Raw genomic sequence first — 56,893 nt, 5'->3', positions numbered from 1 at the left:
TGTGCAAATCCCGGCATTGTATTGAGAAAAACCTAACAATTTTAAATATTTTATTCCCCATAAATCAGCAAATAGTACAGTAGTTCCATAAATAGTAAAGCAGTATATACCGTTGAGCCAAATTTGTTTATTTTGTAAAACTTCCATTAAACTGGTTAAAGATTTAGTTTGTTGCCCCTTAAAAAGTATATTTTTAGAAAATTCTGGGTGGGTCTTAATTATGAAAATACTTAGTAAGAAAATAATGATTGAAACTAAAAAGACCCCGCTCATAATCATTGAAATATTAAAATATTTTGATAATACCACAAGAGGGGCTGCCGATAACATTGCGCCAAAATATAAAAAGAATTGAGTAAGTCCAGTAAATAAAGGAAATAGTCGCGGAGGCAACCAAAGGGATATACTCTTAAAAGCACATAAAAATGCAAATCCTCCTCCTAATCCAGCAAGGCTACGATATATAATAATACCATTAAGAGAAGTTGCTACGGTGGCAATAAATATTGAAACGCTAAAAATTAGTGTGCTTACAATCATGATTCTTTTTATGCCAAATTTATCTACTAATAACCCTGCAGGTAGTTGAGCAATTACATATGTTAGATAAAAGGCAGAGCTAGATAAAGAAATATCTTGAGCAGACATATTGTATGGGGAGATAGAAAAAGAGTGATATAATGCTCCGCTAGAGGATCTTATGAAATATTCTAGAGCATAGAAAAAAGCACAAATAAACCAAATACTTAACCCTAAGGTTTTTACTTTTTCCTTTAACATCAAAATGCTCCATATTTATTGTTTAGGTGATTCTATAGGTATTATCCTAGTATTATTTCCAGCAAATAAAATTGTTACTTGATCGCCTACATGAAGATTTTTATCATCTTCTTGTAATACTGCAATTGTACTACCATCTTTAAGCTGTATGGTAAATTGGTAAGCTCCAGCAGACGTTAAAGCTTTTTCAGTTACACCTCCAGCGATGCCTCCAACTATGGCTCCACCTATAGAGCCTGCTATGCGTCCAAGTGTGCTGCCACCGCCAGCAAGCGCGCCTCCAAGACCGCCAGCAAACCCGCCTACTTGTGTACCAATATTGTCTTGGCCTTTAATATTAACTTTTTGGATATCAATAATCTTACCTTGTTCTACTTGAGAAACTTGTCCTACTGAATTAGCTGAGTAGGTTGGTCCAGAGCTAGTGCAGCTAACTAGAATCACAGATATAATAGTTAATAAAATTATACTGTAAATTTTTTTCATCGAACAGGCTCCCTAAATTAACTAGAATCACAGGTATAATAGTTAATAAAATTATACTACAAATTTTTTTCATTGAATAGGGCTACTAAATTGAAAGTCTAATTGCTATAGTTGCTACTCTTTTGCCTAGAGTTTTACATATCCTAATTTCGTCATCAGATAGTGTTTTATTAGCTGAAAATGTGTTTAAATGTGATGCACCATAAGGGGTTCCTCCTGTACGAGTATGTTCCAAAGCCTGCTCGCTGTATGGTATACCGACTATCAAACAACCATGATGCATAAAGGGGATCATCATTGATAGTAGAGTACTTTCATGTCCGGCGTGCATCCCTGAAGCAGCTGTAAAAAAGCCTACAGGTTTATCTATTAAGTTACCTTTAAACCATAAATCACTATGTTTTTCTAGGAAGTGTTTAAGTGGTGAGGCCATATTACCAAAGTAAGCTGGGCTGCCAACAATTAAACCATCACAGTTAGCAAGATCCTCTTTTGTTGCAAATAGATCGCCACTTTCTGGGATGGAAGGTTCGGTTTTTTCTACATTGACAGAAATGTTTGGTACTGTACGAATCGTTGCTTCAGCTCCAGTAGCTTCAACACCAAGAGCTATCGTATGAGCCATTTTTTTTGTACTTCCACCTTGGCTGTAGTATAGTATTAGTATGTTTTTCATTGCTGTGTTTCTATGTTTATTAATATCGAGTTATACAAAAAGTATCTACTAGTTTTTAAAAACTATTGGATATGGGTCTTTAAAGAATATGTCCGTAAAGATTGTCCAACTGTAGCAGCCTCTATGACACTTATTAGTTTATTTGCTATCGTACCAACTTTCTTTATAATAATAAACATTTTGAATATTTTTAATGTATTTAATTCGCTTTCTAGCAATATTCAAACATTTTTGTTCGAAAATATGCTTCCAGCTACAGCTGCAACTGTACAGGAGTATATTTTAAGTATTTCTAATAATATGACTTCCTTACCGGTACTTTCTGTATTCTTTCTTGTTTTAATTATATTTTTAATGATTAAAAACCTGGAAATGACTTTAAATAAAATCTTTTTTGTTAAAAAATCTCGTCCAATGATACAAAGCTTATTAGTATATTGGGCATTAATGACAATGGGCCCCTTACTATTAGGGTTTGTTTTTATTTCTAGCACGTATATATTATCTATGGCATGGTTTTTTAATGGTATTGGGGCTAAACAATATTTTTTGAACTCTTTATCGATAACGTTCCTGACAGCAGGTTTTTTTGTGGTTTATAAAATACTTCCGAATACAAAAATTAACTCATGGATAGCTTTAGTAGTTGCTTTATTTGTAACTATAGTTTTTTTTATAGCAAAAAGGATATTTTCTTTATACATGTTTTATGTGCCTACATATTCAGTTATTTATGGCTCTTTATCACTAATTCCAATATTTATTCTATGGGTATACGTAATTTGGCATATTACTTTGTTAGGTGCAGTTATGATCAGGGCTATACAGTATATGAAAATCACTTTAGACTTTAAAAAAGAGGTCAAAAGAGATGATTTAAGTATTGGAATAAACATTCTAAAAGAGCTATATCTGGCTCAAAAAGAGCAGTTGGATGGTATATTAATAGATGACATCTATAAAAAGATGTCTGTAGCGGATTACGATAAAATAAAAAAAGTACTTTATGCTTTAGAAAGCGGTAGTATTATACGGATAGATGCAAATGATAAGTGTTTTATTAACTGTGATATATTTGGTATTAGTTTACATCAAGTATATTTAGCCTTTAGACCAACATTGAATTTTAAAACGAGTTCATTTAGGAAAATTAATGCCATAAAATCGCAGTTGTATAAAGAACTTGATGTGAAATTATATGAATGTTTTAACTAGGTGATTTAGATGCTTTTAAACTTTCTTGATTATTTTGCTTTAGTAGTTAATGTGTTGTACACAGTGTACCTTGCTAGATTAAAGGTATGGTCATGGTCTTTGGGTATAGTGGGTGCCATTGCTCTTTTGATTTTATTTGCTCTCAAAGGAATTTATTCTCTTGTTTTATTACAAACTGTTTATGTAGGTTTTTTTAGCTTTGGCTGGTATAAGTGGTCTAAGCAAGGAGTAGAGGGTGGAAAGCAAGCTATTAGATGGATGGGTGTGGCTGATTATCTACACTATAGTTTTTATACAATAGCGTTATGTTTATTATGTTTAGGGTTTAATTGCCTTACAAATTCAAGTGATATTGTATCCACTGGTATTCTAACGGGTATAACATTTACAGCTATTATTATGACTATACAGAAATTTATGGAAAATTGGATAGTTTGGATAATCTCAGATTTGTATTTTGTTGTAGTAATGTATCAGCAAGAATTATATGGTCAAGTTATTCAGAATTTTATATTTTTTCTTACAGCAGTATATGGGTTTTACTATTGGTATACTAAAACAAAGGTCGCTAAAAACTAGACTATGATAGTAAAAGTCGCTTTAGCAATTCCACCGTCTTATTTACTGGATTATAAAGTAGATGGACAAAACTTAGATTTATTTGACAGAGTCTTAGTACAAGTTGGTAAGCGTCAACTTATAGGCTTTGTTGTAGCTAAAGATGTTACAGTGGATTATGAAATCACTAAAATAAAACCAATAATTAAATTGCTTGATAAACCTATAAGTTTACAAATGCAGAAAATTATTCAATGGATAGCTAATTATTATTGCTGTGATCTATATAGTGCAATACATCTAGCTTTGCCAAACGACTACTTTAGAAAAGAAATTATAGTTCCACGTCAAGAGGTTTTTGTTTATGTTAATCAGGTTAAGTTACAAAATTATAAACCTACATTTAAACAGCACCAGCTATTAGTAAATTTTAAAGAAAGAGAACTTATTAATTTTGAAGAGTTAAAAATTTTAGGTTCTATTTACGTTATTAATAAACTTCTTGAGAAAGGAATTTTATTAAAGAAGACACAGTTGAAAAGTTTACCTACGAAAACTGGTAAAGGCGATAGTTCTAAAAAATTAACTATAGAACAACAAAAAGCTGTAGAAACTATTTTAAGTGTAGATACCTTTAAAGTTTTCCTACTATATGGTGTAACAGGTAGTGGTAAGACTGAAGTTTATTTACAAACTATTGATAAATATCTAGAAAACTTACAACAAGTTTTGGTTTTAATTCCAGAGATAAATCTTACACCACAAACTGTAAGTAGGTTTGAACAACGTTTTAATGATAAAAAAGTTGTTGTATTACACTCTAAATTAAGTGAAAAAGCACGTTTGACAAATTGGCATAATATAAAAGAGGGTAATGCTGATATTGTAATCTCAACTAGAAGTGGTGTTTTAGCAGATTTTAAAGACTTAGGTATAATTGTGGTAGATGAGGAGCATGATACCTCATTTAAACAACAAAACAGCACTATACGCTATAATGCTCGTGATGTGGCTATATTCAGAGCAAAAGAGCTAAATATACCTGTTATATTAGGTAGCGCTACTCCATCTATTGAAAGCTATTATAATGCTCTAACACGTAAGTACAAGCTTTTACGGCTTAAAAACAGAGCTCTTAATAACCACATAAATGAAATTAAACTTTTAGATTTAAAATCAGCAATTGTAGATAATGGTGTAAGCAATACGCTTTTTTCGCTTTTGGAAAAAAATATCAATTCCCATCAGCAATCATTAGTTTTTGTCAATAAGCTTGGCTTTGCAAAAGCTTTAGTGTGCAAGAGCTGTGGGGTTGCTGTTGAATGTAAAAAATGTGATAAACCCTATACATTACATACTCATCCTTATCAGTATTTAGAGTGTCATTTTTGTGGCACACGTAAGCCGCTAGTTGTTGTATGCCCTTGCTGTGGAGGAGAGTTGTTTACTTATGGTGTAGGAACTGAAAAGATCCAATCTCGGCTAGAGGCTAAATTCCCTTATAATAAAATCATTCGCTTTGATAGAGCTAATGTTAAAACCATAGATGATCTTGATAGCATAAATAAAATGATTAGCTTAAATATGGTTGATATTGTAGTCGGTACGCAAATGATAGCTAAGGGTCATCATTTTGAAAACATTACTTTAGTAGGGCTAGTTAATATAGATGCTGGATTATATGGTACAGACTTTCACGCGATAGAAAAAACTGCCCAAATGATTGTGCAGGTATCAGGAAGAGCTGGCAGAGCGGATAAAAAAGGATTGGTTGTATTGCAAACTTACCAACCAGAAAATAAGCTTTTGCAATTATTGGTGAGTAAGGATTATTTGGAATTTTTAGATTATTTGCTAGAACAAAGAAAATATGCAAATTATCCACCATATAGTTATCAAGCTCAGGTGATTGCAGAATCCAGAAAAGAGACTAATATCTTAGAGTATTTAAATACTTTACATAGTCATATAACTTTTGCCAATGATATTACGATATCAAAACCGTTACCAGCATTACATTTAAAGAAGAATAATATTTACAGATACAGCTTATTAGTGACATCACCATCTCGCAAGCATATAAATACTTTAATTAGGTGGATAAAAAGTACCACAGAAAAGCAAACACTTAAATCAATAAAATTATACTTTGATATAGATCCAGTGGAATTAGCTTGAACCTTTTATAATATCTACTTTTTTATATATGTTTTTCTACTTAAGCGTTTAGTGAGAGCTATATTTTTGGCATAAAACGGAAAATCTATTGTTGTATTGTTGTAGCACAGGATATTTATCCTCACAATTTTGTAGCTCAATTAGCTTCTCAATTCGCTTACTTATATTATTCCATTTTTGCATCAATTGATTATACGAGTCTTTATTAAGGTATAATGCTTCTTGAGCTTTTAAGATTTTATTTTTGAGCATATTTAAGTCATTATTATAATCTTTATACTCCATGTTATTTTTAACATATATATTCTGATATTGACGTGACTCTATGGTTTGCTTTTTAATTTCATCTTGAATAGTGCATTTAGCTTTTTCAAACCCAGAATATTTCTCTTTATAATCTGAATAATCTTGCTCATACATAGAGATTCCAGAATTCTTTTTTATATATGCATCTAGTTCTTTATCTAAAGAGTCAAGTTTATTTTTTACATGATTAAAAGATTTTTCAAGGTTTTGGATAGTCCCCATCTTTTTTGAATATACATCATAATTTTTATCAAAATTCAATCGGTTGTCGCTTATCTTTAATTCTACATCTTTTAATAAAACTTCATCGTTCTGTTTCTCCTTTATAATAGTAGGCCATTCGGACACTAAATTATCAAGAGAGGAAATAATTGAATCTAGTTTGCGAAAATGATATTCAATCGCAGCATCTTTAATTTCCATCACGTTCTTTTTGAAATCTTCTGCCTGTATTCGATGCTTTTCATTTGCGATCAAACTTAGAGCTTCGTTACGAGAATATTTTAAATATTTACCATTTGTGTTTAAGAAATTTCTCCATATCGGAATAATATTTTGTACGAACTGTATTTTATTTTTATCAGTATATGACGATCTTAAGTCCTCTATTCTTTTAAAGGTATTTTTGTATTGTTGAACATCACTAGGTCTATATTGCTCAACGTTGAATATATGCTTTGCATATACACATTGTAACCATTTTATGACTATCTGACTAAAGAACGAGTAATATTCTTTATTATTATTTTCATTTATCTCAAGAACAAGATAAATAAATATATTATTAATTGCTAATAAAATATTAGGCATGGGAGATACTTGATTGAAATTTACTTTTATTAGGTCATTACTTAACCCAGATATTATATCATGTATTGTATAAATAAAGGTAAAAGCAGCAAATATAGGATCTAAAAGGTTATTTTTTAGACTAGGAGTATTAATAGTGTCTTTTGATATTGCAATTGAAGATGGGTGAAATTGAGAAAGGTTTGACACGTATATAGCATTTTCTAGTTTTTGAGATGAGTGTATAAAATCATTTTCCAAACGTTTTAATTTTCTAATAGCGTTTTCTAGTGCCATACATGATGATTGTTTACTAGATTTCGGACCGTTCTTTCTAATATTAAGTGCTTGGTTAAAACCAATCTCAAGTTGATTAATTAATTCTATACATGAGAGGTTCATTTTTAGAAGAGATTTAGCATGATGAAACCCAAAATCTTTATTTGAAACTTCTTCATATCTTGAATTTATTTGCTCTAATATGACAGGGTTTACCATTTCCAAAGTTTTTCTGTAAGGTTCAAATTCTACCATATCTATTTACCAATATTTTAAATTTAACAAGTATTGGTATTAAATAATAACACAACACATCTAAGATTGTATCGATAAAATTTAATAAATAATTTCAAAATGGTTTCAAATGTAGTCTATAATAATTGTATTAGCAAATAATTTATTAGGTAAAACGATGAAAAAGTGTTTAATTACTCTGACTGGAGCCTTAGCAATTTTATCGCCAAATATTTATGCAAATAGTATCAATAAAGATACTATTCTTTTCGTTTGTGGAGGGAACACTGGTCGTAGTGTTATGGCTGAGTGGTATACAAAACATACATATAAGGATCTTGATACTTTTTCAAGAGGATCCGGAATTGACCCTAATGATGAAGTAACAACAGAACCTTATGCTGAAGAGCTTATACTTAAAAATAATGACGCAACGAAAAAAGAAATTAGTTTACATCGCGCCACACCAATTGCACTTACTGATATTTATAAGGCAAATATTGTTCTTACGATGGGTACTAAATATAGCGATAGACTAAAGAATACTATTGATAGGGAGTGTTCTGATTTTAACTTAAATTATTCAAATAGAAGCTTTAATAAGGATCAGTGGATTGCAATGTGTAATGATAAAGATCAATTAAAGGCAAAAATATATACGCTAATTGGATGTGCCACAGGAGCAGATGGAGATATACCTGACGCATATGGGCAAAATAAAGAATTTTATATTGATGTTAGAAACCAAATTACTCAAAATATAGATGAAATTATTCCTACTTATATTAAAACTGGTCAATGTCCATACCCAATAATAATTCAAAAATAAAAACAAATTTATCAGATAAAAGACGGTCGGTTTAACCGCAGATATCCATATAGCTTGTCGAAATGGGTTTGCTAAAACGCTGTAAATACTAAGCTTCTACTCTGCTCAGCCCTTGAGTTTTTGTAAATAGCCATTAAACCAACAATCTTGGTAATATAGTGATATGAGTTAACATTTTTAAATAACTCACCTTACGCAAAAGATTGTAAATTTTAAAAAGATATTTAGAATACTGGACATAGGAAAAAATTCTGTTTTTTAAGAGATGGACAAGGATTTACTAGACATATACACAGATTATCTTATAAGCCAAACTAAGTATGCTACGGCTACAAAATTATCAGATATATTAGATCAAGAAGTATCACATGACAAAATAACAAGGTTTTTAAGTAAGTCAGATTTAACAAGCTTAGAATTTTGGAAATATATAAAGCCTTTAGTTAGAAAACATAATAGCGAATACGATGTTCTTTGTTTGGATGATACAATTAGTGAAAAGCCAAGTACAGATGAGAATGATATAGTCTGTTGGCATCACTCTCATGCTAAAGGTGTTCATGTAAAGGGTATTAATATAGTCTCATGTATGCTTAGTACATCAAATTTATCTATTCCAATAGACTATGAGATAGTGAAAAAGGATGAGCGATATTATGATGAAAAAGATAAACGGTATAAAAGAAGATCTAAAGTTACTAAAAACCAAATGTTTCAAAACATGATAAATCGAGCAGTTATTAATCATGTTAAGTTTAAATATATTTTGGCAGATAGCTGGTTTTGCTCTAAAGATAATATGAATTACATACATCACACATTATCGAAGAAATTCATACTTGGTATGAAGTCAAATAGAGTTGTTGCCTTGAGTGATTATGCTAGAAAGAGTAAGGATTTTATTAAGCTCTCTGAACTTGATATTGCTGATGGAGAATCTTTAAAGATATGGCTTAAAGATATGAATTTTCCTGTACTTTTAACAAAAAAGATTTTCATAAACGAGAACGGTACAAAAGGAATTTTATATCTTGTAACAAATGATTTAGAAATAGATTCTAATCAGTTATATCATGACTATCAAAAAAGATGGCAAATAGAGGTTTATCATAAATCAATTAAGCAAAATACTTCTTTATCAGCCTCGCCAACTAAAGTTGAGAAAACTCAAAGAAATCATATTTTTTGCTCATTAGTGGCTTTTTGTAAACTAGAAATGCTCAAGATAAAAACTTCACTAAACCACTTCGCTCTGAAATATAAGCTCTTGGTTAGATCTAATGCTATTGCTCTTAAGCAACTATATGAAATTAGAAATTCATGACTAACTTGCGTAAGGTGAGTAAATAAGTCTATCTCTATGGGATAATATTCTTTAACAATATAAAATGAGTAACAATGGTCTCATGATTCTAACACATCAAAAAAATCATAGATGCTTATTAAAAAATATACATGAATTGGTATTTTTAACCCTTATTTTATCATTTACCATACTTTCAAAATTAAAGTTTGATATAATCTGGCGAAAATGCAATAAACAAGTAATAAATAAGAGCTCCCGGGGAGCTTAAATTAAGAAGAAGTCATGTATGCTCAATAACTATTATATGGTGTTTATCACGTAACAAGAGTGTTGGCTAATTAAAATAGTATTTGAGCTATTTCCAGTATTAGGTGAACTATATACTCTATTGTAGAATCAGCTTAGAAAAACAAAAACGTGTTTATATAAATCACTCATTTGTAATAATAAAGTAAAAAAAGAGGAATCTCTTATGTCAATAAATAATAGCGATATGGTTGTTCATATTATTCATGGCGACCATATATCCACTAAGAGCTTAGCTAATTTATCTCCTGACGATTACATCCAATCACAAATCGATACAATAAAAAGTTATGTCAATACTCTGGTACAGTATAAAACAGGTCAAAGGCATCTGGTTGTCTGTCCTGAATATTTTTTAACTTATAAAGACAGGGAGCATCCTGGCTCCACAAAGGAAGAGTACAAGAAATACCTTACAAGACTTTCAAATATCCCTCCATATGTGGTTTTAGTGCCTGGTACATGTATTCGTAAAAAATCTATCAACAGTACTTACGATGATCTTCTAGACCTTCACACCAGTTTGGCTCAAAAAAAGGATAAAAATAACGACACTATTTCACAGCAAATAAAAGACGTCGAGAGGAAGCTTTATAGTCACAAGCCACGTTTAGTAAATAAATATCCACAATTAAATTCATTAGCCAACTACCGTTATCAAGTGTACAAAAAAGCTTTTGAGGATAAAAAGGACAACTTCCAGGACACTTATGTTGTTAGTGAGGTGAGTAGTTTAGATACTACAAATTTCATCAAAAATGAGTATAGCAAATTTGGCGTCAATAATATTAAGCAAATGAATTTCGTATTTAATACTTTGAATGTTATTTATAATAACAAGAATGTATATAAGTATAATAAACGAAGTTTCTGGAACGAAAAAAAATCGCAAGCTGATTCAATCTATATGCCTTTTAATTTTAACTATAATCATATCTTATGGGTTGATAAGATAAATTTTTCTTTTGAAATATGTTACGATCACAAATTAAAAATTCGATACAATGATATAAAAAACAATCAGGCAAAACCTTCAGATTATCATATCATCCTATCTGACACTATTAGTACTTATTTAGATACCTACTTAGCACCGTATCTTGTCCATAGTAGCACAGATAAGCGTAATTCAGGACTTTTTGTTTGGAATAATAGCTCTTATGTTAAACATTATCCTTGTTCATATGCATCAATTTCAAACAACATAACTAGCACACAATATAAAGTAAATATCCATTATTCTTATTCTTATACGGACAAACAAAATCTAAATAATAATAATAATGTTAACTTGTTGTTTTCAGCCTTAAATAATAATGATGCCAATGCCGTAACCAATTACATTAAGCAGATCTTATCTGTAAACCTTAGTCATTGGGAAAAAGAGAAAATCTTAGCAGCAAAAGATAGTGCTGGCACACCTGGGTTGTACATGGCTTTGCAAGAAGGTCATACTGAAACTGTTAAAGCGTATATTGAAGGTATTAGAAATATACCTATGATCAATAAAGACATACTTTTGGCGGCAAAAAGTAATGATGGCACGCCTGGGCTATATATGGCTTTGCAAGATGGTTATGCTGAAGTGGTTAAAGTGTACATTGAAGGTATTAAAAATATATCTCTGATCGATAAAGACATACTTTTAGCGGCAAAACGCAGTGACGGCATCCCAGGCTTATTCATGGCCTTGCAAGAAGGTCATACTGAAACTGTTAAAGCGTATATTGAGGGTATTAAAAATATACGGGGAATCAACAAAGACATACTTTTAGCTGCAAAAAATAATGACGGTATACCAGGGTTATTTATGGCCTTGCAAGAAGGTCATATTGAAACTGCTAAAGCGTATACTAAAGGTATTGAGAATATACCTGGGATCAATAAAGATATGCTTTTAGCCGCAAAACACAGTGATATGTTATACTTGAGTGATGTGATGTTAAAATTTGATTGAATCTGATTTTATATAAGAAACTATGGCATAATATTTACAAACCTAAGATATAGATCAAAAGATTGCATGCTCTATAATGTTAAGTATAAAAAAACCCAGAGAAGAGTTGGAGAATAAGCTATAGAATAACGTTTGAGCCCTTTCATTTAATTATGTGTTTCTAACTTGTCAAAATATCATCATAACTTGTTAAAATAACTGTATATGAGATAGCATTTTTAATTTGTATTATCTCATGTAATAATAGTAAAGTTAAAAAGGAATGATTATATGTCAATTAACAATAGCGATATGGTTGTTCATATTATTTATGGTGATCATGAATCTACTAAGAACTTACCTAATTTATCTCCTGACGGTTATATTCAATCACAAATCGAAACAATAAAAAGTTATGCTAATACTCTGGTGCAGCATAAAGTAGGACAAAGGCATTTAGTAGTTTGCCCTGAATATTTTTTAACTTATAAAGACAGTGATCATTCTGGCTCTACAAAGGAGGAGTACAAGAAATATCTTATAGGACTTTCAAATATTCCATCATATGTTATTCTAGTTCCTGGTACATGCGTTCGTAAAAAACCAGTCAATAGCGCTTACGATGATCTTCTAGATCTCCACACCAGTTTGGTCCAAAAAAAGGATAAAGATAAGGATGAAACTATTTCACAACAAATACAAGATGTTGAGAAAGAACTTTATCATCATAAGCCACGTTTAGTAAATAAGTATCCGCAGTTAAATTCACTAGCTAACTACCGTTATCAGGTTTACAAAAACGCCTTTGATGATAAAAAATCTAGTTTACAAAATACTTATGTGGTTAATAGGGTAAGTAATTCAGATACTACAAATTTTATAAAAAATGAATATAGTAAATTTGATGTTAATAATATTAAGAAAATGAGTTTCGTATTTAATACCTTGAATGTCATTTATAATAAAAAAAATATATATAAGTATAATAAACGAAGCTTCTGGAATGAGAAAAAATCGCAAGTTGATTCAATTTATATGCCTTTAAATTTGAATTATGGTAATACCTTGACGATTGATAATAAAATGAATTTTTCTTTTGAAATCTGTTTCGACCATAATAAAAAAATTCGTTATAATGATATAAAAAATAATCAAGCAAAACCCTCAGATTATCATATAGTTATATCTGACACTGTCAGTAATCATTTAGATACTTATCTAGCTCCGTATCTTGTTCACAGTAGTACAGAAAATCGTAATTCGGGACTTTTTGTTTGGGATGGTGGTTCTTACGTTAAACATCCTCCCTGTTCATATGCGTCAATTTTAAATAGTGTAACTAATGTAAAATATAGAGTTAACATTCATTATTCTTATTCTTATACAGATAAACAAAAGCTAAATAATAACTTTAATCTGTTATTTTCGGCTTTAAATAATAATGATGTAAAAAATATAACTGATTATATTAGGCAGACCTTATCTTTAAATCTTAGTCACTGGGAAACAGAGAAAGTTTTAGCTGCAAAAGATCGTAATGGTACACCTGGGTTACTTTTGGCTTTGGAGAATGGTCACGCTGCAGCAGTTAAAGCGTATATTAGTGGTATTAGAAATACACCTATGATCAATAAAGATATGCTTTTAGCTGCAAAAGATAGTGATGGTACACCTGGGTTACTTTTGGCTATGGAGAATGGTCACGCTGCAGCGGTTCAAGCGTATATTGATAGTATTAGAAATATACCTATGATCGACAAGGATATGCTTTTAGCTGCAAAAAATCGTGATGGCACCCCTGGGTTACTTTTGGCTTTGGAAAATGGTGAAGCTGCAGTGGTTAAAGTTTATATCGATGGTATTAGAAATATGCCTATGATCAATAAAGATATGCTTTTAGCTGCAAAAGATCGTGATGGTACACCTGGGTTGAGCATGGCTTTGGAGGGTGGCCATGCTGAAGCAGTTAAGGTGTATATAGAAGGTATTAAAAACATGTCTATAAACGATAAAGATATGATTTTAGCGGCAAAAAATGTGGATGATACACCTGGGTTATTCATAGCTTTGCAAGAAGGTTACACTAAAGTTGTTGAAGTGTATATCGATGGTATTAGAAATATACCTATGATCGATAAGGATATGCTTTTAGCTGCAGAAGCTATTGATAGTACGTATAGTACGCCTGGGTTATTCATGGCTTTGCAAGAGGGTCATGCTGAAACCGTTAAAGCGTATATAGATGGTATTAGAAATATACCTATGATCGATAAGAATATGCTTTTAGCTGCAAAACGTAATGATGGTATACCAGGATTAAACCTGGCCTTAAAGAAAGGTCATGCTGCAGCAGTTAAAGCGTATATTGATGGTATCGATAATACACCTATGGTCAATAAAGACGTACTCTTAGCTGCAAAACGTAATGATGGTATACCAGGGCTAGTTATGGCTTTGGAAAAAGGTCACGTTGAAGCAGTTAAGGTATACATTAAGGGCATTGAAAATGCAACAGGGGTAAACAAAGAAGTACTCTTAGTCCCAAAAGATAGTAATGGTGCGCCTTGGTTATGCCTGGCCTTGCAAAAGGGTTCTTATATGGAAGCTGTAGCACAATATTTACAAATCGAAGATACGGATCAAAAGATTGCTTGCTCTATAATGTCAAGTATAAAAGGATCGAGAAAAGACTTGAAAAATAAACTATTAGACTGGTCGAGGAATTATAATTCAAATCACATTAAGTTGAAAAAGGATTATCAATTACTTATTAGTTTGCTTTCTTTTAATAGATCAAATTTTTTTAAAGTAGAGGTTTCAGATTCATTGAAAGAGCTTAACCGCGTTAGTCATTGGAAGTAATATACAATTCAATTAGTCAGCAATTACTGCTGCTGTAATATTGGTAAAATAAAGGCGCATAAAAAAAACTATAAATAACTCACCTTACGCAAGTTAGTCATGAATTTCTAATTTCATATAGTTGCTTAAGAGCAATATAGCTAAATCACTATATTTTAGTTATATTGTTTTGTATTTGATCCAATGACCTATTCACTAGATTTTCGTAAGAAAGTATTATCGATAAAAAAGTCGGAAGGTTTAACATACCAGGCTACAGCAGATAGATTTAAGATTGGTAAAAACTCAGTATACTTATGGAGTAAACAAATTAACTCCAAGGTTACCAAATCTAGACCTGAAATTAAACTAACACAAGCAAAGTTACTTGATGATGTAAGAGCTTATCCAGATGATTACCAATATGAAAGAGCCCAAAGGTTAGGAGTAAGTCAAAGCTGTATATGCTATGCTTTACAAAGGTTAGAAATAACATATAAAAAAAGACTTATAGCCACCCTAAAGCAGATCCTATTAAACAAAAGAATTTTGAATCTTGCTTAGAGAATTATATTCTAGAGGGTAGAAATATTGTATATGGTGATGAAAGCGGTTTTGCATATGATATGCCAAGAACCCATGGCTAGTCTATTAAAGGAGAAAGATGCTACGGAGTTAAGGATTTTAGTAATAAAAAAAGAACTAATGTGATAGGTGCTTTGCATAAAAAAGAATTAGGTTCCATGAACAAAAAGGGACTTTCCAAATAAATGTACTAGCTAAAGCAATAAAGCCTAAAAAAGCTGAGCAAGTTTTGTCAAACCTGGAGAAAACTCTTCTAAAATGCTTAATTTTAGAGAAGAAATTCTATATAAGATGCCTTTCTTTATAAATATGCCAGTCAACACTATGATCTTTTGTGTAGTTTTCTCTAGCAGGAATCACAACAGTATTGCCATTTTCTTTGAGAAACCTTACATTTTCATCTGAGAAGTATGCTTTATCAGCTATGACATAAGAGTCTTTAATACCATGCAAAAGCTCTTGAGATGGAACTATATCATGTATATTACCAGCAGTTAGAATAAATCTAACTGGATTTCCTAAAGCATCTGTAAGAGCATGTATCTTAGTAGTAAAGCCTCCAACACTCCTACCTAAAGCATGAGTTTTATTGCCATTAATCTCATAACCACTAGCACAAGCATGTGCTTTTACTGATAATGAATCTAACATAAACTGCTGTGTATCTACATTAGACCTCTTGCATAACCCATTTAGATCTCGAAATTATAAATTCCAGCTATCAAATTAAACCTTAAACCAAATCGTTTTCTTCTGTTTCTATAACGATCGGCAATAATTTTAAATCGCTTAACCATGCCAATCACATTAGACCTCTTTCGAAACTATAATATAAAGTTTATACTGGGTTTCAGAGAAAGCTAATATTATGGTTTTGTATTGAAATACGCACAAGAGAAGTTTTTATCAGAGGAACAATTCAGAAGATTAACAGGAGTCAAGCGAAGTACGTTTGAGAAGATGGTAAAAATCTTAGATGAAGCAGATAAGAAGAAAAAAGCAAAAGGAGGTAGAAAGAACAAGCTTAACATAGAAAACCAGCTATTAATGGCCTTGGAATACATGAGGGAATATCGCACCTACTTTCACGTTAGTCAAAGTTATGGAATAAGTGAAAGTTCTTGCTATAAAGCGATTAAATGGATAGAAGAAACATTAATCAAGCATCCGGACTTCTCTTTGCCCGGAAGAAAAGCTTTGCTTAAAAGCGATATGGACTATGAAGTTGTGCTCATAGACGCAACTGAAACACCATGCGAGCGCCCAAAAAAAGGGTAAAAAATAACCAGCGGATCAAGAATCGAAATAATAAGCAAAGGCATTTTTACTCTGGCAAGAAGAGAAGGCATACTTTAAAGGCTCAGGTTGTTGTTGATAAGAAAACTAAAGCAGTGATATGCACCGCATTTTCAAACGGCAAGCGGCACGATTTTAGGTTGTTTAAGGAATCCAAAACCTATATCCATCCTGAAAAGAGAGTCATTACTGATACTGGATATCAAGGCATACAAAAGCTTCATAGCAAATCTGAGTTGCCCAAAAAGAAGAGTAAGAAAAATCTTTTAACGAAAGAAGATAAAAAGAAAAACCAAGAACTTGCGAGTCAAAGGGTGTTGAATGAAAATGTCATTGGCATGATTAAACGATTTAAAATCGTATCTGATAAATATAAAAATAGACGAAAAAGATTTGGACTAAGATTCAATTTAATAGCTGGCATTTATAACCTGGAGTTACATAAATGAGTTTCGAAAGAGGTCTATTCTCATTTAGAACACGTTGACTTGTAGTAGCTCAAACTTGATCTGACAGTCACCAATTAATTTGAGACTGAATTTATTTCTAAACTAGTGTCAGATTTATCAAACATATTACACGTTGACTAGACAGTTCACGGCTTTTCTTTTTGTCATCTTTGGTTGGTGGGTTCTTCCTTGTTCTTTTCTTCGGCAATTCTGAATGCTGATGCAGCTTATGTATGCCTTGATAGCCCGTATCGGTGAGGCTTTTTATCTCTGGGTGGATATGAACACCAGATTCTTTAAATAATCTAAAGTCATGCCTCTTGCCATTGCAAAAATTGGTACAAATAATTTCCTTTTTCTTCTTATCCACGATAATTTGCGTCTTTAACGTATGCCGCTTCTTTTTGCCAGAATAAAAGGTTTTTTGTTTTTTTTAGGTCGTTCAATGGGCGTTTCAGTTGCATCTATCAGTACAACCTCATAGTCAACATCACTTTTTAATAATGCCTTACGTCCAGGCAATGAGAATTGCCCATCTTTAATCAGAGTATATTCAACCCAGCGTATATTACGATAACAAGCACTTTCACTTAGACCATAGCTGCGTGAAATATGAAAATATGTTCTATATTCGCGTAAATATTCCAGCGCCATAAGCAGCCTATCTTCTATAGACAATTTATTCGGCTTGCCTCCTTGTGCTTTTAGTTGGAATTGCGCTTCATTTAATATCATTGTCATGACAGTAAAAGTAGTGCGTTTAACACCTGTAAGTCTACGAAATCCTTCCGGTGACTCATCTTTAATCTGCTCAAATTTCATCAACACCATTCCAATAAAAATAAAAAGTTAACCAATTCAGCAAGTTATGCAAGAGGTCTATTTCTCCTAAATTGCTCATAAGCAAGGGCTAGCTGTGAAATTAAACTATTTACTCAACGGTCTTAACAAGTTTACTAAAAATTATGCCGTATAGCGTAAGTTTTAATAATTAGAAAATGTGTAGTTTATGGCTAACTCACTCTAAAACTAACATGTCAAAAACCATCTATACCTTATCAAATTCACCTTCTATGAAAAAGCATCCTTAATTTGTACTATTAATTTGATGAGATAACATCACAACGGAGGACGTATTGTATGGTGGAAACAAGAAGTAATGGAAATAATAAAAATAAAGCTTCCTTTCATAAGAAAACACTTAATAAATATTTTCCTTCTAAAAAGATGACAACAGGAATTAAAAGTTCCCAGTTTGCTACTAGACCCCATCAACAAACATTAAATTTACATAGGCAATATTCTACAGATAGTATTGTAGAAGAACATGACGGTATAAATATAACAAGTCGTCCTATGACGGCATGGAATCGCCAACACTTAGGCAACTCTTTTGACCAATCTCTTATAAGCAATAGTCCTCAATCTAGAGATTGTGAAGTTTCAATAGGGGTAGTAAGTACTGAAGCAGTTCCAAACTTCGCTAATAGCAGTTGGGGCAAATTTGAAAAAAAAGATTCTAGTGTATTAGATATTAAGAATAGGAGATTAGAAACTCCGCGAGTTAATATGCCATTTAATAGTAGCCTTACAAAACCCGTGTTAATTGAACAAAAAAATTTAGCTGGTATTGAAAGCCTGCTGAATACTCTTTTTCACAGTCACAATACCCCAGAAAATATTGTTTTCATTGAGACTAATCCAGATCTGCTTCCTGATAGAATCAAGGTTAAGCCTAATATGAATGAATATACTTTCAGCAAATTTGCTACCATTAAAAATAGTGATAGTAGACAAAGCATGACCTCTTATGAACGTATAGATTGTGAAGGTTGGACAAAACATAACATTATAGAAACCCAGGTTGATAATATTAAGACTAGTTTTATAGCTATAGAATCCAGGTTCATAGACACACTATTTCCAAACAAAATATATGTGTTTATAGAATTGATCGCTCATATTCCAAATAAATTAAAGGATAACCCTAACAAAGTTTTTTATCATATTAAGGATGAGGTATGCCAAAAGATTAGGAATGGCCAGTCTTGCAAAGGTGTTATCTATCCTAATTTCTGGAATCCTGCCACGCTTAATTTACCAGTTTATTGCGATGAAGAAAGGATTATAGTCAGAGTTTCTGGTGATACTAACTTTAAGAAAGAATATCAAACTTTTGGTGCAGGAACCTTTAAAGGGTATGGTATTACGAACACCTCTCCTTATTTTAATACTTTTAAAGGGTCTGGAGCTGATGATAATGTTTTCATGCAAGCGATGAAGCTCATGCATAGTAATCATTATGCGCCACGTCAGGCAAATTTACTCCAGCCTGTCACAGCAAGACAAGGAGTATTAAGTGGAGGGAAATTAGGAATAGACCACCCTAGTTTTAACGTAACAGCCACTGTTAGTGGTCTTAAGAGAATAAAGCAGGTGGGAAGTGTTTGGGAAATAGTTTAAGAGTTAAAAAATATTATTTTTCTATTTCTCTTTTTTTATCTATCTTGCTAGCAACGTAGCAGCCAGCACTAGTTGCTAAAAACGCTGATATTATCCATGCTAAATAATACATATATTTTCTCCTTTATTTAGTACATTTCTAAAGAATTAGCTTTAATTTCTTCGGCAGTTGTTCTGCGACCATTAGCCCATATTTTTTTATACACAAAGAATGTATAGCTAAATATGATGGGTAGGATTATCACTGCAGCACACAAAATACCTATTAAAGAAGTTTGACTACTACTAGCGTTCCAGATTGTTAAGCTATATTGATGCACACCAATATTAGATACCATGATAAATGGGAATAGTGTAAATCCAACAGTTAATATAGCACCTAATATAGAAGCCGTACTTGCTAGAAACGCAAATCCATCTTTATCTTGTTTGTTAAATTTAATTACAAGCAAGGCACCAACTATAGCTAATATCGGAGCAAACCACATCCAAATATGTGCATGGTTAAAATTATAATACCAAGAATCTTTAGTAGATACAGTACCAGATGTGAAAGGGTGATGCAGAGCATCAGACATATTTACTAAGTTTGCATTTGGGGTATATTGATAACCAGGGATAAAAGTAATCCAGATACCAGCTATTATAAATATTATTATATAAGTCATAGCTGATACGTTGGTTACTTTTCTAAATCTATCTCTTAATGTACCCGCGGTTCTTAATTTTGCGTAAGCTGAACCATGCATAAGAGTCATGATTAAAGCAAATACACCAAATAACAAAGCAAAAGGTGATAATAGATGAATCAACGTAATCCACATAGATTGGTATTGTCCATTCACTATTGTACCATAAGTTAATCTTGCTGTGTCATCATAAGCTATAGGAAACCCTAGATACAAATTACCAATAGCAACTCCCATTACAACAATTGGAATTACACTACCTAAAACTAGCATCCAGTCCCAGAAATTTTTCCATTTTTGGTTATTGACTTTTTTTCTGTATTCAAAAGCTGGCGGTCTTAAGAATAATCCCCATAACACCACTAAAATTGCAATGTACAAGCCAGAGAAGCTAGTAGCATATACTTGAGGCCATATTGCAAAAATTGCTCCTCCTGCTGTGATAAACCAAACTTGGCTTCCATCCCAAGTAGGACCAACAATGTTTATAATAGCTCTTTTTTCATAGTCATCTTTGCCTACAAATTTAGCTAGAATTCCTACACCAAAATCAAAACCAACTGTAGCAGCTACTAAAAATATCAAAACTCCTACAACTAGCCAAGAGATAACTTGTAAAATATCTAATAACATTTATTTACCTCTTCTTATTTATCTTGTTTGTTTTGTTCAAAATGATATTTACCAGTTCCTAGTGAACTAGGGCCAAGTTTGGCATATTTGAACATTAAAAATAGTAATACAGCAAATAAAGCAGTATCTATTAGTAAGAAGATCGCCATAGATGTTGCTATATCTATAGAAGTTAAAGCAGATGAGCTAATACTAGTAGGTAATTCATTGTATACTGTCCAAGGTTGGCGTCCATGTTCTGTTACATACCATCCTGCTAAACATGCTATAAATGGTAGAGGTATTGACCATGTCATAATCCTTAAAGTAAACCTAGTAAAGGCGTTGCTAGTTAGAATGTTTCTAATTAGTAAGATTAGACCAACTATTATCAACCCAAACATAAAGAACCCTATAAATACCATTACCCTGAAACTCCAAAAAACACTAGCAACGTCAGGAACCATGTTTGTAGCAACTGATTTAACTAGCTCTGAGTCATTAGCAGCTTTAGCGATAGTTGTAGAATCAGCTACACCATATTTTTCTGTAGCTGCTTGTGTTAACATTTTACCAAAACCGATATATCTTTGATATTCAGGGTTATTGTAATATTTATAGTTACTGTTTGGTTTATCATCGTTGTGACCAGATTCTCTCCATTTTAGAAGATCTGCATAAGCTAAACCACCTTGTTTTATCATTACTAAAGCAGAAGGGACTTTTTCATAAATACTTGGGTTAGCAGCGGCTTCTTCCGGAGAAACACCAGCAGTTATGCCAGTTTTTATATTTCTGTAGTAAGCAAAGTTTGGATCTCTAGAGCCATTAGCTGTCATTTTCCCGTATAATATTGCTTTAACGCCAGGGATTTGTACATCTGTAGAGTGAGTTGCTATCAATCCCAATACAGCTGGAATTTCGACAGCGTAATTGTTTTTTTGTTCTTTTTGGCTTGGTAAAGCTACAGCATTAAATGCAGCAGGAGCCTTTGATGTTTCCCATTCTGCTTCGATAGCAGCCATTTTTAAGGGTTGTACTTTAAAAACATCAACACCGTTTGCATCACCAAAAAGTATCGCAACGATACATGTCACTAAGCCAAAGCCAAGTCCTATACCTAGAGATCTTTTAGCAAAAGCTAGATCGCGACCTCTAATTATATAGTATGCACTAATTCCTACAACAAACATTGCTGCAGTAGTATAACCAGCAGTCATTACATGACCAAAGTTGGTTTGAGCAGTATGATTTAAAAATACATCTAATAAACTAACAGTTTCCATTCTCATAGTTGACGCTACAAACTCAGAACCAACAGGGTGTTGCATGTACCCGTTTGCTACTAAGATTAAAAGAGCTGAGAAGCTTGATCCTATAGCCATACAAAAAGTAGCTAATAAATGCTGTCTTTTTGATAGCTTATCCCAGCCAAAGAAAAACAACCCAGCAAAAGTCGACTCAAGCATAAATGCAGCAAGCCCTTCGATAGCTAGAGGTGTACCAAAAATATCACCTACGGATTGAGAGTAGTAAGACCAGTTAGTACCAAATTCAAACTCCATAGTAAGTCCTGTAATGATACCTAAGGCAAAGTTTATTCCGAGTAATTTACCCCAGAACTTTACCATGTCTTTATAAACTTCTTTGCCTGTTCTTACATACATAAGTTCCATTGTGAATATAATCCACGTTAAACCTAATGTTAAAGGTACAAATAAGAAGTGAAATGATGCCGTTAGACCAAACTGCCATCTTGCAAGATCCACAGACATAAGCGTTGGTAACATATTGTTTTCTCCTTAGTCATTGAAGTGATAATCAAATAAATTGATTTTTTATTAAAAGTTGGGGGAAGAAAAAATAGGCTTAGCTTGGTTGTAGTCACTTTTTCTAACCTAAAACCTAAGCTTGTATATGGTTACAGTCCAGCACTAGCTCAGGTTAAAAAAGTATGCTCAAATTGTAACATAATAATTCACAAAATCAAAAAATAAATCTTATTCAAAGCCTTTATTTGCAGTGGTTTGAGTATACCAAATTGGTATAGTTTAATTTAAGAAAATAAGTCTTATGATCACGGTGTGATGTGATTATGGATTAATGGGCTGGCAATTAAATTCCCTTTGTATTTTATGGATAAATAAGTTTTCGTTGAATTCTTTTTTATCTATTTTTAGATAAATTGTTTCCTCATCTGAACAAACTATAGACTCGTAAACACCTTTTTGACTAAGAAGAAATTTTTCTAATTTATTTTTAATTTCTGATACATGGCAGTTTAGTTTGTAAATCTTCGAGTTTAAATAAGTTGGTTCAGCCATGGCTAGAGAAATTATTAACCATGAAAGCGCTAATAGAATACAAAATGTTAATACGCCTGGAATTTCAAAGTGATGAAAAATAATTCCTCCTAGGGTGCCTCCTATAAAAATGCCGAAAAACTGGCAACTGGAGAAAATCCCCATAGCAGTGCCCTTACTGCCAGCAGGGGCAATTTTAGATACTAATGATGGTAAGCATGATTCTAAGAAAGTAAAAGCTGCAAAAAAGAAGATAAGTATAGTACTTACTACAAGAGTTTGACTATATCCAAACACTAGACTTGTTAAACATATTGCCAGTAGAGCTATTGCTAATATAAAATACTTCCTCATTTTACGTTTAACTTCAGCGATCATAACAAATGGGAACATCATGAAAAATGATACTATTAAAACAGGCAAGTATATTATCCATTGGTAGTTGGTTGGGATTTGTAAAATATTTGTTAAGATAGTTGGAATTATTATAAAAAGAGCTGTTAAGATGGCGTGTAAACTAAATATACCGTAGTTAAGGCGTAACAGTTCTTGGTGAATGATTACATCTTTGATTAGTCTAAACACTGTCTTAGCTTCATGGTGGAAACTAGGAGTTTTAGGAGTTGGAATTTTGGTTAGCATAAATATTCCAGCTACACCAAATATAGCAGTTAGCCAAAAAATTCCTGATAATCCGATAATGCTATTTAAGATAGAGCTAAGCATCATTGCCACTATAAAAGAAAATCCAATAGATAGCCCAATCATAGACATTGCTTTAAGACGATTTTCTTCTTTAGTCGTATCAGCAACTAGTGCTGTAAGTGTGCTGCCAATTGCTCCAGCTCCTTGAATAGCTCTACCTATTATAATTCCATAAACATTAGTTGAACAAGCCGCTATGATACTTCCTATAATTAAAAGTATTAATCCAAACACTATTATAGGTTTGCGACCAAAGCGGTCAGATAATATACTTAGAATAATTTGTAGCATAGCTTGCGTTAGCCCATATATACCCAGTGCTAAGCCTATTAGAAAAGGGGTGGCATATTGTAGATCGTCAATATACAGGCTAAATATGGGGAATATTATAAATAGCCCTATCATTCTGAAACTATATATTAATGAGATATAAGCGGTTGTTTGAAATTCTTTGTTATACATATAAGATAGTTTTTCTTATAAAAATAAAAGTAAAAATGAGTATAGCTAATAGAAGCTTATAATTAAATAGTGTTTTTTAGGTTTATACTGGAGGAGTTTTTTTAATCGGCTATATTTTTTTCAAACACATTAAATGTAAAATCAAACTCATTTTTATCATCTTTCAGATATTGTTTTTGACCCATGCGTTTATATTTTGATTCATCCCACTTGGGGAAAAATGCATCAAGATCTTTAATCTGTGTATCAACTTCAGTGATATACAATCTATTAGCTAGATTTATAAATTCTTTATATATTTGAGCGCCACCAATTATAAATATTTCATAATGAGGTTTAGCTTGTGAGAAATTGATTATTTCTTCTACGCTATGAATAATTAAGCAGTTATCTTGCTTGTAGTTTTTATCTCTAGTTAAAATTATATTCTTACGATTTGGTAGGGGTCTCCCGATAGACTCAAAAGTTTTTCTTCCCATTACAATATAGTTATTCTCGGTTATTTTTTTAAAATTCTTTAAATCTTCAGAAAGCTTCCAAGCCAAAGAGTTTTTTTTACCGATTCCAAAGTTTTTATCGTAAGCAACAATTAGAGAAATCATTTTGGATCTCAAGTTTTTTTAAAAATATGTTTGGTATTGTAGCATTTTACACAATAATTAAATAGCCAAATAGCTTTGTAATTTTTAGTTAAGTTGTGATATGATAGGCGAGCTTGAATGTATTTTTAAGCAGGTATGTATTTAATTTAATAAATCAAGCATCTGTTAAATTATAGCCTATTTCAAGGGGTGTCTTAGGATATTTGAAATAGTTTAGATGCTAGATAATAACCCAAAAGAGGAAAAACAAATGTCATTAATGAAAGATATGTTATCAGCTGGTGTGCATTTTGGACACAAAAAAGCTTTCTGGAACCCGCAAATGAACGAATATATTTTCGGTATTAATCATGGGGTTCATATTATCAACTTAGAAAAAACAGTTCCACTTTTTCAAGACGCTGTAAATTTTGTTGGTAAAACAGTAGCTAATGGCGGTAAAGTACTTTTTGTTGGTACTAAAAGACAAGCGCAATCAATAGTTGAAGCTGAAGCTAAAAGATGTGGTATGCCATATGTAAGTCATAGATGGTTAGGCGGGATGCTTACTAACTATAAAACTGTTAGACAATCTATCAAAAGGTTAGCTCAGTTAGAAAAAATGAGAGAAGATGGTACTTTAGAATCTTTAACTAAAAAAGAAATGTTACAGAACTTAAGAACTATCGAAAAGTTAGAGAAAGTCCTTGGTGGTATCAAAGAAATGGGTGGTATTCCTGATGCTATCGTGGTTATCGATAGTAATAAGGAGCACATTGCTATCCAAGAAGCTAAAAAGTTAGGTATCAAGGTTGTAGCTGTAGTAGATACAAACTCTAATCCAGAAGGTATTGACTACATTATTCCAGGTAATGATGATGCGGTTAAATCAATATCTTTTTATATGAGTAAGTTTGCCGATGCTATTATCGACGCTCAAGGTTTAGATAGAGCTATAGCAGCAAAGACTGAAGAAACTACAGAAGCAAAAGAAGACTAATAGGAGCTAAAGCAATGTCAAATATTTCTGCTAAATTAGTAAAGGAACTTAGAGAAAGAACTGGTGCAGGCATGATGGAGTGTAAAAAAGCTCTTGTTGCTACAAATGGTGATATTGAAAAAGCTGCTGAAGAAATGAGAATTTCTGGTCAGGCAAAAGCTGATAAGAAGGCGTCTCGTATTGCTGCTGAAGGTGTTATAGAAGCTTATGCTGCTGATGGTAAAGCAATACTACTTGAGATTAATTCAGAAACTGACTTTGTTGCTAGAGATGAAAGTTTTAAAACTTTTGCTAAAGAAGCTGTTAAGGCTGCTCATACTGCAAACGCGCAGAATATAGAAGAAGTTTTAACTGCTAAGCTTTCCGTACATAAAGAAACAGTAGAAGAAGCAAGAAAATCACTAATTGCAAAAATTGGTGAAAATATTCAAGTTCGTAGAGTAAAAACTATAGAGGCTCCTACATTAGGATCATATGTTCATAGTGGTAAAATAGGTGTTGTAGTTGCTCTAGAAGGTGGTGATGAAGAGCTTGCTAAAGATATAGCTATGCATGTTGCTGCTGTAAACCCTATGGTTGTTTCAGGTGATGAAGTTCCTGCTGATGTTGTGGCTAAAGAAAAAGAAATTTTCACGGCTCAAGCAAAAGAAAGTGGTAAGCCTATGGAGATCATTGAAAAAATGATCGAAGGAAGAATTCGTAAATTCTTAGATGAGGTTGCTCTTTTAGGTCAAGCTTTCGTGAAGGATCCTAGTATCAAGGTTGAAAAACTAGTTAAAGATAAGGGTGCAAGAGTACTTGGCTTTATTCGTTTAGACGTTGGCGAAGGTATCGAGAAAAAAGAAGAAGATTTCGCAACAGAGGTAATGAACCAAATCAAAGGTTAATTTTTATGTCTAGCGATTCGTCAGAATATTCTAAAATAACTCCGAAGTTTAAGCGCATTTTGCTCAAACTTAGTGGAGAGTCTTTATCTACAGATCATAGTTTTGGTATAAGCGTTGAAGCTGCACAGCATATTTTAAATCAGATTAAAATTCTTACCCAGCTAGGCGTTGGGTTAGCTATAGTTGTCGGAGGGGGTAATATCTTACGCGGTGGTAGAGCTAACTTTGGTGATAAAATTAGAAGAACCACGGCTGATTCTATGGGTATGATAGCAACTATGATAAATGCTTTAGCATTACGAGATATGCTTATGTCAGAGGGTTTAGACGTTGATGTTTTCTCTGCAAGAGGTATTGATGGGCTACTTAAGGTTGCTAGTGCACATGAGTATAATCAAGCATTAGATGCTGGTAAAGTAGTTATATTTGCTGGTGGAACTGGCAACCCTTTTGTTACTACAGATAGTTCAGCTAGCCTTAGAGCTATTGAGATAAATGCAGATGCATTACTTAAGGCCACTACAGTTGATGGTATTTATGATAAAGACCCAAATAAGCATCCAAATGCTAAACGTTTTGAGAGAGTTAGCTTTGAAGAGGTTGTGCGTGAGGAGTTGTGTGTAATGGATTTAGGAGCTTTTACTCAGTGTAGAGATTTTAATATACCTATTTACGTATTTGACTTAGGTCAGCCATATGCTTTACTTGATGCTGTAACTGATTCTAAGTATGGTACTTGGGTAACTTTAAATTAAGGAAAATTTTATGATAAATGACGTTATAAGGGATGCAGAAGCTAGAATGACTAAATCACTAGATGTTTTAGCGGATGATTTAGCAAAAATTAGAACAGGAAGAGCACATCCTGACATTTTGGCTCATATCACTATAGATTACTATGGTGTTGAAACACCAATTTCACAGGCTGCTAATATAACTGTTTTAGATGCCAGAACGTTGGGGATTGCACCTTGGGAAAAAGGATTGGCTTCTAAAATTGAAAAAGCTATTTTGACTTCTGATCTTGGGCTTAACCCAGCTAATTTAGGTGATAATCTTAGAATCCCTATGCCTGCGTTAAATGAAGAAAGAAGAAAAGAGCTTGTTAAGCTTGTTAAATCAGAGACAGAAAACGGCAGAATTTCTATTAGAAATATTCGTCGTGACGCTAACGGCGATATCAAAGAGCTGCTTAAAGAAAAGCAAATTACAGAAGATGAAGCTAAAAGAGCAGAAGATAGTATCCAGAAGCTTACTGATAAAATGGTAGCTCAAGCTGACGCTATGGCAGCTAAAAAAGAACAAGACTTAATGTCTCTTTAAATTCTTAATTCCTGAATAAAGCTTGTATTTGCAACTGTTCTTTCTTATTATTTAATCAATACATCAGGTTAACAAAATATATTTATGACTTTGGCTGAGAATAGCGCTCTAAAACATGTTGCCATAATTATGGACGGTAATGGTAGGTGGGCAAGAAAAAAGCTTAAGCCAAGGGTTTTTGGTCATAAGAGTTCAATAGCAAGTGTTGATGCTGCGATAGAGTATTGTGCTGAGAATTCTATACAAGTGCTTACCTTATTTGCTTTTGGTCGCGATAATTGGTCTAGACCGCCTCAAGAGGTTTCAGATTTGATGGATCTTTTTTATAAAACACTGAAAGATAAAGCTCCAAAGCTTGATAAAAATAACATTGTCCTTAAAGTGGTTGGTGATAGATCAAGATTATCTAAAAAATTGCTGGAAAAGATAGTTCAAAGTGAGGATCTAACCAAAGGCAATACAGGTCTAGAACTTAGGATAGCTATTGATTACTCAGGCAGTTGGGATATTGTAAATGCAGCAAAAGCTTTTGCTAAAGATGTGGTTTTAAGTGGTTTATCTCCAGATGATCTAGATAGCAATTCTTTTGAAAAATACTTAATTGGCGGAACGCTTCCTATAGATTTGCTTATTCGCACCAGTGGAGAGGTTAGACTTAGTGATTTTATGTTGTGGCAATTAGCATATGCTGAAATGTATTTTACGGATGTGATGTGGCCAGATTTTTCCAAAAAGGAAATGCAACAAGCGGTAGATTATTTTCATTCCCGTCAGCGAAGATTTGGCAAGAGTTTAGAGCATATTTAAAGTTTTTTTATAGATAGGAGGATAGTATGAAAGAGAGGATATTAACAGGTATAGTATTGGTTACGATTGTGTTTGGTTTTTTACTTTGCGCATCGGATTATTTATTTGGTGTGGGAGTTTTTTTGGTGTCTATACTGGCAGCCTATGAATGGCTGAAGCTTGCAAAAACCCCAGAAGATGATATGGTGAGAAATTTAATAGTGTTTTCTGCGACAACGTTTTTGGTTTCTAGTTTCTTTGTATATTTGCAATTTTTATTTCCATTGTTTTGGCTATATGCAATATTTAAGTTAAATCAGTATGAAAGACAAAAAATAGATACTCTAACTACTAACCAGATGCTTTTTATGGGACTTTTTGTTGTTTCTCCTTTTTGTGCAAGTTTGTACGTGTTGCATAGTAATGGTGTGGCTTGGATATTTATGTTTATACTGGTAATTGCTGCGGCTGATAGTGTGGCTTATTTTACTGGTAAAGCTATTGGTAAGAAAAAGATGTTACCACGCTTAAGTCCAAATAAAACGATAGAAGGTTTATTGGGGGGGCTTATAGGTGCAATCGTTGTTGCGGTAGTATTTTTGTTCTTTATGGATTTGAGCGTTGTGCAGTATTTATTTATGGTTGTGGTTTTAGCTGTTGTTGCTGCAGTATCTGTCATAGGCGATGTCTTTGAAAGTATGATGAAGCGTATTGCTGGTGTAAAAGATAGTGGTAACATTTTGCCAGGACATGGGGGAATACTTGATAGATTAGATGGTTATATGCCAGCGCTGCCATTATTTGTGTTGTTAGGTTATTTGGTTGGGGTTTTTGTTATATAAGGTGCTTTTGTTATGAAAATACAGATTAAAATTTTGGATAAAGAAAATATAAAAGAGATGCCGGCGTATGGAACGGAAGGTTCAGCAGCAGTGGATTTGAGCGCCTGTGTTAAAGAAAAAGTTTTCCTAAAGTCTGGTGAGTGTAAGCTTATAGGTACGGGTGTGGCGATAAATATAGCAAACCCTAACTATGCGGCCTTAATCCTTCCTAGATCTGGATTGGGTCATAAAAAGGGGCTGGTTTTGGGTAATGGGACGGGACTTATAGATTCCGATTATCAGGGTGAGCTAAAGGTTTCTTGTTTTAATAGGTCCCAAGAAACTATAGAGATTGAGCCCCTAATGAGGTTTGCTCAGCTTGTTATAGTGCCAGTTGTGCAGGCAAGATTTGAACTAGTTGAAGAGTTCTCTAATGTGACAAGTAGGGCAGATGGTGGCTTTGGTCATACGGGAGTATAGATATGTTTTTTAATATTCCTAACATCTTAACTTTTGGACGTTTAGTTTTAATACCTTTTATAGTAATTTGCTATTACTTTGAATTTCCTCACCATCATGGTATTACAGCAACTTTATTTTTGTTTGGAGCAGCTACTGATTGGTTGGATGGGTATTTAGCACGTAGGTGGCAGCAAACTAGTAAGTTAGGGGCATTTCTTGATCCAGTTGCAGATAAGTTAATTGTTGCTACAGCATTATGTTTATTTATTGAGATGTACCCTTATTGGTGGGCGACTATTCCTGCTATTATAATGATATGTAGAGAGATAGTTGTTTCAGCTTTGCGTGAGTGGATGGCAGAATTAGGCCAGCGTAGTGTCGTTAAGGTTGGATGTTGGGGCAAAGTTAAAACCACGGCACAAATGGCAGCCTTATTCATTTTCCTTATCAAGCCTGCTATAAATTTTGACTACCCAGTGGATTATGCAAGTTTTAATACCTGGTTTATATTTTTGGGGTTTTTAATGTTATACATAGCAGTTATTCTGACAATTTATTCTATGTGTAACTATTTATATCTGGCTTTTAAGTCAGTTTTTGGTACTGCAAAAGAGTAGGATTTTTCTTTTATTTTATTTGTTTTTTTGTTATTATTGTCGTCTAATGCCATTTTTGTGTAAAAGTGGGATTAAGAATTTACATAAAATTTAAAACTGATAATAAAAAACGGAGAATAATAACTAATGGCAACTATAAATCAGTTGGTGAACAACCCTCGCAAGAGATCGGTTGTTAAATCTAAGGTTCCTGCGTTGAAGGCTTGTCCTCAAAGAAGGGGTGTGTGTACAAGGGTTTATACTACAACTCCTAAGAAGCCTAACTCAGCACTTAGAAAAGTTGCTCGTGTGAGATTAACGAGTGGTTTTGAGGTAACAAGTTACATTGGTGGTGAAGGTCACAACCTACAGGAGCACAGTGTAGTGCTAATCAGAGGTGGTAGGGTTAAAGACTTGCCAGGTGTTCGTTACCATATTGTTAGGGGTGCTTTAGACACTTCAGGTGTTAATAATCGTAAGCATGGCCGTTCTAAGTATGGTACAAAGCGTCCTAAATCTTAGTTTGTGTTTTAACTTTAATTTAAAAAGGTGTATTAATGTCTAGAAGAAATAGAGCTCCTAAAAGAGATATTTTACCTGATCCTAAATATAAGAGTCAGGTTGTTACTAAATTTGTTAACCATATAATGTTAGATGGTAAAAAATCTATTGCAGAAAAAATTGTATATGGCGCATTTGATAAGATTAAAGCAAAAAATGCTTCAGTCAGTGAGGTTGAAGCTTTTGAGCAGGCTTTAGAAGGTGTTAGTCCTATGGTTGAGGTTAAATCTCGCCGTGTTGGGGGTGCTACTTATCAAGTTCCTGTCGAGGTTAGACCAGAGCGTCGCCAAACTTTAGGGATGAGATGGATTATAGAAGCTGCTCGTAAGAGAAAAGAGAGTACTATGGGTGATAGAATTGCTGCTGAAATCCTAGAGGCTTTAGAGGGCAGGGGTGCTGCTGTCAAGAAAAGAGAGGATACTCATAAGATGGCAGAAGCTAACAAAGCATTTGCTCACTTTAGATGGTAATTAAGGAGAAAGATAGTGTCTCGTAAAACTGCTTTAGAGAAATATAGAAATATTGGTATCTGTGCTCATGTTGATGCAGGTAAAACTACTACTACTGAGCGTATCCTTTTTTATACAGGTTTATCTCATAAGATAGGTGAGGTACATGATGGTGCTGCTACAATGGACTGGATGGAGCAGGAGCAAGAAAGAGGTATTACAATTACTTCAGCTGCGACTACTACATTTTGGAAAGGTATGGATCAACAATTTGATGAGCATCGTATAAATATTATTGATACTCCAGGCCACGTTGATTTTACAATTGAAGTAGAGCGTTCTTTACGTGTTCTTGATGGCGCTGTAGTTGTTTTTTGTGGTTCTTCAGGTGTTGAGCCTCAATCAGAAACTGTATGGCGTCAAGCAAATAAGTATGGTGTTCCTAGAATAGTATTTGTTAATAAAATGGATAGATCTGGAGCTGACTTTGAAAGAGTTTGTGCTCAGATTAGAACTAGATTAAAAGCAAAAGTTGTTCCTGTACAGCTAAATATAGGTGCTGAGGAAGATTTTAAGGGCGTAATAGACCTTGTTAGAATGAAAGCTATTATGTGGAATGAAGAAGACATGGGTCTTACTTATGAGCTTGTTGATATTCCCGCAGAACTTCAAGATAGAGCAGAAGAGCTTCGTATGGAAATGGTAGAGGCTGCTGCTGAAGCTTCGGAAGAGCTTATGGAAAAGTACTTGGAAGAGAGCGAGCTTACTGAAGAAGAAATCCATGAAGGTTTGCGTAAACGTGTGATTTCTAACGAAATTGTATTAGCTTTTTGTGGCTCGGCATTTAAAAATAAGGGTGTTCAAGCTGTTCTTGATGGTGTTGTGCGTTATTTGCCGGCACCTAACCAAGTTCCTGCTATTAAATGTGAAACTGAAGATGGTCAGCCGGCAGCAAGAAAATCTTCTGATGATGAGCCTTTTGCGGCATTGGCGTTTAAATTAGCTACTGATCCATTTGTTGGTAACCTTACATTTATACGTGTTTATTCTGGTGTTCTTAAGTCTGGTGATGCGGTTTATAACCCTGTTAAGAGTAGGAAAGAGCGTGTAGGACGTATAGTTCAGATGCATGCTAATAAGCGTGAAGAGATTAAAGAAGTTAGAGCTGGTGATATTGCTGCCTGTATTGGTCTTAAAGATGTAACTACTGGTGATACATTGTGTGATCTTGATAAAGTAGTGGTTCTTGAGAGAATGGAGTTCCCTGAGCCAGTTATTTCTGTTGCTGTTGAGCCTAAGACAAAAGCAGATCAAGAGAAGATGGGTATTGCTTTAGGTAAATTGGCTGCGGAAGATCCTTCATTTAGAGTTAAAACTGATGAAGAAAGCGGTCAGACAATTATTTCTGGAATGGGCGAGCTTCACTTAGATATTATTGTTGATCGTATGAGACGTGAGTTTAAAGTAGAAGCAAATGTCGGTAATCCACAAGTTGCATACAGAGAAACTATTAGATCAACTGTTGAGCAAGAATCTAAATTTGTTCGCCAGTCGGGTGGTCGTGGTCAATATGGTCATGTATATGTGAAATTTGAACCATTATCTGGCCAGGATGAGAATGGTGAAGATAAAGTTTATGAGTTCGTTGATGCTATCGTTGGTGGTGTAGTTCCTAAAGAGTATATAGGTTCTGTATCTAAGGGTATCGAAGAGCAATTGTCAAATGGTGTTTTAGCTGGCTACCCTATGATAGGTGTTAAAGCTACACTGTTTGATGGTTCATATCATGATGTTGACTCATCTGAAATGGCATTTAAGATTGCTGGTTCTATGGCTCTCAAAGAAGGTGCTAAAAAAGCTAACGCTTGTATTTTAGAGCCTATCATGAAGGTTGAGGTTGTAACTCCAGAGGATTATCTTGGTGATGTTATGGGTGATTTAAATAGAAGAAGGGGTATTATTGAAGGTATGGATGAAAATCCAAGTGGTAGAGTGGTTAGTGCTTTAGTTCCTCTTGCGGAGATGTTTGGTTATGCAACTAACGTACGCTCTATGAGTCAAGGTAGAGCCTCTTTCTCTATGGAATTTAAAAAGTACGCGGAAGTGCCAAATAATATCGCTGTTGAAATTATAAAATCTCGTAACTCATAATTAAAAGGAAATAAAAAATGGCTATAAATAATCAACGTATTAGAATTAGATTGAAAGCCTTTGATCATAAGCTTATTGATGTTTCTACGCAAGAAATAGTTGATACTGCTAAAAAAACAGGGGCACAAGTTAAGGGACCTATCCCTTTACCAGTTCGTAAGGAAAGATTTACAATTTTGATTTCTCCTCACGTAAATAAAAAAGCAAGAGATCAGTATGAGATAAGAACTCATAAGAGATTGATTGATATCGTAGAGCCTACAGATAAGACTGTGGATGCTCTTATGAAATTAGATTTAGCATCAGGTGTTGATGTTCAGATCAGTTTAAGCTAATATATACGTTACTTTTTTGAATATAATTTCAGAAATTCCAAAAAGTAGCTATTAGGTCTCTGTGGTCAATCGCAATCACGGAGTTAATATAATAATAATAGAGGATTAAATAATGTCTTTAGAATTAGTTGGTCGCAAATGTGGTATGACTCGTATTTTTACTGAAGATGGTGTTTCTATACCTGTAACAGTTATCCATGTGGAGCCAAATATGGTTACGCAAGTTAAAACTGTTGAGAAGGATGGTTATAATGCTATTCAGGTAACTACTGGCTTTAAAAAACGTTCTAATGTAAATAGGCCTATGTCTGGGCACTACGCTAAAGCTGGTGTAGAGCCAGGGAGAGGTTTGTGGGAATTTACAATCGAAGGTGATGATAAGTATCAAGTTGGTTCATCTTTTGACGCTACAGTGTTTGAGGCTGGTCAAAAAGTTGATGTAAGAGGTGTATCTAAAGGTAAAGGTTTTGCAGGCGCTGTAAAGCGCCATAATTTTAGTACGCAAGATGCTACTCACGGTAACTCTTTATCTCATAGGGTGCATGGTTCTACTGGTCAGAACCAAACTCCAGGCCGAGTTTTTAAGAACAAGAAAATGGCTGGGCATATGGGTAATGAGAATGTTACTATCCAGTCACTTGAAGTTGTAAGGGTAGATGCAGAAAATGGTTTACTCCTTTTAAAAGGTGGTATTCCAGGAGCGGTTGGTGGAGATGTTATAGTTTCTTCAGCAGTAAAGAGTTAGTAGATTAAATATTAAAATACCGGAGAGTTATTGTGGACTTAAATATTAAATCATTAACTGGTAAAGAGGCTAGTTCCGTTGATGTTGCAGATAATGTTTTTGCAATCGACTATAACGAGTCTTTAATTCACCAGGTTGTTGTTGCCTATATGGCAGGTGCTCGTCAAGGTACAAAAGCTCAGAAAACCAGATCAGAAGTTTCTGGTGGTGGAGCAAAGCCTTGGAGACAAAAAGGTACTGGTAGGGCTAGAGCTGGGACCATCCGCTCTCCTATCTTTAGAAAGGGTGGAGTTACATTTGCCGCTAAACCTAAAAGTTATAAACAAAAAGTTAATCGTAAGATGTATGCTGGAGCAGTTAAATCAATCTTATCTGAGTTGCTAAGATCAGGTAGAATGATTGTTGTTGAAGAAATGAAGTTAGAAACTCCAAAAACAAAAGAATTTAAGGCTATGGTTGATACTTTGGGTCTTAAGGATGTGCTTTTTGTGGTTGGCGTTGAGGAGTTTGATGAGAACTTATACCTTTCTTCAAGAAACCTTAAGAATGTGGCTGTGTGTGATTCTGTAGATATTAACCCAGTTTCTTTGGTGTGCTTTGAAAATGTAGTTGTTACTAAAAAGGCAATAAAAGAAATAGAGGAGAAATTAGTATGAGTTCTCAAGAAAAAATATTAAAAACTGTTATAAGACCTCATGTTTCTGACAAAACTTATGGTTTATCGGATGCTAATTCTACAGTTGTGTTTGAGGTTGCTAGGTTCGCTAACAAGTATGATGTTAAAGATGCAATTGAGCAGCTATTTGAAGTTAAGGTTGAATCAGTTAATATCCTTAATGTGAAGGGTAAAGCACGAAAATTTGGCCGTATTGAGGGTAAAACAAAAGCTTGGAAGAAAGCTTATGTGAAGCTTGCTGAAGGGCATGATATCAATTTTGTTGGTGCAGAGTAATTTTAAGAAGGTTTGTAAGTCATGATTGAAATAAAAAAAGCTAAACCTACTTCACCTGGCCGTCGTCACGTAGTGAGCGTAAAAAATACAGAATTACATACAGGTAAGCCATTCAAAGGTTTGGTAGAAGTAAAGAAAAAAAATGCTGGTAGAAATAATACTGGTAGAATAACAGTACGTCATCAAGGCGGTGGTCATAAGCAGCACTATCGTATAGTTGACTTTAAAAGAAATAAAGATGATATTGTAGCTAAGGTTGAAAGGATTGAATACGATCCTAACCGTAGTGCAAATATTGCTTTAGTTTTATATGCTGATGGTGAGAGAAGATATGTGATCGCACCTAAGGGTCTAAGTAAAGACATGTCAATAATTTCTGGTGAGAAAGTTGATGTAGCTGTTGGTAATTGCATGCCACTTAGAAATATCCCTTTAGGTACAGTAATTCATAATCTAGAAATGAAGCCTAAGAAAGGTGCTCAGATGATTAGAAGCGCAGGGACTTTTGCTCAGCTTGTTGGTAAGGATAATGCATATGCAATTATTCGTTTAAGATCAGGTGAGATGAGAAGGGTGCTTTTAGATTGTAGAGCTGTTATTGGTGTTGTATCTAACTCTGAACATAACCTAAAATCTCTAGGTAAGGCTGGTGCTAAGCGTTGGAGAGGAATTAGGCCTACTGTTAGAGGTGTGGCTATGAACCCGGTAGATCACCCACATGGTGGTGGAGAGGGTCGTACTTCAGGTGGTAGACATCCTGTTACACCTTGGGGCGTACCTACAAAAGGTTATAAGACGCGTAAAAATAAGCGCTCTAATAAATTAATTGTTCAAAAACGTAAGTAATTAGGGAGAAGGGTGTGCCTCGTTCGTTAAAAAAAGGACCTTTTGTAGATCATCATCTGCTAAAAAAGGTTTTTGAAGCGCAAGAAAGTAATTCTAAAAAGCCGATCAAAACTTGGTCAAGAAGATCAATGATCGTGCCAGATATGATAGGTTTAACCATGGCTGTACATAACGGTCAGCAACATGTGCCAATTCTTATGACAGAAGAGATGGTGGGTCATAAGTTAGGAGAGTTTGCTATAACTCGTAACTATCGTGGCCATGCGGCTGATAAAAAAGCTAAGAAGAAATAGTTGGGGTTATATACATGGAAGTACAAGCTAAATTAAAATTTGCAAGAATCTCGGCTCAAAAATGCAGATTGGTTGCTGATCAAGTTAGAGGATTGCCAGTAGAAAGAGCTCTTAATATTTTGTCTTTTAGTAATAAAAAAGCAGCGGTTTTAATAAAAGAAGTTTTAAACTCTGCAATCGCTAATGCTGAGCATAATGACGGTATGGATATTGACTCTTTATATGTCTCAACTGTATTTGTAGATGAAGGCCCTACTATGAAGCGTTTTGAAGCAAGAGCTAAAGGTAGGGGTAATCGTATTTTAAAAAGAACTTCACATATTACTGTGAAAGTTGCTGAGAAAAATTAAGAGGTGTAGTAATAATGGGTCAAAAAGTAAATCCTAATGGAATTCGTTTGGGTTATATAAGAGACTGGCGTTCAACTTGGTATGCAGACTCCTCTAGCTACGCTACAAAGCTTAATGAAGACATTAAGGTAAGAGAGTTCTTACATAAGAAGCTGGCGTCTGCAGCAGTAAGTAAAATCCAAATAGAGAGACCTGCTCAAAATGCTAAAATCACAATTCATACAGCAAGACCTGGGATTGTGATTGGTAAAAAAGGCGAGGATGTTGAAAAATTACGTGCAGAAGTGCATAAGTTAATGGGTATTCCTGTACAAATTAACATAGAAGAGATTCGTAAGCCAGAATTAGAGGCTAAGTTAGTGGCTGAAAGTGTTGCTCAACAATTAGAAAAAAGAGTGATGTTCAGAAGAGCTATGAAAAAAGCTATGCAAGCTGCTATGAAGTCAGGAGCTAAAGGAATCAAAATTATGGTAAGTGGTCGTTTAGGTGGTGCTGAAATAGCTCGTTCTGAATGGGCTAGAGATGGTAGGGTTCCGCTACAGACTTTTAGAGCAGATGTTGATTATGCTACAGCTGAAGCTTTAACAACTTATGGTGTTATTGGTGTTAAAGCTTGGATCTATAAAGGAGAAATTCTTCCGGGTCAATTGGCTGAGAAGAAAAATAATAAAAAAGGAGCTAGATAATGCTACAGCCTAAGCGTACAAAGTTTCGTAAACAGCAAAAGATGCGTAATAGAGGCTTGGCTCATAAAGGCAATAAAGTAAGCTTTGGTGAGTTTGGTCTTCAGGCAACATCTAGAGGTAGAATTACTGCTAGACAAATAGAGGCGGGACGAAGAGCAATCAATCGTCATATTAAGCGTGGTGGTAAGGTTTGGATAAGAATTTTTCCAGATAAGCCTATTACACAAAAGCCTTTGGAAGTTCGTATGGGTAAAGGTAAAGGTTCAGTTGAGTATTGGGTTGCTCAAATTCAACCAGGGCGTGTGCTATATGAGATTACTGGTGTTAAAGAAGAGTTGGCTCGTGAAGCTTTTGAAAGAGCGGCTGCTAAGTTGCCAGTGTCGACAACTTTTGTTGAAAAGCAGGTGATGTAATGAAGAGAAAAGATACTTTAAAAGATTATAGAGGTAAAAGTATTGACCAGTTGCAAGAAGCTAAAATCGAGTTGTTACAACAGTTATTCTCGCTTCGTATGCAAAATGGTACAGGGCAATTAAAGAAAAATCACTTATTTAAAAGTGCAAAAAAAGATATTGCTCGTATAAATACAATAATATCAGAAAAGAGTAGATAGGTGTCTATAAGATGAGTGATAAGGTTAGACTACTAGAGGGTAAAGTCTCTAGCGATGGTATGGATAAAACAGTAGTTGTAAAAGCTGAAAGATATGTTAAATTCCCTGTGCTTGGTAAGTTTGTGAAAAAAACTACTAAATATTATATTCATGATGAAAAAAATGAATGTAAAAAAGGTGATGTTATTAGGTTTAAGGAAACTAGGCCTTATTCAAAAACTAAGAAATGGTGTTTAGTAGATATTATTCGTAGAGAAAAATAATAAATTTGATTTTATTTTTGTTTATTGATATATTTATTGGGCTGCAAAAAGTCACTGCAGTCTTTATATAATAATAAATAAGGGTTATTTGTATGATTCAAATGCAGACAGAGCTCCAAGTTGCTGATAATAGTGGCGCTAAGAGAGTTGAGTGTATAAAGGTGTTGGGAGGCTCTCATCGTAGGTATGCATCTATAGGTGATGTTATCAAGGTTACGGTGAAAGAAGCTTCTCCAAAAGGTAAGGCTAAAAAAGGAAATGTGTATAACGCTGTGGTTGTTAGGACTGCTAAAGGTGTACGCAGAAAAGATGGTTCTCTGATTCGTTTTGATAATAATGCAGCTGTACTATTAAATGCTAATGGTCAGCCAATTGGCACGCGTATCTTTGGCCCAGTTACAAGGGAACTTCGTTCTGAAAAGTTTATGAAGATTGTATCTTTAGCACCAGAAGTACTATAATTATTTATTGAGGTGTAGGTAATGAATAGATTAAAAAAAGGTGATGACATAATAGTCATTGCCGGGAAAGACAAGGGTCGCAGAGGCGTAGTTAAGTCATTCGCTAAAGGTGGTTCTTTGGTTTTGGTAGAGGGCGTAAATGTTGTTAAAAAGCACGTTAAGCCAAATCCAAATAGAGGTATCGAAGGTGGAGTTGTTGAAAAAGAGCTTCCTATAGATGCGTCGAATGTTGCTATTTTTAACCCAGCTACACAGAAAGCTGATAGAGTGGGTTATAAATTTGTTGATGAGAAAAAGGTTCGCTACTTTAAGTCTAATGGCGAGCTTGTAGACTTATAGGAATAAGTTTTATGGCAAGATTAAAAGATCATTATCAAAAAGAGCTTGTTGCTAAGTTAAAAAATGAGCTTAAATTGGATAATATAATGGAAGTGCCTCGTATTGAGAAAATTACTCTTAATATGGGTGTTGGTGATGCAGCAAAAGATAAAAAAATTATGACTTTTGCTCTAAACGATTTGACAGCAATAGCTGGGCAAAAGCCAGTTGTTACTAAGTCTAAAAAATCTATCGCTGGTTTTAAAATACGTGATGGTTGGCCAATAGGCTGTAAAGTTACGTTACGAGGCGAGCGTATGTATGAGTTCTTAGATAGGCTTATAACAATTGCTGTCCCTAGAATTAGAGATTTTAGGGGGTTAAGTCCTAAGTCTTTTGATGGTAGAGGTAATTATAGTTTGGGTATGAGAGAACAAATCTCTTTCCCAGAAATTGATTACGATAAAATTGATATCATTAGAGGTTTAGATATTTCAATAACGACTACTGCTAAAAATGATGACCAAGGAAGAGCTTTGCTAAGAGCTTTTGGTTTTCCTTTTAAATCATAATTAAATTGAGGTTTTAAATGGCAAAAAAATCTATGATTCAGAGAGAGTTAAAGAGAGAAAAGTTAGTAGCTAAATATGCTCAAAAAAGAGCTGAGCTTAAAGCTATTATTCTCGATATAAACTCTACTGAAGAGCAAAAATGGGAAGCTCAAATTAAGCTGCAAAAATTACCAGTAAATTCTTCAGCTTCTAGGGTTCAAAGAAGATGTAAGGTTACAGGTAGACCTCACGCTGTTTATAGAAAATTTGGTTTATGCCGTAATAAACTAAGAGAGTATGCAATGGCAGGTGATGTTCCTGGTCTGAAAAAAGCTAGTTGGTAATAAGGAATTTAGATTATGAGTATGCAAGATCCTATAGCGGATATGTTTACAAGAATTAGAAATGGTCTTTCGGCACATAAAGAAACCGTTTCTATTCCTTTTTCAAAAATGAAAATGGAAATAGCAAACTTTTTGGTAAAAGAAGGTTATGTTGCACAATGTTCAAAAGCAACAACAGCAAAGGGTCATCCTTCTATAAATATTGAGCTTAAATATCATGCTGGTACTCCTGTGATTGAGATGATCAAAAGAGTTTCTAGGCCAAGCTTAAGAATATATAAGTCACATGCAGAGTTACCTAAAGTGTATGGTGGTTTTGGTGTTGCTATCGTTTCTACTTCAAAAGGTTTGGTGAGTGATAGAGAGGCTAGAGCCCTTGGTATTGGTGGTGAAATTATTGGCTACGTGGCTTAATGTTGGAGGAATATAATAATGTCAAGAATAGGTAAAAAACCTGTCATTATACCAAGTGGAGTTACCATAAGTGTGGCTGCTGGTAATGAGGTGCAGGTTAAAAGCGCTAAAGCAACTTTGACAAAAAAATTCTCTACTGATGTGAATTTTGATATCGCTGACAACGTTGCTAATATCAAACCTTCAAGTAGTAGCAAAAACGCTATTGCTCAATCTGGTACAGCTAGAGCTATATTAAGTAATATGGTTGAGGGTGTAACAAAAGGATTTGAAAGAAAGTTGAAAATTATAGGTGTTGGTTACCGTGCTAAGGCTCAAGGCAGTGAATTAAATCTAACTTTAGGTTTTTCACATCCAGTTGTTTATCAGCTGCCTGAGGGGATAGTAGCGGAAACTCCAGCTCCTACAGAGATAGTTTTAAAAGGTGCTGATAAAGAACTTTTGGGTAAAGTAGCTGCTGAAATTAGAGATTATAGGAAGCCTGAGCCTTATAAAGGCAAAGGTGTCCGCTATGAAGGCGAATTTGTAGTTAAGAAAGAAGCTAAGAAGAAGTAGTAGTAAAGGATAATATTATTATGGATAAGAAAACTGCTCGTTTGAATCGTAGTAAGCGTACTAGAATCAAGCTAAGAGAATTAGGGCATACTAGGCTTTGTGTTTTTAGAACACCTAAGCACATTTACGCTCAAGTTATTTCTAGTGATGGTTCTACTGTGTTAGCTGCTGCATCTACTGTAGAAAAAGATATAAAAGCAAAATGTAAATATACTGGAAATGTTGCATCTGCTGTAATTATTGGTGAAGAGATCGCTAATAGATGTAAAGAAAAAGGTATAGAAAAAGTTGCTTTTGATAGATCAGGATATAAATATCATGGACGTGTTAAGGCTTTAGCAGATGCTGCTAGAGAACATGGTCTACAGTTTTAATAAATAAAATATGGATGATTATTCATTATGTCTAATGAAGTGAAAAAAAATGAAGAACTGATTGAAAAGTTGGTTAGTGTTAAAAGGCACTCTAAGACAGTAAAAGGTGGTAGAATTATGAGCTTTGCTGCCTTGACAGTTGTGGGTGATGGCAAAGGCAAGATTGGAATAGGTAGGGGTAAATCAAGAGAAGTGCCTATAGCTATCCAAAAAGCTATGGAAAGCGCTAAAAGAAACATGGTATCAGTCAATTTAAATAATGATACGTTATGGTATCCAGTGATGTCGAATCATGGAGCATCTAAGGTGTTTATGCAACCTGCTTCAGCAGGTACAGGTATTATTGCTGGTGGTGCTATGCGTGCAGTTTTTGAAGCAGTAGGTGTGCATAACGTTTTAGCAAAGACTTATGGTTCAACTAATCCAGCAAACGTTGTTAGAGCTACTATCGCTGGTTTGGCAAAAATTAAATCACCAGAAGAGATCGCTGAGAAAAGAGGCCTTTCTGTTGAAGAGATTCAGGAGTAATTTAAAATGACTCAAGCTAAAACATTCAAGGTTACTTTAGTAAAAAGTCTTATTGGCCGTAAGCAAAACCATATAGCATGCGCTAGAGGTTTGGGGTTAAGAAAGATACGCCATACAGTAGAAGTTCTTGACACTGTTGAGAATAGAGGTATGGCTAATAAAATATATTATATGGTTAAAGTAGAGGGGTAGTATAAGATGAAATTAAATACAATTGCTCCTGCTGTTGGCTCAAAAAGTGCTCCTAAGAGACTAGGTCGTGGTATTGGAAGTGGACTGGGGAAAACTTCTGGTAAAGGTCATAAAGGACAAAAAGCGCGTTCAGGTGGCTATCATAAAGTAGGTTTTGAAGGCGGACAAATGCCTTTGCAAAGAAGACTACCAAAGTTTGGTTTTACTTCTCCAACTAAGAGATATATTGCTGAAATCAGATTGCATGAATTAAATAATATTGCAGTAGATGAGATTACTTTGGATGTCCTGAAAGACTTTGGTCTTGTTAGAAAAGATATAAAAACAGCTAAGGTTATAGCCAGTGGAGAGATTCAAAAAGCTATTAATCTAAAAGGAGTGGCTTGCACTAAAGGTGCAAAAGAAGCTATCGAAAAAGCTGGCGGTAAAGTAGAGTAAGAAACAAAAATATGTCAAAGTTTAATAGTGCTTCAGGTACAGGTGAATTAAAATCTCGTTTGATCTTTGTTGTGATGGCTATTATCGTGTTTAGGTTAGGAGTTTATATTCCTATTCCGAACATAGATCCAGCAAAATTGGTAGATATTATTTCTAATCAACGCTCATCAACTAGTGGTTTGATGAGTATGTTTAATATGTTTTCTGGCGGTGCTCTTACTCAGATGAGTATATTTGCTCTAGGTGTAATGCCTTATATCTCAGCATCTATAATTTTTCAAATGTTGTCAGCAGTTTATCCTAAGTTTATAGAGTTAAAAAAAGAAGGTGAATCTGGCCAGAAAAAAATAACTCAATATACTAGATATTTAACTCTTGCTTTAGCGTTGGTGCAATCTTTAGGTATAGTTGCTTTTGTGTTACACCAAGAGGGTTTAGTAACAACAAATAATACAGTTTTGTTTTATTTGACAACTATCGTTTCGGTGACTACAGGTAGTATGTTTTTGATGTGGCTAGGTGAGCAAATTACAGAAAGAGGAGTTGGTAATGGTATTTCATTATTAATTTTCTCTGGTATTGTAGCTAACCTTCCCGCTGAAATTTTAAATACTATTTCACAAGCAAATGCGCCAGGTTCTAGTATAACTTATTTATCAGTTTGGGTACTACTTATTTTACTACTACTAGTGATTGCTTTTGTAGTGTTTATGGAAAGTGCTCAAAGAAAAATAACTGTAAATTACGCTAAAAGACAGCAAGGTAGAAAAATGTATGCTGCTCAAACTAGCCATTTACCACTAAAACTTAATATGGCAGGGGTGATTCCAGCGATATTTGCATCTTCGATACTTATGGTACCAGGTGTATTATTTGGTTGGTTATCTAACTATAGTTCATTAGGTTGGTTGGCTGATGTTTCAGAAATACTTCAGCCCGGTAGTATAGTTTACACTATAGTATTTGCAGTAACTATTATATTTTTCTGTTTCTTTTATACTTCTTTAGTATTCAATCCGAAAGAAACAGCTGATAACCTGAAAAAGTCAGGAGCTTACATTTCTGGTGTTAGACCTGGTGAGCAAACTGCTAAATATATAGATGCAGTTATGACAAGGCTAACTTTGGTAGGATCGTTGTATATTACAGCAATATGTTTATTGCCTATATTTGTAGTTAAATTTTTTGCACAGGGATTGTCATTTACATTTGGTGGTACTTCGTTGCTAATTGTGGTAGTGGTTATGATGGATTTCATGGCTCAAGTGAGATCACATATGATGTCAACTCAGTATGATTCTTTATTAAAAAAAGCAAATCTCAGCAGTAAGAGAAAGTAGAGAAATTTTTGGAGAAATATAATGAAAGTTAGAGCTTCAGTTAAAAAAATGTGTAGGAATTGTAAGGTTATAAAACGTAATAGAGTTGTTCGCGTTATATGTACTGATCCTAGGCACAAGCAAAGACAAGGTTAAGGTACCAAGCTTATATAAATAAAGCTTGATTATTTGTTTTTAAAAAGTTATCCTAGCAAGTTACTAATTGCTTGTGGTAGCACTAAACTAAAGATAATTATTAGGAGTGAAATAAATGGCTCGTATAGCTGGTGTTAATATTCCTGTTCATAAACACGCTGTAATAGGATTAACTTCGATTTATGGAATAGGTAAAACAAGAGCGATGAAAATTTGTGAGAATTGCAAATTAAATCCAACTGTTAAAATCAAGGATTTAACAGAAGAGCAAGTTGAGAGCTTAAGAGCAGAAGTTGCTAAATTTACTGTAGAAGGTGATTTACGCCGTGAAGTTTCTATGGATATAAAAAGACTTATGGATTTGGGTTGCTACAGAGGTAGAAGACATCGTCGTAGCCTTCCTGTAAGAGGGCAAAGAACGAAGACTAATGCTCGTACTCGTAAAGGTCCGAGAAAGCCTATAAAGGCATAATACAATTATAACTATAACGATTAAAGGGTAGATTATATGGCTAAGTCTGTTAGATCAACAAAGAAAAAAGTAAAAAGAGTAGTTACTGATGCAGTTGCTCATATTTACTCTTCTTTTAACAACACTATAGTAACTATTACAGATAGACAAGGTAATGCTTTATCATGGGCTACATCTGGTGGTAGTGGCTTTAGAGGGTCAAGAAAAAGTACACCATTTGCTGCGCAGGTTGCAGCAGAAAGAGCAGCTGATATGGCCTTAGAATATGGTGTTAAGAATGTAGATGTTTTAGTAAAAGGACCAGGTTCAGGTAGAGATTCAGCTGTTAGAGCTTTGAATACTAAGAACTTGAAGGTAACTAGTATAACAGATGTGACTGGTTTGCCTCATAATGGATGTCGTCCTCCTAAAAAACGTCGTGTTTAATATTTTAAAGGGAATTTTATAATGGCTAGATATCTAGGACCAAAGTGTAAACTTTCTAGAAGAGAAGGTACGGATTTATTTTTAAAAAGTGGCGTAAAAGCTATTGATGAAAAATGTAAAATGAATACAGCGCCAGGTCAGCACGGAGCTAGAAAGGCTCGTCTTTCTGACTATGGTCTTCAGTTAAGAGAAAAGCAAAAAGTTCGTCGTATGTATGGTATTTTAGAAGGTCAATTTAAGAAATACTATGTTGAAGCAAGTAGAAGAAAAGGTAACACAGGTGCTACTTTACTAGAGCTTTTAGAGTCAAGGTTGGACAACTTAGTTTATAGAATGGGATTTGCTGCGACTAGAGCTGAAGCAAGACAATTAGTCGTGCATAAAGGTATATTATTAAATGGTAAAACATGTAATATACCATCTGCGCAAATTAAAGCTGGTGATATTGTTGCGGTTAAGGAAAAATCTAAGAAACAATTGAGAATACAAAACGCAGTAGAGCTTGCAAAACATAGAAAAGAACTTTCTTGGATAGATGTAAATACTGATACTTTAGAGGGAACTTTAAAAACTTCTCCAGATAGATCTGAATTATCATCAGATATAAATGAACAATTAATTGTCGAGCTTTACTCTAAGTAATTATATTTTTTAAGATTCATTACTTTAGTAGCTCATTATAGCCTTATTTCAAGGAGATTTTTAGTGAGTAATAATAATTTGAAACAGGAATTTACACCTAGTGTACGACTTATAGAAGAATTGGGTGCTTTTGGATATAAGGTGCAGCTTTCTCCTGTGGAAAAAGGTATGGCTCATATTCTTGGTAACTCAATCAGAAGGGTTCTGCTTTCATCTTTGCCTGGAGCATCTATAGTTAAAGTAAATATAAAAGGTGTTTTGCATGAATACTCTACATTAGATGATGTTAAGGAAGACATTGTTGAAGTAGTTTCAAATTTAAAAAAAGTAGCGGTAAAGCTTGATGAAAATGTTGATAATGTTGAACTAGAGCTATCAGTTAACAAAAGTGGCGTTGTTACAGCAGGCGACTTTAAAGCTACTGGTGGAGTTGAGATTATAAATAAAGATCAAGTGATCGCAACTTTAACGAATAAGAGAGAACTTAACTTGGTAGCTAGCGTTGTTTGGGGAAGAAACGTTGGTATTCTTTCAGCGATGCCTGCTGAATTAGAGAAAGTAGGTGATATAGCTGTAGATGCTGATTTTAACCCAGCTAAAAAGGTAGCCTTTGAAGTTATTGAGAATGATGATAGTGAAGTATTAGAAATATTTCTAAAAACAAATGGGACTATAGAACCATTAGAAGCTGTTACAAAATCATTGGAATACTTTTGTGAGCAAATGTCAGTATTTGTCTCTTTAAAGGTGCCAAATCACAGTAAGATCGGAGATGCTTTAATAGATTCTAATATTGATCCGATACTTCTTAAGCCGATAGATGATTTAGAACTTACAGTTAGATCATCTAATTGTTTACGGGCTGAAAATATTAAGTATTTAGGAGATCTAGTTCAGTATTCTGAGTCGCAACTAATGAAAATACCTAACCTAGGTAAAAAATCTCTTAATGAAATTAAGCAGATACTTATAGATAACAACTTATCTCTAGGAGTTGTAATTGATAATTTTAGAGAATTAGTTGAAGGTAAATAAATATATAGTAATCAAATAATATTAACTATAAAGGAGTAATTACTATGAGACATCATAAACAAGGTAGGAAGTTTAGCAGAACTAGTAGTCATAGAAAAGCAATGTTCAAAAACATGTCAGCTTCTCTTATTAATCATGAGATTATCAAAACTACATTACCTAAAGCTAAAGAACTAAGAACAATAATTGAGCCTTTAGTTACTTTAGCAAAAAGAGAACATAAATTAAGAAATGAGTTAGATACAAACTCTAATGAGTTTAAATCACAGTCTGTAGCTTTAAGAAGACAAGCTTTTGATTTCCTGAGAAATAAAGCAGCAGTAAAAAAGCTTTTTGAAGAGTTTGGAGTGCGTTTCGCTGAAAGAGCAGGTGGTTATACTAGAGTTCTGAAATGTGGCTATAGATTTGGTGATAAAGCACCAATGGCATTTATTGAGCTAGTTGATAGACCACAAGTTGAAGAAGTAGCTGACGAAGAATAAATCTAATTTTTAATTTAACAATATTTTCCTTATCTTTTTATCATAAAAAAATCTTGAAAAATAATATATAACTCTCATATTAACCATGTTGTAAATAGGTTAATCTAATAAAAGAGGGTTATATAAATGTCAGAAAAAAAATACACTTTTGAAACTGAAGTAGATAAGTTACTTCATTTAGTTATTCATTCGCTATATTCAAATCGTGAAATATTCCTAAGGGAGCTAGTTTCTAATAGTTCTGATGCTATTGAGAAACTTAGATACGAAAGTATTTCAAATGCACAACTTAATGAAGATGATACTGATTATGCTATAAAAATAGATTTTGATAAAAAAGCTAAGACAATAACTGTTAGTGATAATGGTATTGGTATGACAGAAGAAGAAGTTATCGAAAATTTAGGAACAATAGCAAAATCAGGCACTAAAAAGTTTTTAGAAAGTTTAACTGGTGATAAAAGTAAAGATAATGAGCTGATAGGACAATTTGGAGTCGGGTTTTATTCATCATTTATAGTCGCAGATAAGGTAACTGTAAGAACTAGAAAAGCAGGACAAGATAAATCCCAAGCAACAAAGTGGGTATCTGATGCACAAAATGGTTTTACTGTAGAGAGTATTACAAAAGAAAAGCGTGGTACGGAGATTACTCTTCACCTTAAAAAAGAGCATGAAGACTTATTGGAGCACCAAGTTTTGAAAGGGTTAGTCAATAAGTATTCTGACTGTATAAATACTCCTATCCAAATGAAAAAAGTTGAGTTTGATAAAGATGGTAAGCAAACTATAAAAGATGAATATGAAACTGTAAATAATACTAAAGCTATATGGTTAAGATCAAAAGATGAGATTACAGATGATGAGTATAACGAATTCTATAAGTATATTTCACATGATTTTGCTAATGCATTGATATGGTCACATAATAAGGTAGAAGGTAACCTTGAATACACTAGCTTGTTATTTATACCAGAAAATAAATCTTTTGATTTTTGGAATAGAGATAAGGATTATGGTTTATCTTTATACGTACGTAGAGTGTTTATTATGGAGAACAAAGAATTACTACCTCCATATTTGAGATTTATTAAAGGTGTAGTTGACTCTGCTGATTTGCCTTTGAATGTGTCGCGTGAAATTCTACAACATAATAAAGTGATTGATAAAATTAAAAAAGCATCGGCTACAAAGATTCTTAGTGAGTTAAGTAAGTTAGCTAAGAAAGATAAAGAGAAATACCAAAAGTTCTGGGATAATTTTGGTCAAGTGCTAAAAGAAGGTGTTTCGGATGACTATAGCAATAAAGAGAAAATCGCTGGTCTATTAAGATTTACTTCTACAGCTAGTGAAGACGCTAAACAAACAGTATCTTTAACCGACTATATTTCACGTATGAAAGAAGGTCAAGATACTATTTACTATATTACTTCAGATAGCTATAAAGCTGCGCTAAACAATCCTCAATTGGAAGTATTTAAAAAGAAAGGTATCGAAGTGCTTCTAATGACAGATAGAATAGATGAGTGGATGATGTCTAGTTTGACTGAATTTGATGGTAAGCATATGAAATCAATTATCAAAGGTGATATTGATTTAGGTAAGTTTGAGACTGAAGAAACCAAAGAAAAATTTGAAAAAGAAACCAAAGATTTCGAAAAAGTGTTAAAAGATATCAAAGAAGTGTTAAAAGATAAGGTTGAAGATGTACGTTTATCTAAGCGTTTGACAGATTCTCCAAGTTGTGTGGTTGTAAATGATTATGGTATGAGTTTACATATGCAGAAAATGATGGAAGAAGCTGGACAAGCATTTATGCCTGGTATGGGTATGAAGCCAGTTTTGGAGCTAAATTCTGAGCATCATCTTGTACAAAGGTTAAAAGATGAGCCTGATACAGAGGTTTTTGGTGATTTGTCACAGTTACTGCTTCTTCAAGCGATGTTTGTAGAGGGAGCTAAGATAGAAGATCCAATGACTTTTGTTAGATTAGTTAACAAGTATATCAAGTAAACTTTCTATGTCAGCCTTGAGTCCCTTGAGGCTTTCTATTAACTGTGTAAACAGGTTTATAACTATGTCTGTGAGGCTTAGATTAAGTTGTAGTTACTTTAGGTATCTATTATTTAAATGTTTATAATTATTTTTAATTTCATTCCATTTATTCAAAAGAGCCGTTGTTTTTACATTAAATTCATTTCTACTATAGGCCTGGTTCGCGCCTAAAAAATGTGTAGCATTGGATAATGAATCTAGGTCATAAAATTCGTTACCTATCGTCAAAGAAATCCGAGAATTACTGGCATGACAAGTTAATTTATCTATATGTCCTACAATTTTTTTAACCTCATTATTTTTGACGTAAAGCTTTAGTTGAAATTCTTTTGTATTATAAGTAAAGAAAGAACCAACATTATTTCTTGAATTTACAATAATAATATTATTTGGATCTATCATGACATTAAATTTTTTGTAATTAATAAATAAAGTTGAGCCTTCAATATTTATAACTTGATAGTTATTATCTATGGTTGTAATATTTAATTCCTCATCTAGAGGAATTAAGCTAACTTCTTTAGTCAATGGATACATTTTATATAATGAAAATAATATTGTGGAGTAATAAAAAGGTAGAAACCTATCTCCCATAGACATTAGATTTTTATTATTACTATTGAAATTTGGAATTTCAATATTAAATTTATTACAAATATTTTTTATATCTTTATTTATATGAGAATCACTTAAGTACTCATCTGGTAATCCGATCATATGACCAAATTCATGTACAGCAATTGGGAAGTCTTGATAAGAATCTTTATGCATGACCTCTATATTACTTCTGCCTTTAATTATTATTTTAGGCGGTATATTTAATGCTTCTTTGTAAGTAATATTAGGGTAAATGTTCTCTTTTTTAATACGTTGATACAAGCCTAAGTTATTATAAATAGTTATTGGATAAAACTCATAACAACCCTTATTCACATAATTTTTTAATTTTTGAATAAGTTCATTTTCGCTACTGATTTGTAAAATGGATTGTAACTTGGTTTTTGAGTAATGAGTTATAGCTGAAGTATTTGACCATTGTCCAAAAGTTAACTTGTATCCTATATTCATAGCCATGCTTTTAGTAGAAGAGCTTGAATCTAAGGCTCCAGAATATAATACTACATTTCCACTAAAGCAATTAACACAAGAGCGTCCTGAAGCCGTATTTTTAACTAAAATATTCCAACAATCTTTTTCATTGTCGGGGTCAGCTTCAACAATTTTAAATATAGGAATAAGTTTTTCACCATCTATATTTATAATAAATCTACGTGACCAGTTAGATTCTATTGTATTTTTCCAGTCATTCTTAAATTTTTCTTCTGTGTTAATAGGAGAAAGGACGGACCATCCTTTCTCAAATTTCCAACTAACATATAATATAATATACAGAATATTAGATTCTTTTTTGAGGTGATATCTTTTTTTTGTAAAATTACCCTCAGCAAACTCTTTATTTATTAATGTAGTCATTAATAATGCTCCTTTTACATTTTTAAGGTAAACTATCTGTGATCTGACCAATTATTAAATTATTAATATTGCTAATAACAGTTACCTATATTTTATTTATATTCATTGTTTATAGCTGTTATTTGTTTCAATTTGAACTAGATATACATTAACATTATTTATCTCACCTTGTTATATAAAAATCAATGTACACAATCATTTTTTGACAAACCATGTCATATATGATGCAGAGTTTCTTGATATTTTATGGAGCTTTGTTGCAACTTAGTAAGTTTAATGTTTTATCTACCTTTATTAACTTTACAAGTTCACGTGAAATATTTTAATCAAGAAAATCATAGTTTTTAATTTGCTACTGAAATTTGCCGTTTTGAAATGGTAACACTTGGTTAAAAATGTTATCATTATGTTCCATGATTTTCTAAAATTTCTTTTTCAAGATGAATTCAAATACTAAAATTATTTTTGTAACTGGTGGAGTTGTATCTTCACTCGGTAAAGGTGTTACAGCTGCATCTTTAGCTACTCTTTTAGAAAGCCGTGGTTTAAATGTAACTATGCTAAAACTTGATCCCTATATTAATGTCGACCCTGGCACGATGAGCCCGCTACAGCATGGAGAAGTCTTTGTAACCGAAGATGGTGCAGAAACTGACTTAGATTTAGGTCATTATGAGCGTTTCATACGTGCTAAAATGACTCAAGCAAATAATTTCACTACAGGTAAAGTTTACCAAAGTGTACTTAGAAAAGAGCGTAAAGGAGACTATCTAGGTGCTACTATCCAGGTCATCCCACATATTACAGATGAGATTAAAAATCGTATTTGTATGGGTATAGCTGATAATGTTGATGTGGCTATTGTAGAGATCGGTGGTACAGTTGGTGATATTGAGTCTTTACCATTTTTAGAAGCTATTAGGCAGCTAAGAATAGAGTTAGGTAGATCTAGAACTTTATTTGTACATTTAACTTTGTTGCCATATATAAGGGTAGCAGGTGAACTAAAAACTAAACCTACGCAACACTCTGTAAAAGAGCTAAGAGGTATTGGTATACAAGCAGACGTTTTAGTTTGCAGATGCGAGCAAGCTTTTGATGAGAGTGAGAAAAGAAAGATAGCTCTTTTTACCAATGTAAGCCAAGATTGTATTTTTATAGCAGAAGATGTAAAAACTATTTATGAAGTACCACTTAAGTATAATAAACAAGGATTTGATGCTAAGCTGGTAGAGCTTTTATCTTTACAAGCTAAAGAAGCAGATTTGACAGAATGGCAAAATGTTGTTGACACTATTAAAAACGTCAATGGCGAAGTAACGATAGCAATGGTTGGTAAATATGTTTCATTAACAGAAGCCTATAAATCTCTTAATGAAGCCCTTTACAATGCTGGCTATAAAAAAGGTGTAAAGGTAAACATCAAATTTGTTGATTCAGAAACAATTACAGAGAATAATGTAAGCTCATCTTTTAAAGATATATCGGCCATTCTTGTGCCTGGTGGATTTGGTAGTAGGGGAGTAGAAGGGAAAATCACGGCAATAAAATACGCCCGTGAGAATGATATTCCATTTTTGGGGATCTGCTTGGGCATGCAGCTTGCTGTAGTCGAGTATGCTCGTAATGTTTTAGGTTTAAAAGATGCTCATTCTAGTGAATTAGAACCGACTACAACTAATCCAGTAATTGCTCTTATAGAGGAGTGGCAATCTGAAGATGGAACTATACATCAACGTAGCAAAGAGTCTGATCTAGGTGGTACAATGCGTCTAGGTGGTTATAAGTGTATATTAAAAGTAGGTTCTCGTGCTAGAGAAATATATCAAGCAGACAGTATCATAGAAAGACATCGTCATAGATATGAAGTAAATAATAATTATGTCGAAAGACTTGAGCAGGTAGGATTAATTTTTTCAGGCAGATCAGAAGATGGTAGCTTAATGGAGCTTATAGAGATACCTCAGCATAGGTGGTTTATAGCTTGTCAAGCACACCCGGAGTTTACATCGACGCCAAGATATGGTCATAAATTATTTGAATCATTTATAGAAGCTGCTATAGAAATAACTAATAATTAGCTGCTAGTTTTGATATTTCGTGAATAAAAGTGCTATAATTCAAACTAATAAAATATTGGAGAAGTAAAATGAGTAAACAGAGAACTCTATCTATAATAAAGCCTGACGCTGTAGAAAAGAATGTTATAGGTGAGATTTATAGCCGTTTTGAAAAAGCTGGTTTAAAAGTAATTGCTGCGAAGATGAAGCATTTATCAAAAACAGAGGCAGAAGGTTTTTATGCCGTACATAAAGAAAGACCTTTTTTTAGCGCTTTGGTAGAATTTATGATTTCTGGGGCAGTTATGATTCAAGTTTTAGAAGGTGAAAATGCAATAGCAAAAAACCGTGAGTTAATGGGGGCTACTAATCCTAAAGAAGCAGCAAAAGGTACAATTAGAGCTGATTTTGCAGATAGTATAGATGCTAATGCTGTACACGGCTCTGATAGTGAAGATACAGCAGCCCAAGAAATAAAATATTTCTTTAGTGATATAGAAATATTTAGCTAGTTTTGTATATCTGTTTTATTTTAGGAGGACAGTAGTTTATGAGTTGGTTAACTAGGGTAATAAGTAGGAGTCTAGGGTTAAATGCTCAGAAAAAAGATTTACCAAGCGGAGTATGGAGTCAATGTCCAAGTTGTCAGGTGACACTATATTCTGAAGAGTTAAATAATAATAAGTCAGTGTGTCCTAATTGTAATTACCATTATAGAATCTCTGCTAGACATAGACTAGAGATATTTTTTGACCGCCACAGCGCTGTAGAGCATTTTGCTAATATAGAGCCTGTAGATATGCTTAAGTTTAAAGATACAAAATCTTACAAAGATAGACTGTCGCAAGCTCAAAAAAAGACCGATGAAAAAGATGCTTTGGTAGTTATGCAAGGAACGGTAGAAGGTTTTCCAGTCGTAGCAGCGGCATTTAACTTTATGTTTCTAGGGGGCTCTATGGGATCTGTAGTAGGTGAAAAATTTGTGCGAGGTGTTAAGCTTGCAATGGAGAAAAAAGTACCATTTATATGCTTTACAGCAAGTGGTGGTGCTAGAATGCAAGAGTCATTATTTTCACTAATGCAGATGTCAAAAACTAGTGCTGCTTTACAGAAGTTATCTGAAGCTAAGCTACCATATTTAGTTGTTCTAACAGATCCTACCACTGGTGGGGTATCGGCATCTTTAGCTATGCTTGGTGACGTACATATAGCTGAGCCAAAAGCTTTGATCGGTTTTGCTGGGCCTAGAGTTATAGAGCAGACAGTGAGAGAGCAATTACCAGAAGGGTTCCAAAGAAGTGAGTTTTTGGTAGAAAAAGGTATGGTTGATATGATTGTAGATCGTAGAAACTTAAGATCGGAAGTAGCACAGCTAATCGATAAACTAATGCCAGAACTTACAAAAAACAATTCTTACGCTTTGGAGCATAAGCATACTGAGCAACCACAAGCTTAACAAGAAAGCTAAAAATGAGCGTTGAAACCAAAATAGCTAAAATTATGGCTAACGATGCTCGTAAATGTACTCTTACAGATATTTTATTTATTCTTAGTAGATTCAATTTTAACAAGAAATTTAAAGTTATAACTATAGCTGGGACTAATGGTAAAGGGACTACTGTAGCTATGCTTGAGGAGTTGCTTGTTGCAAATAATAAAAAAGTACTAAGTCATACATCTCCACATGTTTTTAAATTTGTTGAAAGGATATCTTTGAATAAATGTCCTATATCAGATAGTCAGCTATTAGAGCTGTTAGAAAGGTTAGAAGAACTAACACCAGAATATAAACTATCTTATTATCAAATAGCTTTTTTGTGTGCTTGTTTGTATTCACAAAGGATAACTAGGCTAGATTATTTACTATTAGAGGTTGGTATAGGTGGTAGGTTAGATGCTGCTAATATGATTGACCCGGATATAGCAGCTATTACAAATATAGATTTTGACCATTGTGAAATTTTAGGGGATACTTTGGAAAAAATAGGCATAGAAAAAGTTGCTATAGCTCGTAAAGGTAAACCCCTATTTTTAGGTTCAAAGATGCCTAGCAGTGTTTATGAGTATGCAAATATTATAGAAGCTGTAATCTATGATAAAAACTATAACCCTAAAGCAAAAAACTGCTTTCGTGATAGTTATAATATAGCTATGGGGATAGCTGATTATTTACTAAGGAAAATGCAGATTACTTATATTCCTAAGCTAGAGGATATAAGAGCTAGAGCTCGTTTTAATATACTCAAAAATGACGAAATAAATAATAGTTATGTGGTAGTTGATGTTGCACATAATCCAGCTTCGGTAGAGTATTTATTTAAGCTTTTGAATAATAGGTTTGGTACTAAGGATATTAAATATGAAGCTATATTTGGTGTTTTGGCGACCAAGGATATAAATGCAATTGTATCTATTGCTAAAAAACACATCTATAAGTGGGAAGTTATAGACCTTAAAACTTTTGATGAAAGAGCTCTAAATGTAGATAATATAAAACAGGTATTTAGTAACCATGACATTTTGCGAGTTGAGTTTAATAAAGATCTAAGTAGTGTTTATTTGTCAAAAAAGAGTACTGTAACAGTAGTTTTTGGATCATTTGTATTGGCAGGAGAATTTACAAAAGAGTATGAAAAAAATAGCTTCTAATGAAGGACAAATGCTAAGTTTAGCTGCTGAGTATTCTAAAAGTTTACAGCCTGGTAAAACAATTTTCTTACATGGTGATTTGGGAGCAGGTAAAACAACTTTTGTAAAAGGTATACTAAAAGCATTAGGCTATAAGGGCAATGTAAAGAGTCCGACCTATACTTTAGTAGAGAGTTATGAGTTTAAAGATTTTAATATTTACCACTTTGATTTGTATAGAATTTCTGATCCTGAAGAATTGGAATGGGTTGGTATCAGAGATTACTTTAATGAAAAAAGTATATGTTTTATAGAATGGCCAGCTAAAGGCAAAGATTTTTTACCAAAACCCTCTTCGAATATTTACATAAGACATCTGGTTGAAAGAAGAGAGGTAGAAATTTCTTAAATAATTAAGGTATATTTTTATGGAAATATTAAATATTACTATATATCATTACCTTAAATTGTCTTTAATTCCAGCTAAGTTAGAAGGGAAACTGCATGAAAGTTAAGTTTTTAATTTGTTTTTTAGGCTTGTTGGTCTTTGGATCATCTTACGCGACTTTAGAGAGTTGCTACCAGGATGGTGCGCAGGAGAAATATGGTCAAGCTTTGGAAAACTGCCAGCCATATGCTAAAAAAGATGCAAAAGCTACAACAATATTAGCTCAAGCATATATTCAGACAGACCAAGATAATAAACTTGCTTTAGAATACGCTTTATGGGTAGTAGACTTTTACAATAAAAATGGTATCCCAAGTAGTGGGGATGGTTTAAAAGTTTATTATAGCCTAATGTATTCAATAGGAGAGATGTATTATTTTGGAGCGGATGGTGTAAAAATTAACCGAGCTAAAGGTTTTGAGTATATCAAAAAATCAGCAGAGTTAGGATATATGGTTGCGCAAAACCAATTAGGGAATCTTTATGCTAGATCTGGAGGAAATCCGTGGCCTAATTTTGCTCAAGCATTTAAATGGTAT

General features: G+C 33.6%; 66 protein-coding genes and 3 pseudogenes (2 of these 69 cut by a window edge). 56 read left to right on the top strand and 13 right to left on the bottom strand.

Annotated features, from left to right (window positions below):
* The 3 genes from FRA_RS07320 to wrbA form a co-directional block, all read right to left on the bottom strand.
* Positions 1-780, bottom strand: the 5' portion of a protein-coding gene (locus FRA_RS07320) for an MFS transporter (protein WP_035720359.1). The gene continues 444 nt to the left of window position 1, outside the view; the window shows 780 of its 1,224 coding nt (coding positions 1-780); it begins with the start codon at positions 778-780; its stop codon lies beyond the left edge, outside the window.
* Between the two features lie 15 nt (positions 781-795).
* Positions 796-1,266, bottom strand: coding sequence for an outer membrane lipoprotein (locus FRA_RS07315; RefSeq protein WP_035720358.1), 471 nt, complete (start codon positions 1,264-1,266; stop codon positions 796-798).
* An 85-nt stretch (positions 1,267-1,351) separates the two neighbouring features.
* On the bottom strand, positions 1,352-1,942 hold the full coding sequence (wrbA, locus tag FRA_RS07310) for an NAD(P)H:quinone oxidoreductase (protein WP_035720355.1): 591 nt from the start codon (positions 1,940-1,942) through the stop codon (positions 1,352-1,354).
* A 12-nt stretch (positions 1,943-1,954) separates the two neighbouring features.
* Here wrbA and FRA_RS07305 point away from each other — a divergent pair, with 12 nt between their 5' ends.
* Genes FRA_RS07305 through priA form a run of 3 tightly spaced genes read left to right on the top strand, consistent with a single transcriptional unit; the run spans position 1,955 to position 5,893 of the window.
* Entirely contained in the window at positions 1,955-3,157 is a 1,203-nt protein-coding gene (locus tag FRA_RS07305; protein ID WP_035720352.1) for a YhjD/YihY/BrkB family envelope integrity protein, read from the top strand.
* A gap of 9 nt (positions 3,158-3,166) precedes the next feature.
* Complete coding sequence (gene pnuC, locus FRA_RS07300; protein WP_035720350.1) at positions 3,167-3,736, top strand: nicotinamide riboside transporter PnuC; 570 nt, start codon at positions 3,167-3,169, stop codon at positions 3,734-3,736.
* A gap of 3 nt (positions 3,737-3,739) precedes the next feature.
* Positions 3,740-5,893, top strand: coding sequence for a replication restart helicase PriA (priA, locus tag FRA_RS07295; protein WP_035720347.1), 2,154 nt, complete (start codon positions 3,740-3,742; stop codon positions 5,891-5,893).
* Between the two features lie 48 nt (positions 5,894-5,941).
* Here priA and FRA_RS07290 read toward each other — a convergent pair whose 3' ends face one another.
* Positions 5,942-7,522 carry a hypothetical protein gene (locus FRA_RS07290; protein ID WP_035720345.1) on the bottom strand — a complete coding sequence of 527 codons (1,581 nt, stop codon included), beginning with the start codon at positions 7,520-7,522 and terminating at the stop codon, positions 5,942-5,944.
* 157 nt (positions 7,523-7,679) lie between these two features.
* Between FRA_RS07290 and FRA_RS07285 the strand changes: the two genes are divergently transcribed.
* From FRA_RS07285 to FRA_RS07265, 5 genes are all read left to right on the top strand, one after another.
* Positions 7,680-8,330: a low molecular weight phosphatase family protein gene (locus FRA_RS07285; protein WP_035720343.1), complete on the top strand. Its 651-nt coding sequence runs from the start codon at positions 7,680-7,682 to the stop codon at positions 8,328-8,330.
* Positions 8,331-8,595: 265 nt separating this feature from the next.
* Positions 8,596-9,654 (top strand): IS701 family transposase, encoded by a 1,059-nt coding sequence (locus FRA_RS07280; RefSeq protein ID WP_464110826.1) that lies wholly within the window; start codon positions 8,596-8,598, stop codon positions 9,652-9,654.
* A 454-nt stretch (positions 9,655-10,108) separates the two neighbouring features.
* Positions 10,109-11,899, top strand: a complete 1,791-nt coding sequence (locus tag FRA_RS07275; protein WP_051686777.1) for an ankyrin repeat domain-containing protein — start codon at positions 10,109-10,111, stop codon at positions 11,897-11,899.
* Between the two features lie 270 nt (positions 11,900-12,169).
* Positions 12,170-14,740, top strand: a complete 2,571-nt coding sequence (locus FRA_RS07270; protein ID WP_051686776.1) for an ankyrin repeat domain-containing protein — start codon at positions 12,170-12,172, stop codon at positions 14,738-14,740.
* Positions 14,741-14,923: 183 nt separating this feature from the next.
* Complete coding sequence (locus FRA_RS07265; RefSeq protein ID WP_035720331.1) at positions 14,924-15,283, top strand: IS630 transposase-related protein; 360 nt, start codon at positions 14,924-14,926, stop codon at positions 15,281-15,283.
* Between the two features lie 303 nt (positions 15,284-15,586).
* Here the strand turns inward: FRA_RS07265 and FRA_RS07260 are convergent, their stop codons facing one another.
* On the bottom strand, positions 15,587-15,955 hold the full coding sequence (locus FRA_RS07260; RefSeq protein ID WP_464110827.1) for a transposase: 369 nt from the start codon (positions 15,953-15,955) through the stop codon (positions 15,587-15,589).
* Positions 15,956-15,996: 41 nt separating this feature from the next.
* Positions 15,997-16,113: pseudogene (locus FRA_RS07255) on the bottom strand (IS5/IS1182 family transposase); the annotation flags it as partial.
* Between the two features lie 70 nt (positions 16,114-16,183).
* Between FRA_RS07255 and FRA_RS07250 the strand changes: the two are divergent.
* A pseudogene (locus FRA_RS07250) lies at positions 16,184-17,049 on the top strand (IS5 family transposase).
* Positions 17,050-17,173: 124 nt separating this feature from the next.
* Here the strand turns inward: FRA_RS07250 and FRA_RS07245 are convergent.
* Positions 17,174-17,871, bottom strand: a pseudogene (locus FRA_RS07245) (IS5 family transposase); the annotation flags it as partial.
* A gap of 318 nt (positions 17,872-18,189) precedes the next feature.
* On the opposite strand from FRA_RS07245, the gene FRA_RS07240 reads away from it, so the two are divergent.
* Positions 18,190-19,512 carry a hypothetical protein gene (locus FRA_RS07240; RefSeq protein ID WP_035720320.1) on the top strand — a complete coding sequence of 441 codons (1,323 nt, stop codon included), beginning with the start codon at positions 18,190-18,192 and terminating at the stop codon, positions 19,510-19,512.
* A gap of 13 nt (positions 19,513-19,525) precedes the next feature.
* Here FRA_RS07240 and FRA_RS07235 read toward each other — a convergent pair whose 3' ends face one another.
* The 5 genes from FRA_RS07235 to FRA_RS07215 form a co-directional block, all read right to left on the bottom strand.
* Complete coding sequence (locus FRA_RS07235) at positions 19,526-19,624, bottom strand: cytochrome bd oxidase small subunit, CydX/CbdX family (protein WP_081835929.1); 99 nt, start codon at positions 19,622-19,624, stop codon at positions 19,526-19,528.
* A gap of 16 nt (positions 19,625-19,640) precedes the next feature.
* Positions 19,641-20,834: a cytochrome d ubiquinol oxidase subunit II gene (gene cydB / locus FRA_RS07230; RefSeq protein WP_035720315.1), complete on the bottom strand. Its 1,194-nt coding sequence runs from the start codon at positions 20,832-20,834 to the stop codon at positions 19,641-19,643.
* Positions 20,835-20,848: 14 nt separating this feature from the next.
* Positions 20,849-22,603 (bottom strand): cytochrome ubiquinol oxidase subunit I, encoded by a 1,755-nt coding sequence (locus FRA_RS07225; protein WP_035720314.1) that lies wholly within the window; start codon positions 22,601-22,603, stop codon positions 20,849-20,851.
* A 303-nt stretch (positions 22,604-22,906) separates the two neighbouring features.
* On the bottom strand, positions 22,907-24,283 hold the full coding sequence (locus tag FRA_RS07220) for an MFS transporter (RefSeq protein WP_035720313.1): 1,377 nt from the start codon (positions 24,281-24,283) through the stop codon (positions 22,907-22,909).
* Positions 24,284-24,384: 101 nt separating this feature from the next.
* Complete coding sequence (locus FRA_RS07215; protein WP_035720312.1) at positions 24,385-24,885, bottom strand: dihydrofolate reductase; 501 nt, start codon at positions 24,883-24,885, stop codon at positions 24,385-24,387.
* Positions 24,886-25,135: 250 nt separating this feature from the next.
* Between FRA_RS07215 and rpsB the strand changes: the two genes are divergently transcribed.
* The 40 genes from rpsB to htpG all read left to right on the top strand — a co-directional run bounded on the left by rpsB (position 25,136) and on the right by htpG (position 49,703).
* Positions 25,136-25,864, top strand: a complete 729-nt coding sequence (gene rpsB / locus FRA_RS07210; protein WP_035720327.1) for a 30S ribosomal protein S2 — start codon at positions 25,136-25,138, stop codon at positions 25,862-25,864.
* 14 nt (positions 25,865-25,878) lie between these two features.
* The gene (gene tsf, locus FRA_RS07205; RefSeq protein ID WP_035720311.1) at positions 25,879-26,751 is read left to right on the top strand and encodes a translation elongation factor Ts; all 873 of its coding nucleotides are present in this window, start codon (positions 25,879-25,881) and stop codon (positions 26,749-26,751) included.
* A gap of 5 nt (positions 26,752-26,756) precedes the next feature.
* Positions 26,757-27,506 carry a UMP kinase gene (gene pyrH / locus FRA_RS07200; RefSeq protein WP_035720310.1) on the top strand — a complete coding sequence of 250 codons (750 nt, stop codon included), beginning with the start codon at positions 26,757-26,759 and terminating at the stop codon, positions 27,504-27,506.
* A gap of 10 nt (positions 27,507-27,516) precedes the next feature.
* A complete protein-coding gene (frr, locus tag FRA_RS07195; RefSeq protein ID WP_035720308.1) occupies positions 27,517-28,074 on the top strand; it encodes a ribosome recycling factor in 558 nt (185 codons plus the stop codon).
* Positions 28,075-28,158: 84 nt separating this feature from the next.
* The gene (uppS, locus tag FRA_RS07190; protein ID WP_035720307.1) at positions 28,159-28,881 is read left to right on the top strand and encodes a polyprenyl diphosphate synthase; all 723 of its coding nucleotides are present in this window, start codon (positions 28,159-28,161) and stop codon (positions 28,879-28,881) included.
* 26 nt (positions 28,882-28,907) lie between these two features.
* Positions 28,908-29,702: a phosphatidate cytidylyltransferase gene (locus FRA_RS07185; protein ID WP_035720306.1), complete on the top strand. Its 795-nt coding sequence runs from the start codon at positions 28,908-28,910 to the stop codon at positions 29,700-29,702.
* Between the two features lie 12 nt (positions 29,703-29,714).
* On the top strand, positions 29,715-30,161 hold the full coding sequence (gene dut, locus FRA_RS07180; RefSeq protein WP_035720305.1) for a dUTP diphosphatase: 447 nt from the start codon (positions 29,715-29,717) through the stop codon (positions 30,159-30,161).
* 2 nt (positions 30,162-30,163) lie between these two features.
* Positions 30,164-30,760 (top strand): CDP-diacylglycerol--glycerol-3-phosphate 3-phosphatidyltransferase, encoded by a 597-nt coding sequence (pgsA, locus tag FRA_RS07175; protein WP_035720304.1) that lies wholly within the window; start codon positions 30,164-30,166, stop codon positions 30,758-30,760.
* A 126-nt stretch (positions 30,761-30,886) separates the two neighbouring features.
* The gene (gene rpsL, locus FRA_RS07170) at positions 30,887-31,261 is read left to right on the top strand and encodes a 30S ribosomal protein S12 (protein WP_003035357.1); all 375 of its coding nucleotides are present in this window, start codon (positions 30,887-30,889) and stop codon (positions 31,259-31,261) included.
* 35 nt (positions 31,262-31,296) lie between these two features.
* Entirely contained in the window at positions 31,297-31,770 is a 474-nt protein-coding gene (rpsG, locus tag FRA_RS07165; protein WP_035720303.1) for a 30S ribosomal protein S7, read from the top strand.
* Between the two features lie 15 nt (positions 31,771-31,785).
* Entirely contained in the window at positions 31,786-33,900 is a 2,115-nt protein-coding gene (gene fusA, locus FRA_RS07160) for an elongation factor G (RefSeq protein ID WP_035720302.1), read from the top strand.
* Positions 33,901-33,917: 17 nt separating this feature from the next.
* Complete coding sequence (gene rpsJ, locus FRA_RS07155; protein WP_096334699.1) at positions 33,918-34,235, top strand: 30S ribosomal protein S10; 318 nt, start codon at positions 33,918-33,920, stop codon at positions 34,233-34,235.
* Between the two features lie 112 nt (positions 34,236-34,347).
* Complete coding sequence (gene rplC, locus FRA_RS07150) at positions 34,348-34,980, top strand: 50S ribosomal protein L3 (RefSeq protein ID WP_035720301.1); 633 nt, start codon at positions 34,348-34,350, stop codon at positions 34,978-34,980.
* 32 nt (positions 34,981-35,012) lie between these two features.
* Positions 35,013-35,636, top strand: coding sequence for a 50S ribosomal protein L4 (gene rplD / locus FRA_RS07145; RefSeq protein ID WP_035720299.1), 624 nt, complete (start codon positions 35,013-35,015; stop codon positions 35,634-35,636).
* Positions 35,633-35,932, top strand: a complete 300-nt coding sequence (rplW, locus tag FRA_RS07140; RefSeq protein WP_035720298.1) for a 50S ribosomal protein L23 — start codon at positions 35,633-35,635, stop codon at positions 35,930-35,932. The genes rplD and rplW overlap by 4 nt, the downstream gene beginning before the upstream one ends.
* 21 nt (positions 35,933-35,953) lie before the next feature.
* A complete protein-coding gene (gene rplB / locus FRA_RS07135; RefSeq protein WP_035720297.1) occupies positions 35,954-36,778 on the top strand; it encodes a 50S ribosomal protein L2 in 825 nt (274 codons plus the stop codon).
* Positions 36,779-36,792: 14 nt separating this feature from the next.
* Complete coding sequence (rpsS, locus tag FRA_RS07130) at positions 36,793-37,071, top strand: 30S ribosomal protein S19 (protein ID WP_035720295.1); 279 nt, start codon at positions 36,793-36,795, stop codon at positions 37,069-37,071.
* Positions 37,072-37,085: 14 nt separating this feature from the next.
* On the top strand, positions 37,086-37,421 hold the full coding sequence (gene rplV, locus FRA_RS07125) for a 50S ribosomal protein L22 (protein WP_035720293.1): 336 nt from the start codon (positions 37,086-37,088) through the stop codon (positions 37,419-37,421).
* A 14-nt stretch (positions 37,422-37,435) separates the two neighbouring features.
* On the top strand, positions 37,436-38,107 hold the full coding sequence (gene rpsC, locus FRA_RS07120; protein WP_035720291.1) for a 30S ribosomal protein S3: 672 nt from the start codon (positions 37,436-37,438) through the stop codon (positions 38,105-38,107).
* Complete coding sequence (gene rplP / locus FRA_RS07115) at positions 38,107-38,520, top strand: 50S ribosomal protein L16 (RefSeq protein ID WP_035720289.1); 414 nt, start codon at positions 38,107-38,109, stop codon at positions 38,518-38,520. Before rpsC ends, rplP begins: the two co-directional genes overlap by 1 nt.
* Entirely contained in the window at positions 38,520-38,720 is a 201-nt protein-coding gene (gene rpmC, locus FRA_RS07110; RefSeq protein WP_035720287.1) for a 50S ribosomal protein L29, read from the top strand. The genes rplP and rpmC overlap by 1 nt, the downstream gene beginning before the upstream one ends.
* Before the next feature lie 11 nt (positions 38,721-38,731).
* Positions 38,732-38,983 (top strand): 30S ribosomal protein S17, encoded by a 252-nt coding sequence (gene rpsQ / locus FRA_RS07105; protein ID WP_035720285.1) that lies wholly within the window; start codon positions 38,732-38,734, stop codon positions 38,981-38,983.
* A 92-nt stretch (positions 38,984-39,075) separates the two neighbouring features.
* A complete protein-coding gene (gene rplN, locus FRA_RS07100; protein ID WP_035720283.1) occupies positions 39,076-39,444 on the top strand; it encodes a 50S ribosomal protein L14 in 369 nt (122 codons plus the stop codon).
* A gap of 21 nt (positions 39,445-39,465) precedes the next feature.
* Entirely contained in the window at positions 39,466-39,783 is a 318-nt protein-coding gene (rplX, locus tag FRA_RS07095) for a 50S ribosomal protein L24 (protein WP_035720281.1), read from the top strand.
* Positions 39,784-39,794: 11 nt separating this feature from the next.
* A complete protein-coding gene (gene rplE, locus FRA_RS07090) occupies positions 39,795-40,334 on the top strand; it encodes a 50S ribosomal protein L5 (protein WP_035720279.1) in 540 nt (179 codons plus the stop codon).
* 17 nt (positions 40,335-40,351) lie between these two features.
* Entirely contained in the window at positions 40,352-40,657 is a 306-nt protein-coding gene (gene rpsN, locus FRA_RS07085; protein ID WP_035720277.1) for a 30S ribosomal protein S14, read from the top strand.
* A gap of 15 nt (positions 40,658-40,672) precedes the next feature.
* The gene (rpsH, locus tag FRA_RS07080; protein WP_035720271.1) at positions 40,673-41,071 is read left to right on the top strand and encodes a 30S ribosomal protein S8; all 399 of its coding nucleotides are present in this window, start codon (positions 40,673-40,675) and stop codon (positions 41,069-41,071) included.
* An 18-nt stretch (positions 41,072-41,089) separates the two neighbouring features.
* A complete protein-coding gene (gene rplF, locus FRA_RS07075) occupies positions 41,090-41,626 on the top strand; it encodes a 50S ribosomal protein L6 (protein WP_035720269.1) in 537 nt (178 codons plus the stop codon).
* 20 nt (positions 41,627-41,646) lie between these two features.
* Positions 41,647-42,000: a 50S ribosomal protein L18 gene (rplR, locus tag FRA_RS07070; RefSeq protein ID WP_035720267.1), complete on the top strand. Its 354-nt coding sequence runs from the start codon at positions 41,647-41,649 to the stop codon at positions 41,998-42,000.
* A gap of 27 nt (positions 42,001-42,027) precedes the next feature.
* A complete protein-coding gene (gene rpsE / locus FRA_RS07065; protein ID WP_035720265.1) occupies positions 42,028-42,528 on the top strand; it encodes a 30S ribosomal protein S5 in 501 nt (166 codons plus the stop codon).
* Positions 42,529-42,534: 6 nt separating this feature from the next.
* On the top strand, positions 42,535-42,720 hold the full coding sequence (gene rpmD, locus FRA_RS07060; RefSeq protein ID WP_035720264.1) for a 50S ribosomal protein L30: 186 nt from the start codon (positions 42,535-42,537) through the stop codon (positions 42,718-42,720).
* Positions 42,721-42,726: 6 nt separating this feature from the next.
* Entirely contained in the window at positions 42,727-43,158 is a 432-nt protein-coding gene (gene rplO, locus FRA_RS07055) for a 50S ribosomal protein L15 (protein WP_035720263.1), read from the top strand.
* An 11-nt stretch (positions 43,159-43,169) separates the two neighbouring features.
* Positions 43,170-44,498: a preprotein translocase subunit SecY gene (gene secY / locus FRA_RS07050; protein WP_035720262.1), complete on the top strand. Its 1,329-nt coding sequence runs from the start codon at positions 43,170-43,172 to the stop codon at positions 44,496-44,498.
* 21 nt (positions 44,499-44,519) lie between these two features.
* Entirely contained in the window at positions 44,520-44,633 is a 114-nt protein-coding gene (rpmJ, locus tag FRA_RS07045) for a 50S ribosomal protein L36 (protein ID WP_003017816.1), read from the top strand.
* A gap of 115 nt (positions 44,634-44,748) precedes the next feature.
* Positions 44,749-45,105 (top strand): 30S ribosomal protein S13, encoded by a 357-nt coding sequence (gene rpsM / locus FRA_RS07040; protein ID WP_035720260.1) that lies wholly within the window; start codon positions 44,749-44,751, stop codon positions 45,103-45,105.
* Positions 45,106-45,141: 36 nt separating this feature from the next.
* Complete coding sequence (gene rpsK, locus FRA_RS07035; protein WP_035720259.1) at positions 45,142-45,531, top strand: 30S ribosomal protein S11; 390 nt, start codon at positions 45,142-45,144, stop codon at positions 45,529-45,531.
* 21 nt (positions 45,532-45,552) lie between these two features.
* Complete coding sequence (rpsD, locus tag FRA_RS07030; protein WP_035720258.1) at positions 45,553-46,173, top strand: 30S ribosomal protein S4; 621 nt, start codon at positions 45,553-45,555, stop codon at positions 46,171-46,173.
* Between the two features lie 63 nt (positions 46,174-46,236).
* A complete protein-coding gene (locus FRA_RS07025; protein ID WP_035720256.1) occupies positions 46,237-47,208 on the top strand; it encodes a DNA-directed RNA polymerase subunit alpha in 972 nt (323 codons plus the stop codon).
* A 44-nt stretch (positions 47,209-47,252) separates the two neighbouring features.
* Positions 47,253-47,690, top strand: coding sequence for a 50S ribosomal protein L17 (gene rplQ / locus FRA_RS07020; protein WP_035720254.1), 438 nt, complete (start codon positions 47,253-47,255; stop codon positions 47,688-47,690).
* A 126-nt stretch (positions 47,691-47,816) separates the two neighbouring features.
* On the top strand, positions 47,817-49,703 hold the full coding sequence (htpG, locus tag FRA_RS07015; protein WP_035720251.1) for a molecular chaperone HtpG: 1,887 nt from the start codon (positions 47,817-47,819) through the stop codon (positions 49,701-49,703).
* Between the two features lie 93 nt (positions 49,704-49,796).
* Here the strand turns inward: htpG and FRA_RS07010 are convergent, their stop codons facing one another.
* The gene (locus FRA_RS07010) at positions 49,797-51,218 is read right to left on the bottom strand and encodes a hypothetical protein (protein ID WP_035720250.1); all 1,422 of its coding nucleotides are present in this window, start codon (positions 51,216-51,218) and stop codon (positions 49,797-49,799) included.
* Between the two features lie 440 nt (positions 51,219-51,658).
* Here FRA_RS07010 and FRA_RS07005 point away from each other — a divergent pair, with 440 nt between their 5' ends.
* The 6 genes from FRA_RS07005 to FRA_RS06980 form a co-directional block, all read left to right on the top strand.
* On the top strand, positions 51,659-53,299 hold the full coding sequence (locus FRA_RS07005; protein ID WP_035720248.1) for a CTP synthase: 1,641 nt from the start codon (positions 51,659-51,661) through the stop codon (positions 53,297-53,299).
* Between the two features lie 68 nt (positions 53,300-53,367).
* Positions 53,368-53,790 carry a nucleoside-diphosphate kinase gene (ndk, locus tag FRA_RS07000; protein WP_035720246.1) on the top strand — a complete coding sequence of 141 codons (423 nt, stop codon included), beginning with the start codon at positions 53,368-53,370 and terminating at the stop codon, positions 53,788-53,790.
* Between the two features lie 38 nt (positions 53,791-53,828).
* The gene (gene accD, locus FRA_RS06995; RefSeq protein ID WP_035720245.1) at positions 53,829-54,734 is read left to right on the top strand and encodes an acetyl-CoA carboxylase, carboxyltransferase subunit beta; all 906 of its coding nucleotides are present in this window, start codon (positions 53,829-53,831) and stop codon (positions 54,732-54,734) included.
* 14 nt (positions 54,735-54,748) lie between these two features.
* Complete coding sequence (locus tag FRA_RS06990) at positions 54,749-55,927, top strand: bifunctional folylpolyglutamate synthase/dihydrofolate synthase (RefSeq protein WP_035720244.1); 1,179 nt, start codon at positions 54,749-54,751, stop codon at positions 55,925-55,927.
* Positions 55,908-56,315 (top strand): tRNA (adenosine(37)-N6)-threonylcarbamoyltransferase complex ATPase subunit type 1 TsaE, encoded by a 408-nt coding sequence (tsaE, locus tag FRA_RS06985; RefSeq protein ID WP_035720241.1) that lies wholly within the window; start codon positions 55,908-55,910, stop codon positions 56,313-56,315. The genes FRA_RS06990 and tsaE overlap by 20 nt, the downstream gene beginning before the upstream one ends.
* Positions 56,316-56,410: 95 nt before the next feature.
* Positions 56,411-56,893 carry the start of a tetratricopeptide repeat protein gene (locus FRA_RS06980; protein ID WP_035720238.1) on the top strand. The gene runs 585 nt beyond the window's last position, so 483 of the gene's 1,068 nt are visible here — the first part of the coding sequence; the start codon lies at positions 56,411-56,413; its stop codon lies beyond the right edge, outside the window.

Origin of the sequence: Allofrancisella heilbronnii (assembly GCF_000710735.2) — a bacterium.
Lineage (GTDB): Bacteria > Pseudomonadota > Gammaproteobacteria > Francisellales > Francisellaceae > Francisella > Francisella frigidaquae.
Note: the sequence above shows the minus strand (reverse complement) of the source record. Positions and strands in the feature narration are given on the sequence as shown.

Bases quoted from the DNA above. Each gene is read 5' to 3' on its own strand.
- FRA_RS07315 (WP_035720358.1), bottom strand. From the start codon at position 1,266: ATGAAAAAAATTTACAGTATAATTTTATTAACTATTATATCTGTGATT.
- wrbA (WP_035720355.1), bottom strand. From the start codon at position 1,942: ATGAAAAACATACTAATACTATACTACAGCCAAGGTGGAAGTACAAAA.
- FRA_RS07305 (WP_035720352.1), top strand. From the start codon at position 1,955: ATGTTTATTAATATCGAGTTATACAAAAAGTATCTACTAGTTTTTAAA.
- pnuC (WP_035720350.1), top strand. From the start codon at position 3,167: ATGCTTTTAAACTTTCTTGATTATTTTGCTTTAGTAGTTAATGTGTTG.
- priA (WP_035720347.1), top strand. From the start codon at position 3,740: ATGATAGTAAAAGTCGCTTTAGCAATTCCACCGTCTTATTTACTGGAT.
- FRA_RS07290 (WP_035720345.1), bottom strand. From the start codon at position 7,522: ATGGTAGAATTTGAACCTTACAGAAAAACTTTGGAAATGGTAAACCCT.
- FRA_RS07285 (WP_035720343.1), top strand. From the start codon at position 7,680: ATGAAAAAGTGTTTAATTACTCTGACTGGAGCCTTAGCAATTTTATCG.
- FRA_RS07280 (WP_464110826.1), top strand. From the start codon at position 8,596: ATGGACAAGGATTTACTAGACATATACACAGATTATCTTATAAGCCAA.
- FRA_RS07275 (WP_051686777.1), top strand. From the start codon at position 10,109: ATGTCAATAAATAATAGCGATATGGTTGTTCATATTATTCATGGCGAC.
- FRA_RS07270 (WP_051686776.1), top strand. From the start codon at position 12,170: ATGTCAATTAACAATAGCGATATGGTTGTTCATATTATTTATGGTGAT.
- FRA_RS07265 (WP_035720331.1), top strand. From the start codon at position 14,924: ATGACCTATTCACTAGATTTTCGTAAGAAAGTATTATCGATAAAAAAG.
- FRA_RS07260 (WP_464110827.1), bottom strand. From the start codon at position 15,955: ATGTTAGATTCATTATCAGTAAAAGCACATGCTTGTGCTAGTGGTTAT.
- FRA_RS07240 (WP_035720320.1), top strand. From the start codon at position 18,190: ATGGTGGAAACAAGAAGTAATGGAAATAATAAAAATAAAGCTTCCTTT.
- FRA_RS07235 (WP_081835929.1), bottom strand. From the start codon at position 19,624: ATGTATTATTTAGCATGGATAATATCAGCGTTTTTAGCAACTAGTGCT.
- cydB (WP_035720315.1), bottom strand. From the start codon at position 20,834: ATGTTATTAGATATTTTACAAGTTATCTCTTGGCTAGTTGTAGGAGTT.
- FRA_RS07225 (WP_035720314.1), bottom strand. From the start codon at position 22,603: ATGTTACCAACGCTTATGTCTGTGGATCTTGCAAGATGGCAGTTTGGT.
- FRA_RS07220 (WP_035720313.1), bottom strand. From the start codon at position 24,283: ATGTATAACAAAGAATTTCAAACAACCGCTTATATCTCATTAATATAT.
- FRA_RS07215 (WP_035720312.1), bottom strand. From the start codon at position 24,885: ATGATTTCTCTAATTGTTGCTTACGATAAAAACTTTGGAATCGGTAAA.
- rpsB (WP_035720327.1), top strand. From the start codon at position 25,136: ATGTCATTAATGAAAGATATGTTATCAGCTGGTGTGCATTTTGGACAC.
- tsf (WP_035720311.1), top strand. From the start codon at position 25,879: ATGTCAAATATTTCTGCTAAATTAGTAAAGGAACTTAGAGAAAGAACT.
- pyrH (WP_035720310.1), top strand. From the start codon at position 26,757: ATGTCTAGCGATTCGTCAGAATATTCTAAAATAACTCCGAAGTTTAAG.
- frr (WP_035720308.1), top strand. From the start codon at position 27,517: ATGATAAATGACGTTATAAGGGATGCAGAAGCTAGAATGACTAAATCA.
- uppS (WP_035720307.1), top strand. From the start codon at position 28,159: ATGACTTTGGCTGAGAATAGCGCTCTAAAACATGTTGCCATAATTATG.
- FRA_RS07185 (WP_035720306.1), top strand. From the start codon at position 28,908: ATGAAAGAGAGGATATTAACAGGTATAGTATTGGTTACGATTGTGTTT.
- dut (WP_035720305.1), top strand. From the start codon at position 29,715: ATGAAAATACAGATTAAAATTTTGGATAAAGAAAATATAAAAGAGATG.
- pgsA (WP_035720304.1), top strand. From the start codon at position 30,164: ATGTTTTTTAATATTCCTAACATCTTAACTTTTGGACGTTTAGTTTTA.
- rpsL (WP_003035357.1), top strand. From the start codon at position 30,887: ATGGCAACTATAAATCAGTTGGTGAACAACCCTCGCAAGAGATCGGTT.
- rpsG (WP_035720303.1), top strand. From the start codon at position 31,297: ATGTCTAGAAGAAATAGAGCTCCTAAAAGAGATATTTTACCTGATCCT.
- rpsJ (WP_096334699.1), top strand. From the start codon at position 33,918: ATGGCTATAAATAATCAACGTATTAGAATTAGATTGAAAGCCTTTGAT.
- rplC (WP_035720301.1), top strand. From the start codon at position 34,348: ATGTCTTTAGAATTAGTTGGTCGCAAATGTGGTATGACTCGTATTTTT.
- rplW (WP_035720298.1), top strand. From the start codon at position 35,633: ATGAGTTCTCAAGAAAAAATATTAAAAACTGTTATAAGACCTCATGTT.
- rplB (WP_035720297.1), top strand. From the start codon at position 35,954: ATGATTGAAATAAAAAAAGCTAAACCTACTTCACCTGGCCGTCGTCAC.
- rplV (WP_035720293.1), top strand. From the start codon at position 37,086: ATGGAAGTACAAGCTAAATTAAAATTTGCAAGAATCTCGGCTCAAAAA.
- rpsC (WP_035720291.1), top strand. From the start codon at position 37,436: ATGGGTCAAAAAGTAAATCCTAATGGAATTCGTTTGGGTTATATAAGA.
- rplP (WP_035720289.1), top strand. From the start codon at position 38,107: ATGCTACAGCCTAAGCGTACAAAGTTTCGTAAACAGCAAAAGATGCGT.
- rpmC (WP_035720287.1), top strand. From the start codon at position 38,520: ATGAAGAGAAAAGATACTTTAAAAGATTATAGAGGTAAAAGTATTGAC.
- rpsQ (WP_035720285.1), top strand. From the start codon at position 38,732: ATGAGTGATAAGGTTAGACTACTAGAGGGTAAAGTCTCTAGCGATGGT.
- rplN (WP_035720283.1), top strand. From the start codon at position 39,076: ATGATTCAAATGCAGACAGAGCTCCAAGTTGCTGATAATAGTGGCGCT.
- rplX (WP_035720281.1), top strand. From the start codon at position 39,466: ATGAATAGATTAAAAAAAGGTGATGACATAATAGTCATTGCCGGGAAA.
- rplE (WP_035720279.1), top strand. From the start codon at position 39,795: ATGGCAAGATTAAAAGATCATTATCAAAAAGAGCTTGTTGCTAAGTTA.
- rpsN (WP_035720277.1), top strand. From the start codon at position 40,352: ATGGCAAAAAAATCTATGATTCAGAGAGAGTTAAAGAGAGAAAAGTTA.
- rpsH (WP_035720271.1), top strand. From the start codon at position 40,673: ATGAGTATGCAAGATCCTATAGCGGATATGTTTACAAGAATTAGAAAT.
- rplF (WP_035720269.1), top strand. From the start codon at position 41,090: ATGTCAAGAATAGGTAAAAAACCTGTCATTATACCAAGTGGAGTTACC.
- rplR (WP_035720267.1), top strand. From the start codon at position 41,647: ATGGATAAGAAAACTGCTCGTTTGAATCGTAGTAAGCGTACTAGAATC.
- rpsE (WP_035720265.1), top strand. From the start codon at position 42,028: ATGTCTAATGAAGTGAAAAAAAATGAAGAACTGATTGAAAAGTTGGTT.
- rpmD (WP_035720264.1), top strand. From the start codon at position 42,535: ATGACTCAAGCTAAAACATTCAAGGTTACTTTAGTAAAAAGTCTTATT.
- rplO (WP_035720263.1), top strand. From the start codon at position 42,727: ATGAAATTAAATACAATTGCTCCTGCTGTTGGCTCAAAAAGTGCTCCT.
- secY (WP_035720262.1), top strand. From the start codon at position 43,170: ATGTCAAAGTTTAATAGTGCTTCAGGTACAGGTGAATTAAAATCTCGT.
- rpmJ (WP_003017816.1), top strand. From the start codon at position 44,520: ATGAAAGTTAGAGCTTCAGTTAAAAAAATGTGTAGGAATTGTAAGGTT.
- rpsM (WP_035720260.1), top strand. From the start codon at position 44,749: ATGGCTCGTATAGCTGGTGTTAATATTCCTGTTCATAAACACGCTGTA.
- rpsK (WP_035720259.1), top strand. From the start codon at position 45,142: ATGGCTAAGTCTGTTAGATCAACAAAGAAAAAAGTAAAAAGAGTAGTT.
- rpsD (WP_035720258.1), top strand. From the start codon at position 45,553: ATGGCTAGATATCTAGGACCAAAGTGTAAACTTTCTAGAAGAGAAGGT.
- rplQ (WP_035720254.1), top strand. From the start codon at position 47,253: ATGAGACATCATAAACAAGGTAGGAAGTTTAGCAGAACTAGTAGTCAT.
- htpG (WP_035720251.1), top strand. From the start codon at position 47,817: ATGTCAGAAAAAAAATACACTTTTGAAACTGAAGTAGATAAGTTACTT.
- FRA_RS07010 (WP_035720250.1), bottom strand. From the start codon at position 51,218: ATGACTACATTAATAAATAAAGAGTTTGCTGAGGGTAATTTTACAAAA.
- FRA_RS07005 (WP_035720248.1), top strand. From the start codon at position 51,659: ATGAATTCAAATACTAAAATTATTTTTGTAACTGGTGGAGTTGTATCT.
- ndk (WP_035720246.1), top strand. From the start codon at position 53,368: ATGAGTAAACAGAGAACTCTATCTATAATAAAGCCTGACGCTGTAGAA.
- accD (WP_035720245.1), top strand. From the start codon at position 53,829: ATGAGTTGGTTAACTAGGGTAATAAGTAGGAGTCTAGGGTTAAATGCT.
- FRA_RS06990 (WP_035720244.1), top strand. From the start codon at position 54,749: ATGAGCGTTGAAACCAAAATAGCTAAAATTATGGCTAACGATGCTCGT.
- tsaE (WP_035720241.1), top strand. From the start codon at position 55,908: ATGAAAAAAATAGCTTCTAATGAAGGACAAATGCTAAGTTTAGCTGCT.